This window comes from Bradyrhizobium sp. SMVTL-02 (genome assembly GCF_051853005.1).
GTDB lineage: Bacteria > Pseudomonadota > Alphaproteobacteria > Rhizobiales > Xanthobacteraceae > Bradyrhizobium.
On the sequence record NZ_CP182469.1, the window covers coordinates 6,447,749 to 6,505,419 of the forward strand.

At 61.0% G+C, this 57,671-nt stretch carries 45 protein-coding genes and 4 pseudogenes (1 of these 49 cut by a window edge); 21 read left to right on the forward strand and 28 right to left on the reverse strand.

What is annotated here, in order from left to right; translation table 11 throughout:
• Positions 1-164 precede the first annotated feature (164 nt).
• The 6 genes from ACNJYB_RS30795 (at position 165) to ACNJYB_RS30820 (ending at position 4,879) form a co-directional block, all read left to right on the forward strand.
• Positions 165-347, forward strand: a complete 183-nt coding sequence (locus tag ACNJYB_RS30795) for a curlin repeat-containing protein (protein WP_439370305.1) — start codon at positions 165-167, stop codon at positions 345-347.
• Positions 348-428: 81 nt separating this feature from the next.
• Entirely contained in the window at positions 429-869 is a 441-nt protein-coding gene (locus tag ACNJYB_RS30800) for a hypothetical protein (protein ID WP_439370306.1), read from the forward strand.
• A gap of 344 nt (positions 870-1,213) precedes the next feature.
• Entirely contained in the window at positions 1,214-2,602 is a 1,389-nt protein-coding gene (locus ACNJYB_RS30805) for an autotransporter domain-containing protein (RefSeq protein ID WP_439370307.1), read from the forward strand.
• Positions 2,603-2,823: 221 nt separating this feature from the next.
• On the forward strand, positions 2,824-3,840 hold the full coding sequence (locus ACNJYB_RS30810; RefSeq protein ID WP_439375683.1) for a patatin-like phospholipase family protein: 1,017 nt from the start codon (positions 2,824-2,826) through the stop codon (positions 3,838-3,840).
• A gap of 336 nt (positions 3,841-4,176) precedes the next feature.
• Positions 4,177-4,335 carry a curlin repeat-containing protein gene (locus ACNJYB_RS30815; RefSeq protein WP_439370308.1) on the forward strand — a complete coding sequence of 53 codons (159 nt, stop codon included), beginning with the start codon at positions 4,177-4,179 and terminating at the stop codon, positions 4,333-4,335.
• Between the two features lie 193 nt (positions 4,336-4,528).
• The gene (locus ACNJYB_RS30820) at positions 4,529-4,879 is read left to right on the forward strand and encodes a hypothetical protein (protein ID WP_439370309.1); all 351 of its coding nucleotides are present in this window, start codon (positions 4,529-4,531) and stop codon (positions 4,877-4,879) included.
• A gap of 521 nt (positions 4,880-5,400) precedes the next feature.
• Here the strand turns inward: ACNJYB_RS30820 and ACNJYB_RS30825 are convergent.
• On the reverse strand, positions 5,401-5,634 hold the full coding sequence (locus ACNJYB_RS30825) for a DUF6894 family protein (RefSeq protein WP_439370310.1): 234 nt from the start codon (positions 5,632-5,634) through the stop codon (positions 5,401-5,403).
• 660 nt (positions 5,635-6,294) lie between these two features.
• Between ACNJYB_RS30825 and ACNJYB_RS30830 the strand changes: the two genes are divergently transcribed.
• Entirely contained in the window at positions 6,295-6,591 is a 297-nt protein-coding gene (locus ACNJYB_RS30830; RefSeq protein ID WP_439370311.1) for a hypothetical protein, read from the forward strand.
• 1,177 nt (positions 6,592-7,768) lie between these two features.
• On the opposite strand, the gene ACNJYB_RS30835 is transcribed toward ACNJYB_RS30830, so the two are convergent.
• Positions 7,769-8,245, reverse strand: coding sequence for a DUF3833 family protein (locus ACNJYB_RS30835; protein WP_439370312.1), 477 nt, complete (start codon positions 8,243-8,245; stop codon positions 7,769-7,771).
• A 551-nt stretch (positions 8,246-8,796) separates the two neighbouring features.
• Here ACNJYB_RS30835 and ACNJYB_RS30840 point away from each other — a divergent pair.
• On the forward strand, positions 8,797-9,018 hold the full coding sequence (locus tag ACNJYB_RS30840) for a hypothetical protein (RefSeq protein ID WP_439370313.1): 222 nt from the start codon (positions 8,797-8,799) through the stop codon (positions 9,016-9,018).
• 659 nt (positions 9,019-9,677) lie between these two features.
• Here ACNJYB_RS30840 and ACNJYB_RS30845 read toward each other — a convergent pair.
• The 12 genes and pseudogenes from ACNJYB_RS30845 to ACNJYB_RS30900 form a co-directional block, all read right to left on the reverse strand.
• A pseudogene (locus ACNJYB_RS30845) lies at positions 9,678-9,923 on the reverse strand (acetyl-coenzyme A synthetase N-terminal domain-containing protein); the annotation flags it as partial.
• Positions 9,924-9,956: 33 nt separating this feature from the next.
• Positions 9,957-10,793 carry an alpha/beta fold hydrolase gene (locus ACNJYB_RS30850; protein WP_439370314.1) on the reverse strand — a complete coding sequence of 279 codons (837 nt, stop codon included), beginning with the start codon at positions 10,791-10,793 and terminating at the stop codon, positions 9,957-9,959.
• A gap of 387 nt (positions 10,794-11,180) precedes the next feature.
• Entirely contained in the window at positions 11,181-13,133 is a 1,953-nt protein-coding gene (locus tag ACNJYB_RS30855; protein WP_439370315.1) for an acyl CoA:acetate/3-ketoacid CoA transferase, read from the reverse strand.
• A gap of 4 nt (positions 13,134-13,137) precedes the next feature.
• Positions 13,138-14,226: a class III poly(R)-hydroxyalkanoic acid synthase subunit PhaC gene (gene phaC, locus ACNJYB_RS30860; protein ID WP_439370316.1), complete on the reverse strand. Its 1,089-nt coding sequence runs from the start codon at positions 14,224-14,226 to the stop codon at positions 13,138-13,140.
• Entirely contained in the window at positions 14,223-14,873 is a 651-nt protein-coding gene (locus ACNJYB_RS30865) for a poly(R)-hydroxyalkanoic acid synthase subunit PhaE (protein ID WP_439370317.1), read from the reverse strand. Before ACNJYB_RS30865 ends, phaC begins: the two co-directional genes overlap by 4 nt.
• The gene (locus ACNJYB_RS30870; RefSeq protein WP_439375684.1) at positions 14,866-16,056 is read right to left on the reverse strand and encodes an iron-containing alcohol dehydrogenase; all 1,191 of its coding nucleotides are present in this window, start codon (positions 16,054-16,056) and stop codon (positions 14,866-14,868) included. The genes ACNJYB_RS30865 and ACNJYB_RS30870 overlap by 8 nt, the downstream gene beginning before the upstream one ends.
• A 42-nt stretch (positions 16,057-16,098) precedes the next feature.
• On the reverse strand, positions 16,099-17,484 hold the full coding sequence (locus ACNJYB_RS30875; RefSeq protein ID WP_439370318.1) for an aldehyde dehydrogenase family protein: 1,386 nt from the start codon (positions 17,482-17,484) through the stop codon (positions 16,099-16,101).
• A gap of 10 nt (positions 17,485-17,494) precedes the next feature.
• Entirely contained in the window at positions 17,495-19,147 is a 1,653-nt protein-coding gene (locus tag ACNJYB_RS30880; RefSeq protein ID WP_439370319.1) for an acetolactate synthase large subunit, read from the reverse strand.
• Positions 19,148-19,173: 26 nt separating this feature from the next.
• Entirely contained in the window at positions 19,174-20,196 is a 1,023-nt protein-coding gene (locus ACNJYB_RS30885) for an isocitrate/isopropylmalate dehydrogenase family protein (protein ID WP_439370320.1), read from the reverse strand.
• A 31-nt stretch (positions 20,197-20,227) separates the two neighbouring features.
• Positions 20,228-22,925 (reverse strand): annotated as a pseudogene (gene acnA / locus ACNJYB_RS30890) (aconitate hydratase AcnA).
• Positions 22,926-23,188: 263 nt separating this feature from the next.
• Positions 23,189-24,583 carry a sensor histidine kinase gene (locus ACNJYB_RS30895; protein ID WP_439370321.1) on the reverse strand — a complete coding sequence of 465 codons (1,395 nt, stop codon included), beginning with the start codon at positions 24,581-24,583 and terminating at the stop codon, positions 23,189-23,191.
• The gene (locus ACNJYB_RS30900; protein ID WP_439370322.1) at positions 24,583-25,248 is read right to left on the reverse strand and encodes a response regulator; all 666 of its coding nucleotides are present in this window, start codon (positions 25,246-25,248) and stop codon (positions 24,583-24,585) included. The genes ACNJYB_RS30895 and ACNJYB_RS30900 overlap by 1 nt, the downstream gene beginning before the upstream one ends.
• 354 nt (positions 25,249-25,602) lie before the next feature.
• Here ACNJYB_RS30900 and ACNJYB_RS30905 point away from each other — a divergent pair, with 354 nt between their 5' ends.
• From ACNJYB_RS30905 to ACNJYB_RS30915, 3 genes are all read left to right on the forward strand, one after another.
• Positions 25,603-26,907, forward strand: coding sequence for an MFS transporter (locus ACNJYB_RS30905; RefSeq protein ID WP_439370323.1), 1,305 nt, complete (start codon positions 25,603-25,605; stop codon positions 26,905-26,907).
• A 13-nt stretch (positions 26,908-26,920) separates the two neighbouring features.
• Positions 26,921-27,736, forward strand: a complete 816-nt coding sequence (locus ACNJYB_RS30910; protein ID WP_439370324.1) for a substrate-binding domain-containing protein — start codon at positions 26,921-26,923, stop codon at positions 27,734-27,736.
• A gap of 140 nt (positions 27,737-27,876) precedes the next feature.
• Positions 27,877-28,965 carry an ABC transporter substrate-binding protein gene (locus ACNJYB_RS30915; protein ID WP_439370325.1) on the forward strand — a complete coding sequence of 363 codons (1,089 nt, stop codon included), beginning with the start codon at positions 27,877-27,879 and terminating at the stop codon, positions 28,963-28,965.
• A gap of 13 nt (positions 28,966-28,978) precedes the next feature.
• Here the strand turns inward: ACNJYB_RS30915 and ACNJYB_RS30920 are convergent.
• A pseudogene (locus ACNJYB_RS30920) lies at positions 28,979-29,135 on the reverse strand (IS110 family transposase); the annotation flags it as partial.
• 92 nt (positions 29,136-29,227) lie between these two features.
• Complete coding sequence (locus ACNJYB_RS30925; protein WP_439370326.1) at positions 29,228-32,788, reverse strand: PAS domain S-box protein; 3,561 nt, start codon at positions 32,786-32,788, stop codon at positions 29,228-29,230.
• Positions 32,789-33,537: 749 nt separating this feature from the next.
• Here ACNJYB_RS30925 and ACNJYB_RS30930 point away from each other — a divergent pair.
• From ACNJYB_RS30930 to ACNJYB_RS30945, 4 genes are all read left to right on the forward strand, one after another.
• Complete coding sequence (locus tag ACNJYB_RS30930; RefSeq protein ID WP_439370327.1) at positions 33,538-33,975, forward strand: hypothetical protein; 438 nt, start codon at positions 33,538-33,540, stop codon at positions 33,973-33,975.
• A 184-nt stretch (positions 33,976-34,159) separates the two neighbouring features.
• Complete coding sequence (locus ACNJYB_RS30935; RefSeq protein WP_439370328.1) at positions 34,160-35,047, forward strand: DUF2092 domain-containing protein; 888 nt, start codon at positions 34,160-34,162, stop codon at positions 35,045-35,047.
• A 293-nt stretch (positions 35,048-35,340) separates the two neighbouring features.
• Entirely contained in the window at positions 35,341-35,688 is a 348-nt protein-coding gene (locus ACNJYB_RS30940; RefSeq protein ID WP_439370329.1) for a hypothetical protein, read from the forward strand.
• Between the two features lie 515 nt (positions 35,689-36,203).
• Positions 36,204-36,833 (forward strand): response regulator transcription factor, encoded by a 630-nt coding sequence (locus ACNJYB_RS30945; protein ID WP_439370330.1) that lies wholly within the window; start codon positions 36,204-36,206, stop codon positions 36,831-36,833.
• A gap of 665 nt (positions 36,834-37,498) precedes the next feature.
• Here ACNJYB_RS30945 and ACNJYB_RS30950 read toward each other — a convergent pair.
• Positions 37,499-39,466 carry an acyl-CoA synthetase gene (locus ACNJYB_RS30950; protein ID WP_439370331.1) on the reverse strand — a complete coding sequence of 656 codons (1,968 nt, stop codon included), beginning with the start codon at positions 39,464-39,466 and terminating at the stop codon, positions 37,499-37,501.
• Between the two features lie 221 nt (positions 39,467-39,687).
• Here ACNJYB_RS30950 and ACNJYB_RS30955 point away from each other — a divergent pair, with 221 nt between their 5' ends.
• Positions 39,688-40,344 (forward strand): response regulator transcription factor, encoded by a 657-nt coding sequence (locus tag ACNJYB_RS30955; RefSeq protein ID WP_439370332.1) that lies wholly within the window; start codon positions 39,688-39,690, stop codon positions 40,342-40,344.
• Between the two features lie 427 nt (positions 40,345-40,771).
• Entirely contained in the window at positions 40,772-41,404 is a 633-nt protein-coding gene (locus tag ACNJYB_RS30960; RefSeq protein ID WP_439370333.1) for a TetR/AcrR family transcriptional regulator, read from the forward strand.
• Between the two features lie 4 nt (positions 41,405-41,408).
• On the opposite strand, the gene ACNJYB_RS30965 is transcribed toward ACNJYB_RS30960, so the two are convergent.
• The 6 genes from ACNJYB_RS30965 to ACNJYB_RS30990 all read right to left on the reverse strand — a co-directional run bounded on the left by ACNJYB_RS30965 (position 41,409) and on the right by ACNJYB_RS30990 (position 45,012).
• On the reverse strand, positions 41,409-41,672 hold the full coding sequence (locus tag ACNJYB_RS30965; RefSeq protein ID WP_439370334.1) for a hypothetical protein: 264 nt from the start codon (positions 41,670-41,672) through the stop codon (positions 41,409-41,411).
• Positions 41,591-42,010 carry a TetR/AcrR family transcriptional regulator gene (locus ACNJYB_RS30970; protein ID WP_439370335.1) on the reverse strand — a complete coding sequence of 140 codons (420 nt, stop codon included), beginning with the start codon at positions 42,008-42,010 and terminating at the stop codon, positions 41,591-41,593. The genes ACNJYB_RS30965 and ACNJYB_RS30970 overlap by 82 nt, the downstream gene beginning before the upstream one ends.
• Before the next feature lie 92 nt (positions 42,011-42,102).
• Positions 42,103-42,672, reverse strand: a complete 570-nt coding sequence (locus tag ACNJYB_RS30975; RefSeq protein WP_439370336.1) for a cytochrome d ubiquinol oxidase subunit II — start codon at positions 42,670-42,672, stop codon at positions 42,103-42,105.
• A complete protein-coding gene (locus tag ACNJYB_RS30980; protein ID WP_439370337.1) occupies positions 42,669-43,004 on the reverse strand; it encodes a cytochrome d ubiquinol oxidase subunit II in 336 nt (111 codons plus the stop codon). The genes ACNJYB_RS30975 and ACNJYB_RS30980 overlap by 4 nt, the downstream gene beginning before the upstream one ends.
• Positions 43,005-43,953: 949 nt before the next feature.
• The gene (locus ACNJYB_RS30985) at positions 43,954-44,277 is read right to left on the reverse strand and encodes a helix-turn-helix domain-containing protein (protein WP_439370338.1); all 324 of its coding nucleotides are present in this window, start codon (positions 44,275-44,277) and stop codon (positions 43,954-43,956) included.
• A gap of 345 nt (positions 44,278-44,622) precedes the next feature.
• A complete protein-coding gene (locus ACNJYB_RS30990; protein WP_439370339.1) occupies positions 44,623-45,012 on the reverse strand; it encodes a response regulator transcription factor in 390 nt (129 codons plus the stop codon).
• A gap of 216 nt (positions 45,013-45,228) precedes the next feature.
• On the opposite strand from ACNJYB_RS30990, the gene ACNJYB_RS30995 reads away from it, so the two are divergent.
• The 3 genes from ACNJYB_RS30995 to ACNJYB_RS31005 all read left to right on the forward strand — a co-directional run bounded on the left by ACNJYB_RS30995 (position 45,229) and on the right by ACNJYB_RS31005 (position 48,077).
• Complete coding sequence (locus tag ACNJYB_RS30995) at positions 45,229-45,867, forward strand: response regulator transcription factor (RefSeq protein ID WP_439375685.1); 639 nt, start codon at positions 45,229-45,231, stop codon at positions 45,865-45,867.
• Positions 45,868-46,092: 225 nt separating this feature from the next.
• The gene (locus ACNJYB_RS31000) at positions 46,093-46,290 is read left to right on the forward strand and encodes a hypothetical protein (RefSeq protein ID WP_439370340.1); all 198 of its coding nucleotides are present in this window, start codon (positions 46,093-46,095) and stop codon (positions 46,288-46,290) included.
• A gap of 1,421 nt (positions 46,291-47,711) precedes the next feature.
• Positions 47,712-48,077 (forward strand): hypothetical protein, encoded by a 366-nt coding sequence (locus ACNJYB_RS31005; protein WP_439370341.1) that lies wholly within the window; start codon positions 47,712-47,714, stop codon positions 48,075-48,077.
• Positions 48,078-48,223: 146 nt separating this feature from the next.
• Here the strand turns inward: ACNJYB_RS31005 and ACNJYB_RS31010 are convergent, their stop codons facing one another.
• Positions 48,224-49,243, reverse strand: a complete 1,020-nt coding sequence (locus ACNJYB_RS31010) for an ABC transporter permease (protein ID WP_439370342.1) — start codon at positions 49,241-49,243, stop codon at positions 48,224-48,226.
• Between ACNJYB_RS31010 and ACNJYB_RS31015 the strand changes: the two genes are divergently transcribed.
• Entirely contained in the window at positions 49,228-49,338 is a 111-nt protein-coding gene (locus ACNJYB_RS31015; RefSeq protein WP_439370343.1) for a hypothetical protein, read from the forward strand. The two genes, ACNJYB_RS31010 and ACNJYB_RS31015, sit on opposite strands and share 16 nt — an antisense overlap.
• On the opposite strand, the pseudogene ACNJYB_RS31020 reads toward ACNJYB_RS31015, so the two are convergent.
• The 4 genes and pseudogenes from ACNJYB_RS31020 to ACNJYB_RS31035 form a co-directional block, all read right to left on the reverse strand.
• Positions 49,291-50,034: pseudogene (locus ACNJYB_RS31020) on the reverse strand (ATP-binding cassette domain-containing protein); the annotation flags it as partial. The gene ACNJYB_RS31015 and the pseudogene ACNJYB_RS31020 sit on opposite strands and share 48 nt — an antisense overlap.
• A gap of 53 nt (positions 50,035-50,087) precedes the next feature.
• Positions 50,088-51,101: a substrate-binding domain-containing protein gene (locus tag ACNJYB_RS31025; protein WP_439370344.1), complete on the reverse strand. Its 1,014-nt coding sequence runs from the start codon at positions 51,099-51,101 to the stop codon at positions 50,088-50,090.
• Positions 51,102-51,120: 19 nt separating this feature from the next.
• Positions 51,121-53,433, reverse strand: coding sequence for a PAS domain S-box protein (locus ACNJYB_RS31030; protein WP_439370345.1), 2,313 nt, complete (start codon positions 53,431-53,433; stop codon positions 51,121-51,123).
• 124 nt (positions 53,434-53,557) lie between these two features.
• Positions 53,558-57,671 carry the 3' portion of an AAA family ATPase gene (locus tag ACNJYB_RS31035; RefSeq protein ID WP_439370346.1) on the reverse strand. The gene runs 2,189 nt beyond the window's last position, so 4,114 of the gene's 6,303 nt are visible here — the last part of the coding sequence; its start codon lies off the right edge, out of view — the gene reads right to left on this strand; it ends in the stop codon at positions 53,558-53,560.

Sequence of the window (57,671 nt, forward strand, 5' to 3'; positions counted from 1 at the left end):
GACGCATTGAGTGCCGCTCGCTGAATGTAGCGGGCGATGCGAATGCAAAGCGCTCGCCGCCGCCATGCGTGATTTGCGGCACAGGGTCATGAGGCGGCGAGGCCTATCGTCAAATCATCGAACGGCAGTCACGCGGTTCGGCTTCATCCAAAAGGGAAAATATTATGCTTCGTGCAGGCCGGCAGCGGTATGTCGGCGACTGCACGACAGTCCGGAACGAGCAACAGCTCGAGCCAGCTCCAGCTCGGGACGGCAACTTTGCCGGGACCAGCCAGCATGGCCGTAGCAACAGCGCCGGCGCCATGCAGGTTGGCGATGGCAACCGTGTCCGAGTCCATCAATGGTAACGCCGCTGGCCTATCGGGCCGGCGGTACGGCGATTGGGCGGGTTCCAACCTCGCCCAACGCCATGCATCGAGGAGCTACACATGAAGCCTATTCAGCGACAATCGGTTGTGCTTGCTGCCGTGTTGATGGTTGCGTGGGCGAGCGTGTCCGCGCGGGCCGAGACGACGTCCGTGAACAATGGCAGCAATTCTGCCACGATCACCCAGAGCGGCGATCCATCCAAGACCGAAAAACAAGTCAAGACCGGTCGGGGTTACACCAGCATTGAGCAATACAGCGGCGGCAACTCGGCGATGATCATCCAGCGATCAAAGCCTGGCGCCAGCGATCCAGCCGATGCCGAAGCCGGCAAACGCCCGGATGCGCCGCCGGCACCTGGCGCAGCAGACGGTGATGCCGATCGTGATCCGCCATCGACCGACGCAGACGTCTACCGGCAGATCCGCAAAGGCGCCTCGCCGCAATCGCAGCAGACGCTCGACAGGTTGATGAAAGCCCTGGGCCTGCAAAACAAGATGTGACCGGCCTAGGCGGCGTTGCGGGCACGGCGTCGTGGTCGCGTGGGCGCAAGCCGTACTAAAATCTCGTCGCATGCGGTACGCTGCGTGACGGTTCCAGCCGTCCTCACCGGAAAAGCAGGACGCGGACCTTGAGGCGATCGCCTCGGCTTTGCGTGCGGCGCGCATTTCGCAACCGGTCACCGGCATCCCGTTCGCGCATCATAAGATTTCACTGCTGTCACTTGGCAGCAACAGCCAGTCCCTTCGGATCAGGTAATATGCGAACAGCTGGATGCTGGGCGCAATCCTCGTCAGGGGTCGGCAATGAATGGCAACTTAGCCAAGCGAGCAAGGCTAGGGCTAGGATGTGCGATCTGGGCGGCCGTCGTCTTGTTCGACGGGTCGGCCAGCGCACAAACAGGCTTCATCGATACGCCGGCTTCGGCTTTGTGCCCCTGAACGGACCGATCGTGCTGAACCAGGCGTTCGGGAACGGGCAGAACATTGCCGGGATCGTCCAGCTGGCGCCGAATCCGACGGCGACCGTCAACCAGACTGGCTTTTATAGCCGCAGCGCGATCATCCAGGTCGACGGCACCAACACTGCAAACATCACCCAGGTCGGCGATTTCAGCCACGCCTACGTCATTCAGGTTGGGCCGACTAACGCCTCCGCCGTCGCGCAGGCCGGTAACAAAACGTCGGCGATCGTCATTCAGGTCGCGGCGTCCCCCATCACTGCGGCCGGAACTGGATACCTCGAGCGCATTGCGTCGAATCTGCTGTTCGCTCCGGAGACCGCCGCGGCGCTGCCGAGCATGGCTCAAATCAGCGCTCAGGGATTTTCGCGCGACTTGTTGTCGCAGCTCGATACCGGCCGTGGGGAGGCCTGTGTCGATCAGCCTCTGTACGTGAAGGCACCGCCGCTCCCCTGTCGAGCTTCGGTGTTCGTGCAAGCCAATTATCGGCACGGCGACCACGCCGACGCCTTCGGGTCGACCATCTACAGCTATGATTCGGCCGGCGTCCTCGCGGGTGGCAAGGTTTATGTGACCCCGAATCTGACGTTGGGACCGACATTCGGCTACACGCACATCGCTTCAGATCTCAAGCAAGGGCTGGGCTCGACGGATCTCGACTCCTTCCATCTGGGGGGTTTCCTGGCCTACGACACGAGTTCGTTGTTCGTTCATGCGATCGCGTCATATGGCTGGAACCAGTTCGACATCTCTCGCACCGGGTTCTTCGGACCGATCACCCCCAACACCGACGCGAATACAACGGTTGCTGCAATCAAGGCCGGTTACTTGTTCGATCTCGGCGCCGTGCGGATCGGCCCGATCGGCGGGTTCACCTACACTGACACTCACGTCAAGGGCTATTCCGAAGCCGGCGATCCATTCCTGACCCAGACGGTCGCAGATCAGTTTCTTCAGTCGGCGGTGGTCAGTGGCGGCTTGCGCTTAAAGCCGCAATTCGCCGCGTTCGGTCCGGCCGATACCTTCTTTGACGTGACCGTGGAGAAGGACCTGCGCAATTCCATGCCGATCTTACAAACGGGGTTCAGGCTGGCGCCCGATGTGCCGACCTTCACACCGGTGCGTCCCATAAGGGACGTTTATGTTCGAATGTCAGGCGGCCTCGGGTATAACTTCACACCCAATGCAGGCGTCAACGTCGCGGCCGAGGGAATTGTCGCCAACAACGGCTCAAACAGTTTCGGGTTGAACGCGGGATTTAGATACGGCTTCTGAACCGCCGCATCCGAAAATTCCTGTACGGAAGGCCACCAAGCTATTTGCTAGCTAAACGATCTTCGCCGCCGCATTGCGATTGGCGCGTTGTGATGCATTTACCTCCCAGCCTTGTGGGCGGGCAGCTTCAACCAGATTGCACTTTGGGATTTCGTGCAGCCGGATTAGGTTGGCGTGATTGCCCGATCGTTTGGGCTACGGGAGTTTTTGTCGCGGCGCTGATGAGTACGACAAGCAAGACGGTCAACCTCGCTCTACAAGGCGGCGGCGCGCATGGCGCGTTTACCTGGGGCGTTTTAGATCGCCTCCTCGAGGAAGAACGGATGTCCTTCGAGGGAATCTGCGCGACCAGCGCCGGCGCCATGAACGCTACGGTCATGGCACATGGCCTGACAATCGGCGGTCGAGAGGGGGCCAAACATAGTCTTGCGGACTTTTGGCGGCGCATCAGTGAAGCGGCAGCCTGGGGACCGCTGCAGCCGTCCCCGTTCGATCGCCTAATGGGATATGGTTCGATCGAAAGATCTCCGGCCTTTATATTCTTCGACATGATGACGCGGCTTCTGTCGCCTTATGAGTTCAACCCATTGAATTACAACCCGCTGCGCGACGTGCTCGAGGAGACAGTCGATTTCGAACGGCTTCGCAGGGAGAATGTCGTCAAGCTGTTCCTTTGTGCGACGAATGTGCGAACCGGAAAAGTGAAGATCTTCGAGAACGACGAAGTGACACTCTCGGCCGTTCTTGCCTCCGGGTGCCTTCCGTTGCTGTTCCAGGCTATCGAAATCGATGGTGAAGCCTATTGGGACGGCGGCTACATGGGCAATCCGGCAATTTTCCCGCTCATTTATAAGTGCCAGTCCACCGACGTCATCGTCATCCATATCAATCCGATCGTGCGCGAGGCGATTCCTCGCGCGGCCAGCGACATACTGAATCGACTAAACGAGATCAGTTTCAATTCGTCGCTGATGCGAGAGATGCGGGCGATTGCCTTCGCCAACAAGCTCGTCAAGAGAGGTGCGCTGGGCGACGAGGTAAAGACAATGCTGATTCATGGGATCGAGGCAGAATTGTTCATGAAAGACCTCGGAGTTGCCTCCAAGTACAACGCCGACTGGAATTTCCTTACCCACCTGCGTGATGTAGGTCGCTCCTGCGCCGATAAGTGGCTCACGGCGAATTTTTGTCATGTCGGTACGCGCTCGACTATCGATATTCACGCGAGATATTTGTGAGCGCAGCCAGGTTGCTACAGCCGACCTCTCGGCACTTCGATTTCAGCAGTTGCATTCATGTCCACTCTTTCGACGGCGGCGGAGAAGTACGCGCGGTACAGCTCTGAACGATTGCGTGCACGTCACGGTTTTTGAAGCGCGAGTTCCGACGCATTGAGTGCCGCTCGCTGAATGTAGCGGGCGATGCGAATGCAAAGCGCTCGCCGCCGCCATGCGTGATTTGCGGCACAGGGTCATGAGGCGGCGAGGCCTATCGTCAAATCATCGAACGGCAGTCAAGCGGTTCGGCTTCATCCAAAAGGGAAAATATTATGCTTCGTGCAGGCCGGCAGCGGTATGTCGGCGACTGCACGACAGTCCGGAACGAGCAACAGCTCGAGCCAGCTCCAGCTCGGGGACGGCAACTTTGCCGGGACCAGCCAGCATGGCCGTAGCAACAGCGCCGGCGCCATGCAGGTCGGCGATGGCAACCGTGTCCGCGTCCATCAATGGTAACGCCGCTGGCCTATCGGGCCGGCGGTACGGCGATTGGGCGGGTTCCAACCTCGCCCAACGCCATGCATCGAGGAGCTACACATGAAGCCTATTCAGCGACAATCGGTTGTGCTTGCTGCCGTAATCGGTTGTGCTTGCTGCCGTGTTGATGGTTGCGTGGGCGAGCGTGTCCGCGCGGGCCGAGACGACGTCCGTGAACAATGGCAGCAATTCTGCCACGATCACCCAGAGCGGCGATCCATCCAAGACCGAAAAACAAGTCAAGACCGGTCCGGGTTACACCAGCATTGAGCAATACAGCGGCGGCAACTCGGCGATGATCATCCAGCGATCAAAGCCTGGCGCCAGCGATCCAGCCGATGCCGAAGCCGGCAAACGCCCGGATGCGCCGCCGGCACCTGGCGCAGCAGACGGTGATGCCGATCGTGATCCGCCATCGACCGACGCAGACGTCTACCGGCAGATCCGCAAAGGCGCCTCGCCGCAATCGCAGCAGACGCTCGACAGGTTGATGAAAGCCCTGGGCCTGCAAAACAAGATGTGACCGGCCTCACCAGGCCTCTCGCCTGCCGCGACCGTAAAGGACACTTGGGAGGGGTTCTGCGTGACGTACTTTACGTGAGCTTGAGCCCACCTCTCCTAGTCTGACGTGCCAGTCAAACGGGAGACACCACATGCATTTGGCGACCGTTCATGCAACGATCCCGATCGGACCGACGCTCGCCTCGGCCGACGATACGATCGCTTTGCCACTGTCCACGACCGCTACAACGACCACGCCAACAACAATGCCGGCGCCTGCCGACGCGCCGGTTCCTCCGTCTAATCCGCAAAGTCCGCTAGAGAGGAATTGCACGACCCTGGGAGGGAAGACCCTTAAGTGGTCTTTCCCGAATTTGCCATTTGGAGCCGCGCGATGCTCTTGAGATGGTGTGCGGGTTGCGCCGGAAATCCGACTGCGCGAGCATCGCTCCGACGAAGGCGCGGCGAATGACCCCCGATGCGATCGCGTTCAAGCCCTGACGAAGAACCAAGAATGAACGCTGCGCTGACCGCATGGCATCCTCAGTGTGGCTTGCCCAGCACGAATGCGAACGGCAGAACGAAAATCTCGTCGCCGGCCTCATCGCTGACATGCAAGACCCATTGACGCCAATCTTCCAGGTTGGTCCCTGTCACGAGCGATCGCACCCTGCGGGTGGCCTCCTCGCACGCCTCGATCGGATCGGATACGAATGTGCCGCGACGATCCATCAATACGCCGCGAGCGTTAGTGCAATGGAAATAGATCTGAGCCATGTACGCCTCCTCGTGACATCCGGGTGAGCAAGCTCGACCCTGCATGTCGGAGTCATACTAGGCGTTCAAGGGATCCTCCGTGATCATGCGCACACGGTGCCGCTTGGCAACTTCGCAGGACGATGGTCGCAGCGGAAAACTCCGTGGCCGCCGTCTGTCATACGCGTTGGGTTTGGCCTGCTTGCCGCCGCTTGAAGCAGGCGGCGCCTGATCTGAAATCATTCTAGCTCGCTACGACTTTTTTTCGGCGGCCTCTCACACGCTCTACTGTGCGTCACCTTTGCGATCTTCAGTTTCTTCCGTCCGCCCTCCACTGAGGAAGCCCTGCGAAGGCCGATATCGCCGGGCCGGCCTTTCACACTGAAGCCCGCCGACCGCTAGTCATTTCGAGACTTGGTCCCCTTCTCGAAGAAGGTGCGGTCAGCCGACCAGCTCCGAAAGCGCTCCCTCCGACGGCCTTTAGCGGCCCTAAAGACGCGGCTTAGGTCCTGTCGAAAGGTCACCAAGCCTGCATCAGGGGCACGACGGAAGTCGGCCTGAGGAGCCCCTCAGATCGACCGGGAGCGACTTCACTGACCGCGGCAGCGAGGAACGCACGCCGCAACAGTACGTTCCAGTCATCGCAATCTGCGATTCCGAAACCCACAGTGGAGCATTCAAATGAGGTCCATCGCGTGCGCCCTCGTCTTCGCACTGGCGATATCGGCTCCGGCCGGATTTGCCCAGACGACCAAGCCTGATGTGTCGTCCGCGCCGAGCGCGCAGAACTCCGGCGCGGGCATCGCCGGCCAGCCTGGCAACAAGAATGGTCCGGCGGCAAAACCGGGAGAGACGGTCGGCGCCAGCTCGACGGCCAACCAGCAAAATCCGACGGTGCAGCAGCAGGACACGTCCAACATCAAGGGGCTGCCTGGGAACAAGAGCGGTCCGCCGGCCAAGAAGCCGGATCAGCAGTGACAGTGAAGCTAAGGCGCCCCGCACGTTGAATACCGCGACAGCTCCGCCCTTGCTCTGGGAATGAACGGAACAGGGGCCGAGCCCGCTGTCTCTGTGGGCGCCCAAAAGACAGCCTCAACTCGGGGCTGGCTGGAGTTGAGGCCAAGGTGTCCTGGGCCAGCCAAGGCTTTACGCCAGCTCAGCTCCAACAACTTGCATCAACGACGGGCTACTAGCTCTTGGGCAACCGGCGTACCTCGGATTTGCAGTGTGCTTGCAAATGATAGGCCCCCTGTCCTCTTTCCGAGTTCGGCGGAGCTGTTCCAGCCCATCTTCGATCGATCGGAGATCATCCTGAACGTACTTGGCTGCGCGGCCGGCTAGTTCCTTCATGTTGGCACCGCGGCAATCCGAGGAGGAATTCGCAGGTTCCGATTCGCCTGCGGCGTTGATGCCGAAGGTCACGAGACCCCGGATGCCTTGAAGGATTTCATCCAGAGCAAGCTTGGCCGCTGGATTGGGCTTCCGCTCCGGTCCTAAAGCACCAGGCTCACCAACCAGACCGTGAGCGAGCAGCAGACCGCAATTCCAAGGTATGGCAATACAATTGTCATCGGTGCCTCACTGACGAATCCCGACGCTCAAATCGAGCGCAAGATTCGCATATTCGCGGCCGCGTGACTATCTCGTTCTCATGCGCAGCACATTCAAGTTCGGCCTGGCCCACCTCCGCCAAGGCCGTCCCCGACGGCCCCCGGCCGGTTCCACGAGATCAGGTACGACAGCTATCGCCTGCGCGTCGAGCGCAACGGCCTCACCGTGCGCCTGATCACCAGGAACCGGGCACAACTGGTGGACCGACCGCTCTCCCCTGGATCGTCCAGGCCGCGCTGCGCAACGCAAGCGGCAATGCGTCATCGACGGCGAGGCCGTGGTGCTCGGCGTCGGCGGCGTCTCCGACTTCGATGCGCTGCACTCGCGCTGGCGCGACGACGAGGTGCAGCTCTATGCCTTCAATCTCCTAGCGCTCGGCGGCGAGGACCTGCGCAAGCTGCCGCTCGAGATGCGCAAGACCACCCTCGCCCGGCTGCTCCGCGGCCGCCCTGACGGCATGTTCATCGCGCCGTTCGAACGCGGCGCGATCCGGCCTGATCTGTTTCGCGCGGCCTCCGCCCGCGGTCGATTTTCCCTGTGGAGGCTAAAGCTTACGGTAAGTAACGTGCGCCGTCGCAAACGGGATACCAGCACGGCCAGCACGGCCGCGGACTATGCAAGCTCGTTCATCGATTCCATAAAACCAATTGTCGAAATTCAGCTTGAACGATCTACCGCCCCCTTGCGGCGTATCGCGCGTGTATTTCCAATGGAATGCGCAACCGCCTTGCTCCCCAATGGCCTCACCTTCCAGTCTGTTTTCCAAGCCGGTGTACTTGCCTTCCTCACCCTTTCGGAGCGTCCAATGAAGAGTATCGCTATGACCATCGTCGAATGTATATGCCTCGATGAACAGCACTGTATCGGTATCGGCATCTAGTTCGCCGTGACCAGCAATTGTTGCGCGCCTCAATAATCCGCCAACTAGACTTTCTAGTACTGCCCAACCTTCGAGCCGCCCTACGAAAAAACGTTCAGGAAGAAATAGCGGCGTTGTTCCTCTAAAAGCATCGATCGCCATTGGTATACCCTTCGAAATGCGTCTAACGAATAAATCTCCTTTTCTCGTCTGGTTCCTAGCTGGCGGGAACGTGCTCGGCTCGGAGCGCTGAACCAGCCTCCGCACGCCCTGGGATTTACACGGTCGGATTAACACCGCTCAGCCTTCACTGTTTCAGATGCGTTCGGGGCTCATCGCAAGGCACACAGCGCGTCACTCCAAAACATTGATTGCGGCTTCATTGCATACCGCGGTCACGAAAAGGAGACGGCCGCACCAATATATTGGATGGCCACCAAAGGCTAAATCGAGCGGCTGATCTCGGAGCCTTGGCGCCTCGTAGGCGGCAGTTAAAGGCCCGACGAGCTAGCGGGCTGGAACGCCGACTCAGAAGCTCTTTGCGGCTCGACGGTATACGGTTCGGTGTGGCCGCGCCGGCATCCTTGCCATCCTTGCCAGCCAAGCCGAGAAAAGGTCTGGGCTGGGGAGGCAATCTCTTGACTTGAAACTCCGCGATTTCGGCGGGATACTTGGACCAAGTCTTGCCCATCATCATTCCGAGGAAGATGATCATGGCGATCCAGATCGTGATGGACAGTACCGGCGATAGCCGTCACTTTTTCAATCCAGACGACGCGCGAGAGCTCGCAAAGGCCGAACGGCGATTCCACAAATTGACCGACGCTGGCTTCACCGCAGCGGTCCGGACGGGTGCGGGTCAAGTAGCGCAAATGCGATCGTTCGACCCGAACGCGGAAGAAACCGTCTTCTTCCCTAGGCTGGTCGGCGGGTGATCGGCCCGCGCTATGTTGGGCTTCAGATCATCTCGCCCGCGTGAAGGCCGGCGCGCGAGAGCCATTCGGGCTCTCTTCATCAGACACGGCGCCGAACGAACTCCGGAGGGCCGCTCGCTGCAGCTCTTGCGGGCGTGGCTATCGCCGGCCCAGCGTGCACAGTTCACGGAAAAGGGATACTTCGAGGTCACCGGCGGCGACACTGGAAGGAAGTATAGGATCTACGCGGGCGCGTCGACGAACGTCTGCGAGGTCGACGAAAAGGGGCGCCCGATGCGCGGCCTGTGTTTCATGCCGCGTGGCAATCTGCCGGTCGGAGATGTTATGCTTTCCCAAAAGATCGCGCTGGAATGCAGCGAGAACCACGCGCTCGAGGTGGCCAGAAGGTTCGCACCGACTGGCTTCACGTTCGGGCGAAGTCGGCTCCTTGGTTGAGCCGCAACGGTTCTCGCTTGGACATCGGTGAAAGATTGACATAGCGGAGATCGAAGACGAGCTGACATCGGTGGGGACACCTTTCTGCAAGACCCGCATAACGACGAAGCCTCCGCCACTGAACTCGCACAGGATCTCGTCCGACTGCCGAAAGTGACCGACCACGCGAGACAGGAGATGCAGCCCGGGTGCCCTTTCGGCGGAGCATAGACCCCCAGTAGGCGATTGAGGATGCCGTCCTCGAACCCTTTGATCGAGATATTGCCGGGCGCGAAGGAAACGTTCTCGATTTTCGTCGGCGCCTTCATCCAGTCGAGGCGCTTGGCGTGTTCCGCCCAGAAGCCGTTCGGGTCCGAGATCGAGCGGGCGTACATCTCCTTGTACTTGGCCTTGTCGACCCAGGCGCGCTTCGCCCACTCGGCAGGTACGTCGTAGATCTTCTCGGAGGTATCTCCGACCAGGTTGTCCATCGTATCCTCCCCTACGCAGTCGGCTGCGTTCCATCACGCCTGCAAAAACTGAGTGACCACATCAATTTGCTCGCGGACCATCAGCGGAGGCACGTGGCCACAATCATCGAACTGAAAAACATTGGCCAATCGGTTGCGCTTTCGCATCTCGGCCGCGAGGTCGAATGAGAGCAAGTCAGAGCGAGCGCCGCGCAGCACAAGCATCGGCACCTTGATCGCCTCCCAATAGGCCCAGAGATTGAGCGGTTGAAACCATGGCAACCGAAAGCCCTTCGCAATCTTGGGATCGCATAACAGCAGGTATCCCTGTCGGACGTCGTCCCAACGGACGCTGTGCGTGGTGAGATGGCGCCAATGCTCGTCGAGCAGCTCACCATAAGGTGCCAGCACGGTTCGAAAGTAGGTCTCAGCATCTTCAATCGTCGCAAACAGCGCCGGCATCTTGTCGATGTACTGGCCGATCCGCTGAAGCCCAGTCGACGAAACGAAGGGGCCGATATCGTTGATGACGAGCTTGCGAACGATACTGCCGGAAAAGCCGGCCATGATCATGCCGATCAACCCGCCCAGCGAAGTTCCGACCCAGTCCACCTCAGAAACGCCAAGGCGTGCGATCAGGGCGTTCATGTCTGCGCAATATTGGGGAAGCGCGTAATGATCGGGATCGCCTATCCAGCCGCTGCGTCCACGGCCCGGCAGATCCGGGCAAATCACCCGTCGTCCGGCAGCCATCAACTGCTCCGCCAGATGATCGAAATCCCGACCCTGCCGCGTCAGCCCATGCACGCAAACGACCGGTCTCTCGTCCTCGAGAGGCCCCCAATCGGTATAGGCCAATTGGTGAAAGCCGGAGGGCGAGAGCCCGAGCACCACCCCCTCCCGGTCCGGTCGCCCGGATTTCGGCGATCCACCCGCCATGTCCCTCATTAGCCTGCTAGCCGCTTCAAACATGTGCCCCTGCAACCTGATCAGCAGGTCCGCGCCCTCCAAACGGGCACGGACCGTGCCGACATCGCCTACTTCTTGCCTTCGCCCGGGAGAAACGCCGTTCTCATCTTTTCGAAATCCTCGGTCATCCGTGCCTTGCGGGCGAATTCACCCTGCTGCTGGCTCGACGGCTTCATGTCACGAAACGCCGTGCGCACCTGCTCGCTGGTGACGCGCAGGATTTCCAGCTGGCGATGAGAGATTGCGGCCGCTCCCTCCGCCGTTCAGCTGAGCGGCCTTCGACATCGCCTCGATGATCAGCTTCCTCGGTTAGATGCTGGCTTCTTCCTTGCGCAACCCGCGCGCGAAGGCTTGCGCCTCGGCCCGGGTTTCAAAGATGTGCGGGGCGACGTGACGCTCGGCGAGACCCTCGCCCAGCTTGAGACGCATGAATGCGCTGGTGGTGTAGCGCGATGCCGAGCTGTAATAGCGCTGCTCAAGATAGGCGATCATCGAGAAATAGGTGTCGCTGACCGCTGGATCCAAATGGAAGCCGTCATAGTTGGCGACGAGCGCCACCGGTTTGCCGACGGCACGACAGGCGCGTTCGACCTCGCGGCGAACCAGGTCCACGTCCTCGACCGTCCTGACGTCGAAGCCCTCGAAATTGACGAACAGAGTGTTGCGCTCGGCATCGTAGCCAATCCGGTCAGCGAGGCTTCGGCCGAGCAGCATGTGATCCAGGCCCATCGGTCCGTCGCGGAAGATGCGGGGATCCATCGGCTTGACGTTGCGGACCAGCGGCTCGAATTCCATGTGCGCCAGGACGTCGCGATCGACATCAATGCCGCGCGCCACCTCGATCAGCTCCACACCGGCAGGGGTCCGCTGCAACACGCACCGCTCGGTGACATAGAACACCGGCTGGCCGGTCGCCACCGCATGATCGCCGCTAAATGTGATCTGCTCGACCGCGGAGACGAACTTCTTGGTCGTGCCTTCGCGCAGGATATGGAGTGCGCCGTCCTCAACCGCGACCTTCAAACCGCCGCTGGTGAACGTACCTGCAAAAACCAGCTTCTTGGAGCTCTGCGAGATATTGATGAATCCGCCGGCACCCGCCAGCCGCGAACCGAAACGGCTGACATTGACGTTTCCGGCAGCATCCGCCTGCGCCATGCCGAGACAGGCCAGATCGAGCCCACCGCCGTCGTAGAAATCGAACTGCTGGTTCTGGTGAATCACCGCATCGGGGTTGAGCGCTGTCCCAAAATTCAATCCACCCTGCGGCATGCCCCCAATGATGCCGGGCTCGGCCGTGAGCGTCAGGAACTCGAGCATGTGCTCTTCGGCAGCAACCGCCGCGACGCCCTCGGGCATACCGATACCGAGATTGACGACGCCGCCCGGCGGCAGTTCGAAGGCACAGCGCCGCGCGATGATCTTGCGCTCGTCGAGTTCCAGCGGCTTGACCCGGTCCATCGGCACCCGCTGCCGGCCAGAGAAGGCGTGGCTGTAGGTCGCGCCATAGGTCTGGACGTGATTGGCGGAATCGGCGACCACGACGCAATCGACGAGGATACCCGGGATCTGCACCTCGCGGGGGTTGAGCGAGTTGCTCGCCGCGATGCGCTCGACCTGCACGATGACGAAGCCGCGGGAATTCTTCGCCGCCATCGCCATCGCCAGATTGTCCAATGTCAGCGCCTCGCGCTCCATGGTGATGTTGCCGGCGGGATCGGCCGTCGTGCCGCGCAACAGCGCCACATTGATTGGAAACGATTTGTAGCGCAGCCACTCCTCATCGTTGATCCGCATCAGCTCGACGAGATCCTCGGTGGTGCTCTCGTTGAGCTTGCCGCCTTGCAGGCGGGGATCGACGAAGGTCTTGAGGCCAACCTTGGAGATCACGCCGGGGCCGCGTGCAGCGATGTTGCGATAGAGATGCGAGATGCAGCCGAGCGGCAAATTGTAGGCCTCGATCCGGTTGGCGAGTGCGAGCTCGCCGAGCTTGGGCACCAGCGCCCAATGGCCGCCGACCACGCGCTTCAACAGGCCGTCATGGGCGAGCCGGTTGAGGCCGCGGTCTCCGGCATCGCCGGGCGCAGCCGCAAACATGAGAGTGAGGTCCGCGGGGTGCCGGGTTTCGCGATAGCGCTTCTCCAGCGCGATCAGGAGCTCATCGGGCGTGCCAATGCCGACGAAGCCGGACGTGCAGACCGTATCGCGATCCCTGATGATTGCGACCGCCTCGTCGGCGGAGACGATTTTGTCCTTGTTCATCGCGCTAGTCCCTGGCGGAGAGCCACTCAGAGATACCCTTGCTCAGCGAGCCCTGCGACTTGCTCGATACGAACAGGCCGACATGGCCGCCGGGCAGTTCGATTTCCGAATAGTCCTTGGTGCCGACATGCGCGCCGAGTGCCCGGGAGCAGGTCGGCGGAATGATGTGGTCGTTCAGCGCGAAGACGTTGAGGACCGGGGCGGTGAGCTTCGACAGGTCGACGCGCCGTCCCGACAGCTCGAACTCGCCCTTCACGAGCTTGTTGTCCTGGTAGAGATCCTTCAGCCACTGCTTGGCGGCTTCGCCCGGATGGGCGGGCCGGTCGGCAAGCCATTTCTCCATGCGCAGGAAATTCATCAGCTTGGCTTCGTCGTCGATAACGTCGATCAGATCGATATTGTACTTGGTCAGCGAGCGCATCGGCGTCATCAGGGAGAAGACCGAGCTCATGAACTCGCCGGGTAACCCGCCATAAACGTCGACCAAGCGATCGATGTCGGCGCGATCAAGACTGCGCGTCCAGACGTTCAGGAGGCCGTGATGGGCGTCAGGATCGTCACGATCGGCATGGAAGTCGATCGGCGTGATCGTCAGCACCAGGCCCTTGACCTTGTCCGGATGCAGCGCGGCATAGCAGGTGGTGAAGACGCCGCCCTCGCAGATGCCGAGCAGCATGATCTTGTCATGTCCGGTCTCGCGGCAGACGCGCTCGACGGCGGCATGGATGTAGTCGTCGACATAATCGTCGATGGTCAGCCAACGCTCGCTACGGTTCGGCTGGCCCCAATCGACCAGCCAGAGGTCCAGCCCCTGCCGCAACAAACTGCGCACCAGCGAGCGATCCTCCTGAAGGTCGGCCATGGTGTAGCGGCCGATCAGGCCGTAGGCCAGCAGGACCGGCGTCTTCACCTTCTGCTCGGTCAGGGGTGTGTAGCGAAACAGCTCGACCTTATCGCGCCGCATGACGAGCGTCTTCGGAGTAGCGCCGACATCGACGTCTGCGTCCTTTATGGCGGACAACAGCTTGCCGGCCTTGAGCAGCTTGTCGCTCATCTCAGCGAAGCCATCGCCCTTCGGTGCCTGCGGGCTCATGCCTCACCTCCAGCGATCCGTCGCTCCAGGGCGCGGACCTCGCGCCTCAGCTCGGTGATCTGGCGGGTCAGATCGTCGAAATCGCGCTGTGTCGCCATTCCCAGTACGGCGGCGATTGCGTCCGATACCTCTGATTGCCGGGCCCTGAATTCGGTCGCAGCCTGCAATAATTGCTTTTGGGCGACCAAAAACTCCTCTGAGCGCTGATTGGCGATCAGCTCTTCATTGGCAAGATCGTTCCATGCACCGAGCTGCTCGCGCCAGCTGGGGCTGTCGCCCGATTGCGGCATCTTCATCTTGTATTGCTGCGCTGTGCGCATCCAGGGCTTTGAGGCGACAAGCTGGTAGGCGGCAAGCTTGTTTTGCAGCTCGCCCCAGGCCGCCGTCATGTTCGCCAGCTTGCGATCGAAATCGAGGACGTCGGCGAGGCGCGGTCCCTTGGCCATGCGTTCGATCGCCTCGGCGAGGTCGTTGCCGGGGCCGACGCCGAACCCGCTCTCGGCCGCGCGCTTCATGATGAAGGGCAGCATCGAGCTCGACCAGTTTTCGCTGACGCCGGCGGCAGCGCCCGCCATCGCGCGCCAGGAGTCTATCCATTGCGTGGCGAGCGGCCCGAAGGGATTTGCGCCAGAGCTTTCTTCAGCCATGGGCAGCCTGAACATAACGGTTGCTACCGTCACCGAAGGCGGCGCTGTAGATTGCATAGGCATCGTCCAGCGTCAGCTCGCGCGGGTTGTTGACCAGGAGGCGCGTCTGCTTCATCGCATCTTCCGCGAGCTTCTTCAGATCGTCGCGGCCGATCCCCACCGCCGCCAGCGATCCTGGCACGTGGCAATCGCGGCCGATCGCCGTCATTTCGTCGATGAAGGCCCGCGCCTTCTCGGGCACGCTGCCGCGCAGGCCCGGCTTCACGATCTCGGCGAGCTCCGCATAGAGCGGCTCGGCCGCGGTCAAGTTGAACTCCAGCACATGTCGCAGCACGAGCGCATTCGACAGGCCGTGCGGCACGTGGAAGATTGCCCCGATCGGATAAGCGAGCGCGTGAACGGCAGCGACTGGCGCATTGGCGAAGGCCATGCCGGCGAGCATCGAGCCGAGCAGCATCTCCGAACGGGCTTCGAGATCCTTCCCATTCTCGCAGACACGCCGCACATTGGCCGACAACAATGCCAGCGCCTCGCGCGCGAGCTGGTCGGACATCGGGTTCTTCTTGACCTTGCTGGTATAGGCCTCGATCGCATGTACCATGGCATCGATGCCGGTCGCGGCGGTCACTGACGCCGGCAGACCAAGGGTCAGCTCGGGATCGAGGATTGCCCAGTCCGGGATCAGGACCGGCGAGACAACCCCCTTCTTCTCCGCGGTCGGCGTCGTGACGATCGCGATCGGGGTCACCTCGGAGCCTGTGCCGGCCGTCGTCGGCACCAGTAGCAGCGGCAGGCGTTTTCCTTTCGCCAGACCAACGCCATAGATGTCGTCGAGACGATCCGGCGTCCGGGCGAGATAGGCAACGAGCTTTGCGGTATCGAGTGCACTGCCCCCGCCGATCGAGAGCACGAGCTCGATCTCGCCAGCCCGGCACGCATCCGCGGCCGCTTCCACGATATGGGATGGCGGGTCGGCGACTACATCATCGAATATGCTGAGCTCGAGGCCGGCAGCTGCCAGCGCGGCCTCGGCGTCCCTGGTCAGCCCCGCGCCCCGCACGCCCTTGTCCGTCACCAGCATCACGCTACGCGCGCCGTAGCTCGCTACCAGCTCATTGATCTTCCGCGAAGCGCCGGGCTCGAACATGATGTTCGACGGCGCTTGAAAGGTGAATTTCCGGATCATGTTTTCCGCTCCTCCGGGTTTCATCGAATGGCCTGGGACTCAGGCGCGGCGATGCAGCACCACCAATTTTTCCTGGGTCATGTCGCGCATGGTGTAGGGAATGCCGCCGACGCCGTAGCCGGCCTCGCGGCGGCCTGCGAACGGCATCCAGTCCGTCCTGAACGTCGTGGGATCGTTGATCATGACCGCGGATGCGTCCAGTCGTTCACTGGCGCGCAGAGCGACCTCGATGTCCTCGCTGAACACACAGGCCTGGAACGGCACCCGCAGCGAGTTCGCCTGCGCAATGGACTCATCCAGTTGTGAATAGCGGTAGACGCAGACCACCGGCCCGAACACTTCTTCGCGCGACACGCGGGCTCCGAGCGCCGGTTCGATCAAAACCGTCGGCTGCATCAGCGTCGTTGACAGGGGTTCGCCGCCGCTGACGCACTTGGCACCGCCCGCAATGGCCTCCTTCACCCAATCCGCGACCCGATTGACCTCGTTGGGATGAATCAACGGTCCAACCTCGGTTTCGACCGATACGGGGTCGCCGGTCCGCAAGGACGCCACGCGGGCAACGAGACGCTCGTTGAACTCGCTGAAGATGGCTTCGTGCACATAGATGCGCTGGGTCGAGACGCAGACCTGACCGGCATGGTAGAAGCCGCCCTTCACCAGGGGAGTGATGATACGGTCGAGGTCGGCGCTGCGGTCGACGATCGCAGGCGCGATCCCACCGTGCTCGAGCGCTGAGCGGGTCCCGCGCGCGAGCTTGCTGTGCAGCCGCCAGCCGACGCTGGCCGAGCCGATGAAGCTCAGGAAACTGATCCTGGGGTCAGTGGCCAGTTGCTCGGCAAGCGCCGATCCGCGCGGAATGAAGGTCTGACACCAGCCCTCCGGCAGACCGGCCTCGTGCAGCAGCGCAACCAAGTCGCGGCAGCTCAACGGGGTCGCGCTTGCCGGCTTGACGATGACGGGGCAGCCGACCGCAATCGCGGGCGCAACCTGGTGCACGATCAGATTGAGCGGATGATTGAAAGCGGAGATCGCGAACACGACACCGATCGGCTCGCGCGTCGTGAACGCCCAGCGTTTGGTGGACGCAGCCGTAAGGCCCATCGGGACCTCGCGCCCGGCAAAGTTCCGGAGTTCGTCGGCGGCGCAATGCAGGCCGTCGACCGCGCGCACGACCTCGACGTTGGCATCAATGAGCGGCTTGCCGCCCTCGCGCGCAATCTGACGTGCGAAATGCTCGTGTCGCGCCGCCAACAGAGCCGCGGCGCGCCGCAGCACCGCCGCGCGCGCATGGGGAGCGAGCCAGCCGTCGCGGTCGGCGAGCACGCGGAGCGCCGCTTGCAATTTTGCTTCCATCGCATCGGCATCATCGACCGGAACCTCGGCAAACGGAGCCCGGTCGAACGCCTGAACAACCTGCAGCATGGCGTGCCCGTCAGGTCTGTTCGCCGCCGAGCTTGCGATTGCGCAACTCGTCGACCAGAACCTTCGTGTTCTCTGAATAGTCGATCGCAACATCGACGAGATGCACGCCGCCGCCCTTGAATGCCGCTTCCAGCGTCGGCAACAGCCCATCGACGGACGTGACGCGAGAGCCTTTTGCGCCGTAGGACTCCGCATAGCGGACGAAGTCCGGGTTACCGAAAGTGAGACCGAAATCCGGGAAGTCATCCACCGCCTGCTTCCAGCGGATCATGCCATAGGCGCCGTCATTGAGAATCAGAACCACCAAATTGAGCTTGAGGCGGACTGCCGTCTCCAGTTCCTGGCTGTTCATCATGAAGCCGCCGTCGCCGCAGATCGCCATGACGCGGCGGTCCGGATAGAGCATAGCCGCCATCATAGCCGACGGCAGACCAGCGCCCATCGTGGCGAGCGCGTTGTCAAGCAGCAACGTGTTGGCGACATAGGTCCGGTAGTTGCGAGCGAACCAGATCTTGTACATGCCGTTGTCGAGCGCAACGATACCGTTCTCCGGAATCACCTTTCGGACATCGTGTACCAGTCGCTGCGGCGTCACCGGCCAGCGACTCTCGGTAGCCCGATCGGTGATGCGGCCGAGAATACCGTCGCGCAGCGGCAGCAGTGCCTTGGCGTTGTGGAGCTTGCCTTCGAGCCGGTCAGCCAGCAGCTCGAGGCTCGGACCGACATCGCCGACCACCTCGGCATGCGGGAAGTAGACCTGCTCGACGGTCGCCGGCGTGTAGCTGACATGGATGACTTGCGGCCCCTTGGGACCCATAATGAAGGGCGGCTTCTCCACCGTATCGTGGCCGATGGCGATGATCAGATCGGCCTGGTCGATCGCCTCATGCACGTAGTCGCGCTCCGACAACGCTGCGGTCCCCATGTAGAGGTTGGTGCCGCCAGGGACGGTGCCCTTGCCCATTTGCGTGGTGAAGAACGGAATGCCCGTGCGCCGCACGAAGCCGGCGATGCCGAACGTCGAGCGCGGACGGCTGGCGGCGGCCGCGAGCATGATCAGGGGGCGCTTTGCTGCGAGGATCATCTCGGCCGCACGGTCGAGCGCGGCACGGTGTGCGACTGGAATTTCGATCGGATGGATCGGCACCATCGGCACCGGCTCGACCTCGTCGCCAGCGATGTCTTCGGGCAGTTCCAGCAGAACCGGGCCAGGCCGCTCCTCCATAGCGACGCGGAAGGCATCACGCACCAATGTTGGGATGCTGGACGCGCTGACGATCTGCCGCGACAGTTTCGTCAGCGGCTTCATCGAGGCGATGACGTCCACGATCTGGAAGCGCGCCTGGCGGCTGCTCATAATCGCCTTCTGCCCAGTCAGCAGCACCATCGGCATCGCGCCGAGATGGGCGTAGGCCGCGCCCGTCGAGAAGTTCAACGCGCCCGGCCCGAGCGTCGAGATGCAGACGCCGGGCCGACCCGTGAGCCGGCCGTGCGTCGCGGCCATGAACGCCGCCGCTTGCTCGTGACGCGTCAGAACCAGCTCGATCTTCGAGTTGCGGAGGGATTCGACGACATCGAGATTCTCCTCCCCGGGAACGCCGAAGACCCGGTGGACACCCTCGTGTTCCAACGCCGCGACCAGCAGGTCAGAGCCCTTCACCATGTTTCTTCTCCCTGTATTCTTGCCGATCAGGCGAGGCGCTTGATCACGGCGCCGGCGAAATCCGCCGTCGAGACCTTGCCGCCGAGATCGGCTGTCCTCACATTGTCGACCTGCAAAGTCTGCTCGATTGCGATTCGCAGCTTGGTCGCGAGATCGTCCCGCCCGACGTGCTTGAGCATGAGCCCGGCCGCGAGCAGCAGCGCGAGCGGATTGGCGATGCCCTTGCCGGCGATATCAGGTGCCGACCCGTGCACCGCCTCGAAGATCGCAGCCTTCTCACCGATATTGGCGCCAGGCGCCATGCCGAGACCACCAACAAGGCCGGACATCTGGTCGGACAGAATGTCGCCGAACAGATTGGTGGTGACGATGACGTCGAACTGCCACGGGTTCATCACGAGTTGCATGGCACAGGCATCGACGATGCGATCGTCCATCGCGATCCGCCCTTCGTACTCCTTGGCGATTTCGCGGCCGGCCTGAAGGAACAAACCGGTCAGGGCCTTCAGCACGTTGGCCTTGTGGACCACGGTGACTTTCTTGCGGCCATGGGCGAGCGCATATTCGAATGCGAAGCGAACGATGCGGCGTGCTTCCGCATGGGTATTGACACCCGAGGAGATCGCGACCGCATGCGGATCGTCGCCCACCTGGATGAAATGCTCGAATGCGACGTACAACCCCTCGATGTTTTCGCGGACGAGGACGAGGTCAATGTCCTCGTAACGACCGCCGGGCACCATCGTCTTCACCGGACGCAGATTGGCGTAGAGACCGAATTCTTCCCGCAGGCGCACGTTCACCGACCGGAAACCGCCGCCAACCGGCGTCGTCAGCGGCCCTTTCAGGGCAAGCTTGGTGCGGCGGATGCTGTCGATTAGTGCGCCGGGCAAGGGATCGCCTGCGCTCTGGATTCCGGCCATGCCGCCCTGCTGAAGGTCCCACTCGAACGGCGCGCCGAGCGCATCTAGGATGCGGGTCACCGCAGCCGTGATCTCGGGACCGATCCCGTCACCCGGTATCAAGGTTGCCGGAACTTTTCCTGACATGTTCGTTCCCCCTTGTTGATTTGATCCAGGATCACGCCGCAAGCTGGCGCAGCACGTAAGGCAGGATGCCGCCATGCTTGTAGTAGTTGAGCTCGTCGAGCGTATCGATGCGGCAAGTCACCGGGACGTGCCTCACCGTGCCTTCTGCCATCGCGATGTCGATGGTGGCGCGCTGGCCGGGCGTGATGTCGGCTATCCCTTTGATCGAGACCTGCTCGGCGCCGGTCAGGCCAAGGCTTTTCCAGGAGGTGCCCTCGTCGAAGACGAAGGGCAGGATGCCCATGCCAACCAGATTGGAACGGTGAATGCGCTCGAAGCTCTGCGCGATAACGGCGCGCACGCCGAGCAGCTTGGGTGCCCTTTTTGGCCCAGTCGCGCGATGAGCCGTTGCCGTATTCAACGCCGGCGAATACGACCAGAGGCACGTTCTCGCGCTCGTAGCGCATTGCCGCATCGAAGATTGACATCCGGTCGCCGGAAGGCTGACGCACCGCCCAGCCACCTTCTGGCGTAACGCCGCCCTCGTCCTTCACCGCGAAATTCTTGATGCGGATGTTGGCGAAGGTGCCGCGGACCATCACCTCGTGATTGCCGCGCCGCGTGCCGTACTGGTTGAAATCCTCCTGGCGGACCTGCATGCCGCGCAGGAATTCCCCGGCTGGCGAAGATGCCTTGATCGAACCAGCCGGAGAGATGTGATCGGTCGTGATCTTGTCGCCGAGCAAGCCGAGAACGCGCGCCCCCACGATGTCTCCGGTCGGGGCCGGCTTCATCGTGATGCCCTCGAAATAGGGCGGGTTTTGCACGTAGGTCGAAGACATGTTCCAGCGATAGGTCAGGGCCGTCGTGACCTCGACCGCCTTCCAGTTCGCATCGCCCTCAAAGACCTCGGCATATTTGGTCTCGAACAAGCGGCGCGTGACGTTGTCTCGGATGAACTGCTGGATCTCGGCATTCGAGAGCCAGATGTCCTTCAGGTAAACCGGCGCGCCGTCCGACCCGATGCCCAGCGGCTCATTGACCAGATCGACCTGAAGCGAACCGGCCAGCGCATAGGCGACGACGAGCGGTGGCGAGGCCAGATAGTTGGCCTGCACGTCGGGCGAGACGCGGCCTTCGAAATTGCGGTTGCCGGACAAGACAGCCGCAGCGATCACGCCATTATCGTTGATCGATTTCGATATCTCCTTCGGCAGCGGACCGGAATTGCCGATGCAGGTCGTGCAGCCGAAGCCGACGAGATAGAAACCGAGCGCGTCGAGGTCCTTCTGCAGACCCGATTTTTCGAGATACTCCGCCACGACCTGCGAGCCAGGGGCGAGCGAGGTCTTCACCCAGGGCTTTGCAGCGAGCCCTTTGCTCACGGCGTTCCGCGCCAGGAGGCCGGCGCCGATCAGCACCGACGGATTCGAGGTGTTGGTGCAGGAGGTGATCGCGGCAATCACGACATGGCCGTGACCAAGCTTGAATTCCCTACCCTCGACCGCAAATTGCTTGGCGGCCTGGGCTTGCTTGCCATATTCGCTTTCGAGTGCGGTGAGGAAGTTGGTCTTGGCAACGGAAAGGCCGAGACGCCCCTCGGGTCGTTTCGGCCCTGCGAGCGACGGCACGACCTCATCGAGATTGAGTTCCAGCGTATCGGTGAAGACGGGATCGGGCATGCCCGGTGCCCGGAAAAGGCCCTGCGACTTGGTATAGGCTTCAACCAGCGCGATGCGATCGCTGGCGCGCCCAGAGAGATTGAGATAATTCAGCGTCTCTTGATCGACCGGGAAGAAGCCGCAGGTCGCACCGTATTCGGGCGCCATGTTGGAAATGGTCGCACGGTCAGCAAGCGTCATGTGGTCAAGGCCGGGGCCGTAGAACTCGACGAACTTGCTGACTACGCCCTTCTTGCGCAGCATCTGGGTGACGGTAAGCACGAGGTCGGTCGCCAGCACGCCCTCGCGGAGCTTGCCGGAGAGTTTGAAGCCGATCACTTCCGGTACCAGCATCGACAGCGGTTGGCCGAGCATCGCAGCCTCGGCTTCAATGCCACCGACGCCCCAGCCCAGCACGGCTAAACCATTGGCCATGGTGGTGTGGCTGTCGGTGCCGACCAGCGTGTCGGGATAGGCGATCGTCTTGCCGTCGCGCTCGGTTGTCCACACCGTCTGCGCCAGATATTCAAGATTGACCTGGTGGCAAATGCCTGTGCCCGGTGGCACCACGCGGAAATTGGCAAAGGCGCCCTGCCCCCATTTCAGGAAGTTGTAGCGCTCGCCATTCTGCTCATATTCTCTGGCAACGTTGTCGTGCAGAGCTTCCGGGTTGCCGAAATGGTCGACCACGACGGAATGGTCGATGACGAGATCGACCGGAACCAGCGGATTGATTTTCGCCGGATCGCCGCCGAGTTTTTGCATGCCGTCTCGCATGGCCGCGAGATCAACCAGGGCAGGCACACCGGTGAAATCCTGCATGAGCACGCGGGCCGGACGAAAGCCGATCTCCGCGGCCGCCGATCCGCGGTCCTCGGTCCATTTCGCCAGCGCCTCGATATTGGCGCGCGTCACCGATTGGCCGTCCTCGAAGCGCAGCAGGTTCTCGAGCAGAACCTTCAGAGAGAAAGGCAACCGTGAGATACCTGCCAGTCCGTTCTTCTCGGCTTCGGGCAGCGAAAAATAGCTATAGCGCCGTCCATCGACGTCGAGGGTACGCTGGCATCTAAAGCTGTCCAAGACCGTCATGATCACCTCCCGTCGCCCGCACGCCGCCGCGCCAAAGAGGCCGGCGGCACTGCCTACGGAGGGAGGGATGTCTTTGAATGCGCTGACCGTTCCGAGCCGGTTCAGCCACGACGTCCTCCCGCGTTTTTTGAATGCCTGATGGCTATGCTGTCCGCATGCGGCCAGCAACAACCCAGCGCTGTTGGGAGCAGGATAGAGGCGGTTACCTGTCAACAACCTGTCGCGGTGGCCAAGGCAACGAGATGGGCCGGGCTATCGCAACGTCATGCGAGGCGGAGTCTCATCGTGACCCTGAGACCACGAAGGCGCTTGGCCTCGCCGAGTTCGATGGAGCCGCCCATCCGGTCGAGCAACACGCGCACGATCGAGAGCCCCAAACCGCTTCCGTCCGGCGCATCCGGACGGGCGATCCTGTAGAACCGCTCGAACACCTTCTGCCGTTCGGCGGGTGGAATTCCGGGGCCATCGTCTTCGATGTCGACCACGCTTGCGTCGCCATCCCTGGACAATCTCGCGATCACCACCCCGCCGGCTCGCCCGTAGCGGATCGCATTGTCGATCACATTGCCGAAAACCTCGTCGAGCAGAAGCTCGTTGGCATGGACGTACATCTCGTCCTGCTCCACCTCCAGCTGGAGCTCGATGTTGCGCGCCGCCGCAGCTTGCGCCCGCAGAGCGAGGGCTTGTTTCGCCTTCGTGACGAGCGAAATTCTCTCTGCAGGCGATCTGACCAATGCGTCCTCGTCGGCTCGCGCAAGCGTCAGCAATTGCGAAATCATCCGATCGAGGCGGACGACCTGCGCGTCCACCTCCATGACCATCCCGGTCATTTCGCTCGCGCCGGTCAGGCGACGCTTGAGGAGATCCAGATGCGTCCTTAGCGCGGCAAGCGGGGTTCGCATCTGGTGCGACGCATCGGCGGTAAACTGGCGCAAGATCTGGGTCGCGAAGCTGACGCGATCGAGCAGTTCATTAATCGCCTGCGCGGGCGCGAGCGCCTCCTTCGGCACCATGTGCAGATCGAGCGGTTGGAAGTCTTTTGAACCGCTGATTCCACGGCGATCGATCTGCCGCTTCAATTGGGCAAGCGGCCCGAGCCCGCGTTCGACCGCGATCCAGGTGAGCAGGGCGATGACAGCGAGGAGCACAGCTTCGGCCAGGGCAAGCTCGCGGATCATTTCGCGCCAGAGCTGCTCCCGCGCGTGTTCGGTCTCCGCCACAGCAACCAAAACAGGCTTAGCGATTCCATAGACGTGTCGTGATACGGCAGCTATGCGAACGGCGTTGCCGCGGTAGCTATCATCCCAGAAAATCGGCTGTTCCGGTTCGAGTGCCGCACTCTTGGGCGTGGGCAGGTCGTTGTATCCGGTGACCATCTGGCCATCCACGCTCACCTTGTAAAAAATGCTATCGTCGGACTGCGTCTCGAGCATACCCAGCGCCACGCGCGGCAGATCGACGGTAACCTCTCCGTCCTCCACGGCAAGGCGCTCGGCGATCGCCAGCAGCGAGCCCTTCAGCAACCGATCGTGCGTGACCTCAACCACGTGAGAGATGACGAGACTGCCGCCTACCGCCACCGCGATCGCGAGGCAGGAAACGGGAACCAGAAGGCCGAGGAGAAACCGGGTTTTGAGGGACGGCTGACGTCTCGCCATCAGCGTCCTTCCAGGAGATATCCGAGCCCTCGCATAGTGCGGATCCTCGGTCCATCCGAACCGAGCTTCTGGCGAAGACGAGCGATATAGAGCTCCAGCACATTTGGCCCAACCGGCTCGTCGAAGCCGAACACCTCGGCAATCATGCGATCCTTCGGTACCAGCTTGCCGTGGTGAAGCATCAAAATCTTCAGAACCGCCATCTCCCGGCGACGCAGGTCGAGCGGCTTGTCACCGAGGGTCGCACGCCCCATCGCCGGATCGATCACGAGGGATCCACACGTCAAGAGTGGATCGGTACGACCTTGACCGCGTCTGACCAGCGCCCGAACGCGCGCTTCGAACTCCGACAGATCAAACGGCTTGCGAACGTAGTCGTCCGCTCCCAGATCCAGTCCCTTGACCTTGTCTGCGGTGGTATCGCGCGCCGTCAAGATCATGATCGGCACCTTCGACCCACTGGCGCGGACTTGACGCAGAACCTCAAAACCCGAGCTATTGGGCAAGCCGAGATCGAGGACCACAAGGCTGTACGGTTCGGAGATGGCGATCGAAGCCGCCTCGGCGCCATCCGGTTCGTGATCCACCGCAAAGCCCATCGACTTGAGCGAGGTCGAAAGGCCCCGGACAAGAGCCATATCGTCTTCAACGATCAGGATTCTCACGGCGCCTCCCCCGCCAATACTTTCTAGGCTCCGGCGCTTTTGTTTACTTGCACCTTGGCAGATCTCTATCACAGAGCAGGCGCAATGGCATCTCCATCTTTGCAGACACTGCCCGTCTTTCGGTAAATCCGCATAGACCCTCCCTGCGATGCCGATACGCCGGGGCGGCTCGCCGTGACAGGTTGACGACAGCTCAGCTGTCTAGGCTGTCTCATCGCTTTCGCCGAAGCAGCTCTGGACCAACCGCGCTTTCGACTGCCGCCAGATCAGACGGTCCCAACGCAAAGCGCGATCGATGCGCGACACAAGAACCCGCAACCGGGCCAAACAACACGAGATCCACGGGAGGATAACATGACGGCATCCGGACAATCGAAGATCGGGATGGTGCTGCGCGTCACCAGCGGCAACTTCCTGGAGATGTTCGACTTCTTTCTTTCCGGGGTGTTTGCGTCCTACATCGCCAAGGCGTTCTTTCCGCTCGAGAGTCAGTATGCGTCGCTGCTGTTGACGTTCGTCGCCTTCGGCGCCGGCTTCCTGATGCGGCCGCTCGGAGCCATCTTCCTGGGAGCGTACGTCGACCGGATCGGACGTCGTCAAGGCCTGATCGTGACGCTCTCGATCATGGCGTGCGGAACCGTGCTGATCGCATTCGTTCCGAGCTATGCGACGATCGGCATCGCGGCTCCCCTTCTCGTGCTGATCGGAAGATTGTTGCAGGGTTTTTCGGCGGGAGTCGAGCTGGGCGGCGTTTCCGTCTATCTCTCCGAAATGGCGACCCCTGGCCACAAAGGGTTCTATGCCAGCTGGCAATCGGCGAGCCAGCAAGTGGCGATCATCGTGTCGGCGGCATTCGGCTTCGCGCTCAACGCCTGGCTTTCTCCGCAGCAGGTCGACGACTGGGGATGGCGGATCCCGTTCTTCGTCGGCTGCATGATCGTGCCGTTCGTGTTCTTCATCCGGCGTTCGCTCCAGGAGACGGACGAGTTTCTGGCGCGCAAGCATCATCCGACCGTCGGTCAGATCTATCGATCGATCCTCGCAAACTGGGCGATCGTGCTGTGCGGCATGATGATGGTGATCATGACGACGGTTTCCTTTTACCTCATCACGGTCTACACGCCCACGTTCGGGAAGTCCGTTTTGAAGCTCTCCGCCACCGACAGTCTGTTGGTGACGATCTGCGTCGGCATTTCGAACTTCTTCTGGCTTCCGGTGATGGGAGCCTGGTCGGACAAGATCGGCCGCAAGCCGATCCTCGTGGGCTTCTCGTTACTTGGCCTCGTCTCGGCCTATCCCGCTCTCTCCTGGCTCGCCGCCGAGCCGACTTTCGGCAAGATGCTGGCCGTCGAACTGTGGTTGTCCTTCATCTATGCGAGCTACAATGGGGCGATGATCGTCGCGCTGACGGAGGTCATGCCGGTCGGCGTGCGCACGTCCGGCTTCTCCCTCGCCTACAGCCTGGCGACGACATTTGGAGGCTTTACGGCAGCCATCTGCACCTGGCTGATTGCAGTGACCGGCGATAACGCTGCCCCCGGCTGGTGGATGAGCGCCGCGGCAGCATGCGGCCTGGTTGGGACCCTGTTGGTCTATCGAACGCAGGCCGTTACGACGGCATCCGAAGTCTCGGCCAGTTTGAATACGGTCGGGACCTGAAAGGCGACCCGTCATGTATGAACAGCCCCAACGTGACTTGTTGCGTTCCATTCGTCCGGGTTGGCTTGTTGCGGTAGCGGTCCTTGTTGCCACCCTCTGCGCACCGAGGGCTCAAGCGGCGGAAATCCGGGTCATGATCTCTGGCGGCCTCAGCGCCGCCTACAAGGAGCTGGTTCCGCAATTCGAAAAGACGACTGGCAACACCGTCATCACGTCTTACGGGCCTTCGATGGGAACCACGGAGAATGCAATCCCCATTCGCCTGGCCCGGGGCGAGCCTGCCGACGTTCTGATCATGGTGGGTGACGCGCTTGGTGTCATGATCTCCAAGGGATATGCCGATGCCGGCAGCCGAGTGGACCTGGTGCGCTCCCCGATTGGCATGGTCGTTCGAGCAGGCGCTGCGAAGCCCGACATCTCGACCCCGGAGGCGCTCAAGGCAGCCCTTCTCGCGGCCAAGTCGGTCGCCTATTCCGACAGTGCCAGCGGCGTCTATGTGGGGACAGAACTCTTCAAGAAGCTTGGCATCGCCTCGGAGATGGAAGGCAAGGCCAGGATGATCCCTGCAGATCCCGTCGCCGGCATCGTCGCGCGCGGTGACGCCGAGCTCGGCTTTCAGCAAATCAGCGAATTGCTGCCAATCCCGGGCGCCGAGTTGGTTGGGCCGCTGCCACCAGAACTCCAAAAGATCACGATCTTCTCGGCTGCGCTCACCAAGGACGGCAAGGCGCGCGAGCAGGGCAAGGCCCTCATCGACTTCCTTGCTTCACCGGCAGCGGCCCCTGCACTCGTGAAATCCGGCATGGAGCCGATCGCTCCCAGCCGATAGAATGTCCGGGGTACCGAAAGCGCCCGGCCTTTTCTTCGGACGATGGCCGCCTCTATACTGCCTGCTTTAGACGTCGGCTGGCGGACCTGTTGCGATGAGCGCCTCGGCCGGTCGGCGTCCGGCGGATCGAGGCAGTTCGGATGCTGAGGAGTAGGTTACATTTCGTAGCCTTAACCGTCCTGTTCGCCCTCGCGGCCAAACCGGCGAGCAGCCAAGAGGACCAGGTTCGCAGCGACCCGCTTGACCGGGACCGGCTGTCGGTCGGCTCGGGTACGGAGGGCGCGGTTCGCATCGTCTCGACGTCGGACACCATCGAGGTGAAAGGCCTGCTCGGCGAGTGGCATCGCTTACACCCCGATATTCGCGTCGATTACATCCATCAGAGCTCCCTCGAGGTCTACGAGGACGTCGTCAGATGTCGGGAGCGCGGTCAATGCGCCGACATTGTGTGGAGTTCGGCCATGGACTTGCAAGTCAAGCTCGTGAACGACGGCTATGCCCAACCGTTCTCGCCGCCCGACTCCGATCGGATCCCCGATTGGGCCATCTGGAGGAAGCAGGCCTTCGGAATTACCGCCGAACCGATCGCTCTCGTCTACAATAAAAGGCTGGTCCCGCCGGAGGATGTTCCGCGCACGCGAGCCGATCTGCTGAAGTTGTTGACCACGAAGCGCAGCCACTATCAGGGCAAAGTGGCCTCATACGATGCCGAACTGAGTGGTACCGGATTTCTCTTCTTCAGCAACGATGTGCAGATCACTCCGAACACTTGGAGCCTGATCCGCGGCCTCGGACAGGCCGGCGTTCGGCTTTACACCTTCAGCCATACGATCCTCGATCGGGTGGCGAGCGGAGAACACCTGCTCGCCTACAACATGATCGCTTCATACGCTCTCGAACGCGCAAAGGACGATCCGTCGATCGGTGTGACCCTGTTCACGGATTACACCGCGCTGATTACGCGTATCGCAATCATCCCGAAGAGCGCGCCGCATCCGGCGGAGGCCGCTCTTTTCATGGACTTCCTGCTTTCGCGGAACGGTCAGGAGCAATTGGCGGCACGCTCGTTCGGAACGGTGCGCTCCGACCTCCCGAGCGGCCTTAGGGCAACCGTGCAGGAGAACACGCTCCGTCCTATCCGCGTCGGGCCGGACCTCCTGGCGAACCTCGATCAATCGAAGCGAAAAGCATTCTTCCGCGAATGGCGCCGCGCGTTGGATGGCCGGTGACGCCGAGCCGCTAGTGCAGCGCCTGCAAATCCAGCTGATCCGCGGTCTTGGTCGCGACGAAGTTCATCATCGGGCGCTGCACGGCTTCGGCAATCTCTTCCGGCATCCCTGAAGTCGTTCTTCTGTCCCTTGCTATAGGGGCGGACATATTTGGCCGGCATCAACCTGGCATGCCTCCTCTCTTTGTCTCGACGTGCCATAGACTTTAATCGGGTCGTCGCGCTTTCACTCGGCTTTTCAATCCGGAAGGCCCTATGAAGTCTCATGAGTCTTCCACGGCACGCGGCAGAGTGAACTGAAACACTGCGCCTCGAGGTTGATTGGCCTCTGCCCACAACCGTCCGCCATGGGCATCGATGATTGATCTGCAAATTGAAAGACCCATTCCGAGTCCGCTGGACTTAGTCGTGTGAAATGGTTTGAAGATTTGATCGAGATGTTCAGGATCAATTCCTGGTCCTGAATCACGCACCGCAATGAGGATGCCCCCCGTCGGGCTTGGCTCGGAGCTGATCGTCAGCTCACGCGCTTCTTCCTCGGCCGAGCTCATTGCGTCCAAGGCGTTCAAGATCAAATTGAGGAACACCTGTTGCAGTTGAACGCGATCGCCGTGAACGCAAGGCATTTGATCCGCAAGGGAGGTGCGAACGGACACTCTATTCTTGTCTATTGCGCCTCGTACCATTACGAGCACCTCATCAATCGCCTCATTGACGTCGAAAGGCTCGATTCGTGGAGGCGCTTTCTTGATGTGATCACGAATGCGGCCGATAATGTCCTTGGCTCGATCGGCATCCCTGACGATGCACCCAAGCGCTTCCATGACTTCAGCCAGATTTGGCGGACTCATTTCCAAAAATCGCATTCCCGCACGAGCATTGTTGCGGGCGGTGGCGATCGGATGCAGAATCTCGTGGGCCAGCGAAGCGGTCAGCTGTCCCATTATGCTCACACGGCTCATGTGCGCGAGATCCAATTCTAACTGACGCAATCGCTCGCGCTCCTCTTGCGCCTGTCTCTGGTCGGTGACATCGACGGCCGCGCCCATGACTTCAACGACCTCGCCGGACTGATTGAGAATGGGACGGCCTATTGCGTGGACTTGCTTGGTCGTGCCGTCGGGAAGCACGATGCGGAAATCGAAATCTGTCTCCCCGCCACAAGCGACGACCGACCTACTTTCTAACCAAACGGCTCGATCTCCCGGATGAATTCGCTCGATCACCGCCTCAAGGGACGGGATGCCCCCCGCCGGATCGAAGCCGAACAGGTGGTATCGCCCTTTCGACCAGTGGGTGATCTCGTTTGCCGCCGGCCTCCAGGCCCAGCTGCCCATCTTACTCAGTGTTTCGGCTGCCGCTAGGTAGGTCTCGCTGAGGCGTCTAGCCTCGTCCGCTCTCTTGCGGTCGGTAATGTCGCGCGCGACGCCGCGATAACCGATAAAAGTCCCCGATTTATCGAACATCGGCAGCCCGGAGACGGAGATGTATCTCTTGCCCCCGTCGGCCGAAGGACGCGCTACCTCGAAATCGCGGAAGGGTTGGTGGGCCTCCCGAGCCTCGCGATGCTTGCGCCAAGCCTCGGCATCCGGCTCCAGGAAAGGCAATTCCCACGGCCTTTTGCCGATCGGACTGGCGTAGGCATCGACCCATTCGGGGCTTTGCGGTTGCAGGAAAGCTACGTCCGGACCAAACTCCTGACGGGTGAAGCGATGTTGTGCGTCGGTCTCCCAATACAGGTCGAAGGAGAATTGGACGAGAGCACGAAAGCTCTCCTCGCTCTCCCGCAGCTCAACCTCTGCCTTCTTTCGCTCGGTTATGTCCCGTCCGACGCCGCGGTAGCCCAAAAAGCGCCCGCTCTCGTCGAACATTGGCAGACCGTAGACGGACACGTACCGCTTACCGCCATCAGGCGTGGGGCGCGCGAGCTCGAAATCTCGGAACGGCAGGTGGGCGTCGAGTGTCTGTCGGTGTCGCTGCCAGGCCTCCTCGTCGGGTTCCAGGTAGGGTACCTCCCAGCGAGTCTTGCCGAGTTCGGAGCCCGGCGCCGGCGCGTCAGAAAGGCCTTCGGCGAACACTTGCCGAGTGAAGCGATGCTGCTCGTCAGTCTCCCAATACACGTCGAAGGAGAATTGGATGAGAGTACGAAAGCGCTCCTCGCTGTCACGTAGTTCTCGCTCGGCTTTTTTGCGCTGAGTGTTGTCAAGGATCGTGCCCAGTATGGCGAGCTTGCCATTATGCTCGATTGCGCCGCCATGAACTTCAGCTGGAAAGACCGAGCCGTCTTTGCGGAGGGCCCGGAACTCGTAGTGGACCTCTTCCACTTCACCTTCGGACCGGCGGCGAATGTTCTCCGTCACAAGCGGTCGGTCGTCAGGATGTACAAGGTCTAGGGGCCCAAGATTGTGCACCACCTCCTCGGTCGTGTACCCAAACATGTTCGCGAACGCAGGGTTTACGTGTCCAAAGCGACCGCCTTCAATAAGGTAGATGCCGGTAAGCGACGATTCCGATAACACGCGGAATTTTTCCCGGCTCTCGAGTAGTTCAGCCTCGACACGCTTGCGATCTGTGATGTGTCGCCCCACGCCGCGGTAGCCGGTAAAGTGCCCTGCATGATCGAAGACCGGCAATCCCGAGACCGCCGCCCAACGCACGCCACCATTGGGCGTCGGCCTCGCGTATTCCAAATCGCGGAACGGCAGGTGCGCGTCGAGCATCTCGCGGTGTTTGCGCCAGCCCTCTTCGTCAATCCCCAGATAAGGCACCTCCCAGCGCGTCTTGCCGAGCTCGGAACCCGGCAATGGGCCGTCGGTGACCCGCTCGGAGAACTCCTGCCGAATAAAGCGATGCTCAGCGTCGGTCTCCCAGTACACGTCAAAAGAGAATTGCAGGAGGGTGCGGAAGCGCTCTTCACTCGCCCGCAGCTCATCCTCAGCCCGCTTGCGCTCGGTGATGTCGCGGTCGAGGGAAACGGCGCGCAACTGGCCCTCGTGCCAGAGCGGCCGGATGCGAACCTCGACGGGAAACACGGTTCCATCTTTCCGGCGGTGACGACCATCGAAGGCAACGATTTTCCCCGCCCGAAGACGTTCCCGGATGCGCTTCAGAAGCGCCGGTGTCAGATCCGGACCGAAGTCGAACGCGGTCATCCCGATCAGTTCGTCGCGGCGATAGCCAAGGTTTTCGCACGCCTGGCGATTCGCATCGAGAACGGTTGCATCCTCATCGTAGAGAAAGAACGCATCGGATGCGTGGTCCACCAAGGTGCGGTATCGATTAAGCGCTTCTTCCAAATCCCGTGATTTGTCCTGCACCTCTTTGAACAGCCGCGCATTCTCGATGGCAATGACCGCTTGGTCTGCGAAAGTCTGTAGCAACTCGATGTGATGCGCAGCAAACGAGCCAACGGTCTGCCGGCTCACCGCGATCACACCAATCGACATGCCGGAGCTCTTCAGAGGCACGTACAATACGCTCCTAAAGCCGCGCAACCGCCCCAATTCCTTCAATCGTTCGTTGGGGTTGTCTTCGATATCAGCGATCTGAAGCACGTGTCCGGCCAGCGCGACCGCAAAATGATCGGCAATCGGACGGGGGAAGCTGGCACGCAGCAAAGCGTCCCCGGCCGGAGTTACCGACTTGGCCGCCTCGAGATGAACCATGCCGTCAACAAATCGATACACGCCAGCGGAAAAGCCGCCGATCAGCCGGGCGGCATTGGCAACGATGGCCTCGAACACCGGCTGCACGTCGGACGGCGAACTCGCAATGACTTTCAATATTTCGGCCGTCGCCGCCTGCTGCTCGCGGGCGTCTTTCAATTCTGTGTCAGGAGCTGTGGTGCACTTCAGTCGGGCGGCGGGCCGAACGGGCCGCTTTGCCTTGGCGCGGCTGCGGCCCTTCACGGGGCCAGCCTTGCGCGCTTTCGCCGCGCCCCTTTCGCCGCTCGCTTTTGCTGACCGTCCCATATCAGTCCCCAGCGGGTTTGAAGGGCCATCTTATCGGACGGAACGCGTTCGGAAAGGGGTCGAACGAGCCAGGATCTTGCTCTCCAGCTCGATGTCCGCTTGGGGTCTTGGCCGTGTAAAAACAAACAAGGCCGTCAGTCTTGAAGCCAGGGACCGCCACCGGACGCGTACACATCGGCCGACACCAAAGCTCATGAACCTCAGCCGCTGAGACAATTGAGCGGAGGTTCCACAACAAGGACGCACTCGGGAGAAAGATGCTGCCAATTGTGCGGGATGAAAGCGGGCAAGATGCACGCCGGCCGGGGTTGACCGCATCCTGTCAAAGAAGCGCTCGACCGTGCAACCTATCCGCGGAGAAGGGCAACAGAACTAAGCCAAAGCTCATTCAGCCACCCAAACCTGGTACGTCGTGGCACAAATATTTAGTAGATCGCTTTCGGCTTCTCGCCAAATATCCGGCCAATGAGTTTGGATGGCGAGAAACGCACCATAGCAGCTCTGGTACAACGGTTGTGCTGCCAGTCTTGCCTGCTCTTGACCATGACGGGCACACTCGCAATGCGGCGAGGAAGCAGCGAGACGCCTTAAGGACCGATGCAGTGTACAAAACGTATGTGCCGGCTTTGGCGGCATTCGGAGGATCAACCGTCGGGGTGGTCTCGACGCTGCTTACTGGATGGGTCACCAAGCGCCGCAAGAGCCAATGGCGTCGCCACGCCCACGCGTTTTCCGCGCGTGAAAAGCTCTATCGGAGCTTCATCGAGGAGGCATCGCGGCTGTATGCGGATGCGCTCACCACCGATAAGTCCGAAATCTCGCAGTTCGTCCATCTTTATGCGCTGGTTGGACGCATGAGGATGGTCTCGAACGACGAGGTGGTTCTCGCCGCGGAGAAGGCGGGCCGCCTGATCCTCGAGACCTACACGTCGCCTAACCGATCGCTTGTCGATCTGCCGAAGCTTATCGATGATGTAGATCCGTTGCGCGAGTTCAGCCAAGCCTGTCGGCGCGAATTGCAGGCCGTACCCTCTCGCTGAGGATCGAAAACGATGCCAGAGCATGTCAACGAGCCGGCCGGTGCATCATCTCCCCGTGAGCACCGGCTGCCAAAGCCGGGCGCACAAGTGTCTTCCAGCAGGGCGCCTTACTCGTTCCAGGCGCCTGAACTGCTCGACGGAGCTTGAGCAGCTCAAAACCCGTTCAATCAACAGGAGAAACTTCGTGAACAAGGTTACACGCCGCAATCGACCTGATGGCCAACTCGCTTTGCCCGAGCGGCGCCACCGACCACGCGACGAGCTTACCTGCGCCAGTCAGGGAGTCTCCTTTAGTGTACGAGCGAGACATGCCGTTCTGCTAGGTTCGATCGGCGCTTTTGCGGGCTTCGCCGCAATGTCTACTGCACTGGCTCAGGATGCGCCGCCGGTCAGCGACCAAGCCGGTGCTGCGATTTCGCAGTTGGACAAGACCCTTTCTGCTCCGGACTTGTCGTTTTCGGCAAGAACGATCAGGGTTTACCTTGATCAATTCGGGCAACCGCTTCACATCTTTCACACGATGAAAGTCACGATGCGCCGTCCTGATCGAATCAAGATTCAGGTCAGCGGGGATGACGGTGCGCAAGATCTATTCTATGACGGCAAGTCGGTCACCATCTCTACGCCCGAGACCAATACTTACGCGTTGCTCTCCGCACCGGGAGGTATCTCAGCGGCCGCGAACGAGGTCCTCGACAAGCTCAAAGTCGATTTTCCGCTGGTCAACTTCTTTGCCGTCACAACCGAGCAGTCACTCTTGAACGGGGTTGTGGGCGGCTGGCAGGTCGGTACGGACAAGGTTGACGGCGTCGAATGCCGACACTTGTTCTTTTACAAGAGAGGCGGCACCGATCTGGAATTGTGGATCGAGAACAATGCCGCAGCCGTGCCGCATCGTCTCATAGTCACATACCGCCTGCTTCCGGGTCAGCCGAGCTTCACGGCGGAGTTCACGAACTGGGACAGCCGGGTTCGTGCAGCCGATTCGGTATTTGCGTTCCAGGCTCCCCCCGGAGCGAAACAGGTTGAGCTCACTCCGGTCAATGCGTCGGCACAACAAGGGAGGCGGTGATGAAGCGACTGGCACTGACACTCGCCGGTCTTCTCATTTTTGCTGCAGCAGATTCGGATGCGGCCTTTGCGCAATTTGGTCCGCCGCCCGGTGGGCCGCCGATGGGGGGTCCCCCGCGCCCCCCGATGGGCGGGCCGCCGCGCCCGCCAATGGGCGGGCCGCCGCGCGCGCCAATGGGAATAGCCGGCGGTCACCCGCCCGGCTTGCCCGGTGGTGGATTTCGGGGTCCGGGACCAGCGAACATCAGAGCAGGCGGTCCCATTGGGAACGGCAACATCGCCGTCCGTGGTCCCATGGGCAATGGGAACGTCGTCGGCTCCGGCAACATTGCGATCAACCGCGGCGGTAACACATATGTCGGCGCGTATTATGGCGGCGGTCGTGGTTACGGCGGCGGCTATGGCGGTTACGGAGGTTACGGGTCTGGCTACTACAATCGCGCCTGGGGCGCCTATGTGGCGGGTGCAGCGACCGGCGCCGCGGCGGCGTCGGGCTACTCGAGTTCGAATTCGAGCTCTGACTATGACAATGGCTACGGCTATGGCTACGATCAGCGCGCGTACAGCTCGAACCGCAATCAGCGGGCATATTATTCGCGCGGTGGCCAGCGCTCGTATTATTCGAGCAGTGATTGTCAGTGACACCACGACATACGACCCCCGGTTCGCGCAGAACCGGGGCGGGCTTCCGACTGCCGGCACATGAGGAAAGGCATCCCTGCGTTTCCGTCCGGCCTTACCGCCGCGAACGGCGAACGGATCAGCACTGGGGCGCGGGTGATCGAGCCCGACGCTCGCGGCAGCTTCGGAGTTTGTCCGCTCGATTGAGACTAATGAGTGAACTCAAGATCGCTGCTGTCCTGGCTTTCACGGTGCGAGCGAGAGCCCGACGTTGGCGTATTCGCGACGGTCCCCTGTACGAAGCCGCCCTGTACGCCGGCCGCGCAACACTAACACCATGCTTACATAGATCTGCACCAGGTCGGGCCGAGCGATGCTCGGCCGACCTGAATCATATCCGAGATGAGAATAATCAGAGCGGGTCGTAAGCCATCGCTCAGGCGCAATGACCCGGCCGAGCCCGATCGCCCATTTCTTACACTCCGATCTTGTAGTAGGATCCGGGTGTTCGCCGATCAACGTCGATCATTCCACCCTTGGGTGTTGATATTGGTACGGCAAGCTCAGGCGTTCTGATCGTGGACGATGCTGAATTTCGAGCCTCCGTTGGCCGCTTATTGCGAACGGTAGGTATGCATAGCGAGCAATTTGCCTCTATCACGGAATTTCTCGCCGCTGCCCCAAATCCAAACGGACCAACGTGCCTGCTGGTCGACATGAGAATGCCGAGACCAAGCGGACTCGATCTGCAGCGCGAGCTTGCCAATGTAGGGAAGCATCTCCCGATCGTCTTCATTACTGCGCATGCGGACATTCCGATGACCGTGCTCGCCACGAAAAGAGATGCCATTGAATTCCTGACCCAGCCGTTCCGCGACCAAGATCTGATCGACGCCGTTGAAGCCGGCCTGGCTCGCGATCGAGATCGTCGAAACAGCGCAGCGGCACTGGCTGCCGTCAAGGAGCGATACGAAACGCTCAGCTCCCGCGAGCGCGAGATCATGGTCCGGCAGGGTACGGGAATGTCGCCGATCCTACTCGCGGCCTATGGTGCGTTCGGGTCGCACTCTCGGCTTGAGGTTGGCACCTCTAAGCGAACGTTTACCCCGCCGACGGAATTACCAACCGTCGACGGTTGCAAGCTGCTCGAAGCGAATCTCGGCTAGGACCAGGGTCCAAAGGTCCGCCTCTGCTATGAACGAGTTGCTCGGTTCGCATTCCAAGCGGCAATTACGAACATCGCTCGTTCCAAGCGTGGGGCACCTCAGAGCACGGCATAGACCTTCGTATCGTTCCGTACCCCATTCAGATGCCGAACAACGACCAGCGTCCAATTGAGCAGCTGGCGGTGACGGCTCTAGGCTGCGTACGCTGATAGAGCGCGCCGGACGTCTGCGGGCACCGGTCAAAAGAACGATCGAAGAATAGCTACGTCAGAACCAGGAGGAGATTGCAATGCCCAACTGCTCCGAAAGTCATGAATGCAGCAGAACCGCGCGATGCGCAGTTTGTCAGGGCAGGTTTGGCCTCATACGGCATTATTCATGGCGAACCCCGCTGTGTTCAAGAAAATGTCTGGACCGCTTCAAAGCGCGCATGGTGAGTGATCGCAACTGGGTGGGCTTTCTTCAGATCGCCTTCGCCCCGGCTCCAGATCATCCCGCAAGAATTCCGTAACTGTGGGCACATCTAAATACTCGCGATCAGCAGAAGCGTATCTGCATCTCGCCATCCTAGCCGCTGCTGGCGTTGCGGTTGATCGCAAGCATATTGAAGTGCGTACGGTGGCCAAAGCAATCAAAATCATCCGAGGGCAGAGTCCCGGAGTTGGCTAATCCACCACCTCGAACTTGAAGGTGTAGCGCTCCAAGGCGGCGTGCAGCGCTTCTCTGCCTTCTTCGGCGCGGATGCGCACCACCTGTCCCAGGCGCGGATACGGCGCGAACGCAACGCTGGTGACAATTGCGCCGACGCTGCGCGCTTCCTGCCGTACGGTGGCCTCGATCTCGCGTTGCTGGAGGGCCGGCTTGAATATCTTGCCGACACCGGTCACGGGCAGCGAGGACATGACCTTCACGTGCTTCGGGATCGCCGCCCGCTCCGGAATGTGTCCTGCCGCGAACTCCAGCAATTGCTGCTCATTGGTCGCTGCACCGGGCTTGAGCTGTACATAAGCGACCGGAATCTCGCCCGCATAGGCGTCAGGACCGCCGATCGCCGCCGCCATGGCGACCGCCGGATGCTTGCACAATGCGTCCTCAATCATCTTCGGATCGATGTTATGCCCTCCCCGGATGATCAATTCCTTGCGCCGGCCGGCCAGCCAGAAGTAGCCCGCGCTGTCCTCTCGGCCGAGATCGCCGGTGTTCAGCCAGCGCGTGCCCTCGATCTCGATCCACAAACCCACGTTCTGTTGTGGATCAAGGTAGCCTTCGAACACGTTCGGTCCTTTGATGACGATTGTTCCGATCTCGTCGATCTTCGCCATGCGGTCAAAGCGCCCGTCCTCGTTGAGGATGACCGCATGCATCTGCTGGTATGGCAAGGGTAGCCCGATCGAGCCGGCCTTCCGGATGCCTTGGGGCGGATTGAGGCAGGAGACGCATGTACCTTCCGTCAGGCCGTAGCCTTCGATGATCTTGAGCCCGGTGTTGGCCTCAAATGCCTCGATCAGCTTGGCGGGCATCGGCGCGGCGCCGCAGATCGCATATTCAAGGCTCGATACGTCGTTGCCACCGATCGGCACCTCAAGCAGCGCGGCATAGACCGTGGGCACGCCGGAGAACGTCGCTATCCGGTAATGCGCGGCGATCTCCCAGAAGCGCTTGATCATGTTTCTGCCGCGATATCCCTCGGGCGTCGCAAGCAGGACATGGTGGCCGGTCATCCAAGGCAACAAGCCGGTGACGAGCTGCGCGTTGACGTGGAAGAGCGGCAAGCCGCACAAATACGTGCGGGGCTCGTGTTGCTCACCGAACATCTGCCCGGCGGACCAGGCATCGAAAACCTCGTTGCCGTGCCGACGGACCGCTATTTTCGGCGCGCCAGTGGTCCCACCGGTGCAGAAGTAAGACGACACCGTGCGTTCCGTGGCCGTCCTGGGTGCGACCAGGTGATCGGCGGGTTGGGCCTGCATTGCGGCCGTAAAGTCCACGATCTCGAACTCTGCCCCTGGGACGGTCGGAAGCGCTGCGGCGAGCCAAGTCGCGGTAGCGGCTCCGGCGTAGGTCTGGGAATTCACCAAGGCGACCACGCGAAGCTCGGAAAGTCCCAAAAGGTGCGGCGCAAGCCTGCTCCAATGCTCGGCACCGGGCGACGGTGCGACGGTCACCAGCACCCGCACTTTGGCCGCGCGAAGAATGTCTGCAATCAGATCCGGCTCGAGCAGCGGGTTGACCGCAAGCACCACACCGACGGCCTCGCCTCCCCAGATCGTGAAATGTGCTTCTGGCAGGTTCGGAAGCACATAGGCAACGGGATGATCGGCATCGACACCGAAGCCGTGGAACGCGTTTGCCGCGCGGGTGATGTCGGCGAGAAGGTCCTTATAGGTCCATGTCGCTGCACGCTGATAAGCATCTGCGGAATGAAAGAAGGTCAGCGCGCTCCGATCGGGCCACCGCTGCGCGCTGGTTGCGAAGACCTCGTAAGTCGTTTCGGGTAGCTGCCGCATCGCAAGCGGCGTGGCCTCAATCCTGAGGATGTCGGCCATGTCGCGTACACCGGGCGAGGTCCCGCCCGTTGCGGTCGTGAGCGCCAGATTCAGTGCTTCCAATTCCCCGATCGTCGGCTTGTCCAAGGCTCTTCGCTCCCGTTTGTCATGACGGCTTCAGCAACTACGAGGATCGCTCCGAAAGGGGCGACGAGTGCGACCGCCATTTGGGCCGATGGTACGTCCGTGTTGACATTCACAGCGGCAGAATATTAAACTATACCGTATATTTCGTTACGTCAACGGGCCTGCCGATCCCTGTGTCGGGCGAATGCGAGCTATCCAAGGTTCAAGCAACCAGACTGCCGATGCGACCAGTCAAGCCGAGCCCCGGGATTGAGCAAACCGTCTATGCGCTCGATGTCGATCTCAAGTTCCGCACCGCATTGTCCGCCGCCCTGGCGGCGGCTGGTCGCCGATTAGTCGCCTTCGGCGACGGGCCGACGCTCATTGCGACCGCGCGGCGGCGGATGCCACTCTGCATTCTCATTAACGTCGAGCAGACAGATCAAACAGCGCTCGGCGTGCTCGCAGCGTTTCAGCGCGAGGCCTATCCGGCTCCCATCTTTGCGATTTCCGGTCGAGCGGACATACCAACCGCCGTTACCGCGCTCAGGCTTGGGGCACTGGAATTCTTCGACAAGTTGCGTCAGTTCCCCGAATTACTCGCACGCATCGACGACGTCGCACGCACGATCGAAACGAGAGATAGCCGACTGCTGACGCAAGCTGCGGAAGGGGTTCAATTTCGCGGTCGCGAGCAGCTGTCCAGCCGCGAAATAGAAGTTCTTGGACTGTTGGCGGCCGGGCGATCGAGCAAGCAGGTCGCAAAACGGCTCGGCATCAGTCACCGCACCGTCCACGATCATCGATACCGCATCATGCGCAAGCTCGAGGTGAGAAATATCACCGACCTGGTACGACTCGTTCACGGATCACCGACTGTATCTAGCCCGGACCCATGACCCCGGAAAGGCGTCATCCCGCCGTCACCAGGAACCGATCGACCTCAGACTTCAGCCGATTGCTGTCAGAAGCGAGCGCTCGCGCTGCCGAGAGAACTTGCGACGAAGCCGCGCCGACACTGCTCGCCCCCTGCTCTACTTCAGCAATTCTGGAGGATCGTCCATCGAACCAGTGGCTTGGGTTGCCGTTGTCAACGTCACCGTCTTCATCAGGGTCGCAGGGCTTCTACATCGGCGAAGAGCAGCTTTGCCGCATTGCGCGGATGAGCGCCATTAACGTCACTCAGGCGAGGCGGTGGTCGAGTACGCCGTTGTCGCGATTGACACAATTATACTACACCGTATAGTTTGACTTAGCATGCTTCTTGACGGCGTAGGTCGATGCTCGAGGACGTACGCGCACGGACACGTGATTGGGAGATCAAGCATGAGCAGGAAGAGGCCTAAGCGGGGTAGGCCCCGCGGCGATCACGCTCCTGGCGTTCCATCCCGCATCCTCGATGCGGCCCACCAGCTATTTCTTCAGAGCGGCTACAGAAGTTCGAGCATCGACGACATCTCGGAGCTCGCACCCGCGAGTAAGCCGACAATCTATGCCCACTTTCCCGGTAAGGAGGCTCTCTTCGCTGCGGTGGTTTCCCGCGCCGTTGATCGTCTGACCGATTTCGAGAATTTCACGCCTCAGGGCGATACCATCGAGGAGAAGCTCGTGAGCCTCGGCAGCGCAATCGTCGACCAAGTCATCGCTGAGTCTCTAGGCGTGATGCGCGCCACCATTGGCGAGGCCCAGCGCCTCCCCGAGTCGAGCCGCAGCTTCCATCACGCGGCGCGGGATCGATCAGTCAAAGCCGTGTCCCGGCTTCTGAACAAGGACGCGCTGGAGCGGCCGCACCGCCCGAAGCGGCATCAAGGCACGGCCAAGATATTTCTGGACCTCATCCTGCTGCCGCTGCTGTTTCGAGCTCTGCTCGGGGAGAAACCCGGCGACCTGAAAAACGAGTTGCCCGCCTTCATGCGCGAACGCGGCGGCTTCATCCTCGCGGTGGGCGAGACGGCCTAGTTACTCAAGCATGACCTGGACTGGCCAGCGCGGACGCACAGAAGCTCATCATCTCCTCATAGCTCGGCCGAACGGCTGCCGCCTTGATGCGCGATGGGCTTAGGTATGTGTTCATCGCCTCCAGCAGGCAGCAGGTCAGCGTCAGGGGGCTGCCGGGTCGAAGCTCACCGGCGGCCTGGCCAGCAGCTATGAGCGGGCGCACGATCCCGCGAATCCGATCCATGTAGGACAGCGTGACCGGCCATTTCTCAGTTGCAGCAACGGCCACAAGCTCATGCAGCCTACCGTCGTTTGCCGCACGATCCGCATGCATTTGGCGATGAGGCTCAGCACGAGCGGCAGACGCTGCAAGGCCTCGTCGGGTTCGCCCGCTGCGGCAGCTGCTGCAATGACAACCTGATCGAGAAGCTTCTCGACGATTGCATCCTCGATGGCCTGCCTCGAGGGAAAGAAGCGATAGACATTCGCCGAAGACATCGACGTCTCGCGAGCTATATCCGCGACAGTGGCCTTCTCGTGACCGATCTCGCGGTAAAGCTCAATCGCAGCGTCAACAATACGATTTCGGCCGGTCTCCCGCGCAGGTCGCCTGATTTCGTTCGCCACCAGCTACTCCTATTCCTCGATCACGCGTCATGACGAAAGCCTCGGCGCCTCCATCGCCGCTTCGGATCCACATTGTTGCTCGAAGCCTACCCTCACGTCAGAGCCGACGAAATTCCTGAGCGCGTAGATGAAGAGTAGTGCGGCACTAGCAAAGCGGTCCATGAATGAAACGGCGGAGTTGCGAGTGGCGCAGCAGCTTGCTCGATCGTGACTGAAAACGGAATAAGGTAAGGCCAGAACGAAACCGAGATCGTGTCAAAGCCCGCCGCGAAGATCAGGAAAGTCATGTAGAGAGGAAGCTGGCTTGGTTCATGACGTGCTGTCACAGCCAACAGAAAGACTGTCACGATCCCGACCCCCGGAAGCGCGAGGAGAAAGGGCTGCTCCAGCCAACGGACCAACACCGCCAGATCGGCACTTGTATAGAAGAACAGGAATGCGAAGAAGCCGAGCAACCCGCCTGCAAGACGAGGAACGAAGCTGCGGCCCTGCTCGCGCGCGGCACCTTCATAGGTCTTGAGCAGCCAGCAGGCGCCGAGGAGCACATATGCGAAGCAAAGGCCAAGGCCACAAAGCACGGGGAACACGCTCAGCCATTCGACTCCCCGGCCCGTGTATCGGCCGGCCGTCTCCGGAAGCCCATCCACCAAAGTACCGATCATTGCGCCTTTCGTGAACGCCGCAAGTACGGACCCGCAACAGATCCCAACATCCACCACACCCTATGACGAAGCGCAATCGCGACACCGCGCACGAGGAGCCCAACAACCATCAGAAGCACGGGTACAGAGAACGCGTGGATCAGGATGGAGTAAGCGACCGGAAATGCTCCCCAAAGTACGACACCTCCGCTGATAAGCCACGCTTCGTGTCCTCGCGAGGCTTCGCCAGCCGCGCTCAACATGATGCGTTGCGATCTTTCGTCGGGACTGAGCCCGAATAGAAGTCCAACGCCAAGGTCGATGCCGCCAAGCAGACCATACAGCAACGACACTCATCGCAAGGGCTGAAATCCATAGTGTGGTCACGATGGCCTCCTTCACCGGGAGCCGGCGGCGGCATCGAAAGGATGGCCAACCGCGCTCCGACAGGGGGCGGAGCCTGCTGATATTCCCTGCCTTGGTCGGACGGGTCCATTCGACCCCGAGTACAGATGGCTAAGCAGTGGCTCACCCCGGGGTGCCCCGGAACTCTCGATGTCCTGGATACTCGCTTCTCGCGTTGTTCTCCAGTGCTGTGAATATGCTCGAAAAAAGGAGCCGGCAGCAACGCGCTGCCGGCTCGAGCGACCCGCCGGTATTTGCAGAACTGCGCAAACCGGAGCGTCTCGGGAGAGAAGGCGCTTTGCGGGTCATGCGTCGATTGCCGCGCCGATCGGCGGAATGGCGCCTGCTGGTTCGACAGGACGACACTAGCAGCGCCGCAGCCGCGCCTCTTGTACGGAGTTGCCCCAACCTCAGCTCCGCATTCTTCAAGCCGCGTCGCGTCCGATCGCCCAACCAAAGGGCTGCGCCGGAGAACGAAATAGCGCAAGCCTGTACGCGAAGCTCTTTCGGTCTCTCGATACACGACGCCTCAGACACACGAGGCGGAGATACTATGATCAGGCTAACGACCTTCGTTGCTTCAGTTGCGGTTTACCTCGCGGCCACCCCCGGCCACGCCTCGCAGTGCCCATCTTCCGGCTCGAGTGCATTCTCCCGCTCCGGCTGGGCAGCGACGCACAAGCGGCTCCCCGGACCGACGGATCATGAGTCCGCGTGCCGCGCTCTTGCTGCTGCCCTGGCGGAATCTGTGCTGGCCCGTCACTCGGCCGCGGCCTGCACTGCGGAATCCGGCCCGCATCCTGATCTCGAGGCGCTCGATAAGGAAATCAACGCCTTCAACGACCTGTTCGCGGCTGAATGTCGGGGGTGACCTCAGCGGTTGGTCGGGAGCCCTACTTATGAGGCCATGCGGCGATAATCGCGCGGCGACATTCCGACGCTTCGGCGGAACCGCCTCGAACAGTGGCTTTGATCGACGAAACCTGCGGCTGCCGCGATCTCCGCCAATGGCATTTCGGTCGCAGACAACAAGCTCATCGCGAGGTCTACCCGCCGTTGCATGAGATATTCATGCGGAGTGATGCCAACTGACTTTTTGAAGGCTCTGACAAAATAGCAGACGGAAAGGCTGGCGATCTCCGCCAGTCCCTTGACACTGATGCTTTGATCGATGTGCGCATCGACATATTCGCGAATCCTTCGAACGGTTCGCGGCGGCAATCCGCCTCGCGCAGGGGTTCTATGCGCACTCGGTCTGTTCCCTTTGCCGGGGCTATCATTGGGAAGAGGCGCCAAGATCGACGCAAGCCGTACAGCGAGATCACCCTGGCGACGAGGCGACCCTTCGCTGCTCCGTTCATCGAACATCGGCGTCTCGGTCCCGTTGATCGCTTTCCGGCGGAAAGCCAGCTCAGCAACGAGACCTATCAATCTTCTGGCTCGTTACGCTCACGCCTGAATCGTATCGCCAGGGCCGGCTCAAACAACTAAGCCAAGGCAGCAGCTCCTCGCTCGTTGGATTACCAAGCCGCACCGATGTTCGAGGAGACACGAGTGTTATTCGTGTTATTCGGAAGGTCGACCGGATTGCACAGCCGAGCTGATGCATTTTTCCAGGTGGTCGTCATCCACCGGCTTGCTCAGATAGCAGTGAATGCCATCCTTCAACGCTCGGTCCCGAACGAATTCATCCGGATATGCAGTGACCAGAATCGTAGGAATCTTGAACCCGACATTCTTGAGGTGCCTGTGGAGCTCTGGACCCGTCATCCCCGGCATATTGACGTCAGCCACGAGGCACGCGGTTCTGCCGACCGCGGGCGACGCCAGATAAGTCGCGGCCGAAGGGAACGCTTCAACCGTATAGCCGAGCAGTGTGATCAGCTTCTGCATGGAATCGCGAAAAGGCTGATTATCCTCGACGATCGCTATGAGCTTCTGGTTCCTGTTCGGCATGGTGCTTCCAGGCAGTTGGCCCGCCGGCACACTCCGCGCCTGCATGCAGTTCAGTCTCTAACTGCCGGAAGAACAAAGCAATCCCGCTGCTTCTAAACTATGGCTTATGCCGATCAGCCGCTGAGGCCAGGCGTACCCTTGTTTAGACCGTCGGATCTCGGGTAAGATCAGGTTCAGGATGCCAAGCTCGTGCCGCTCCCAACGCAGGGTGCAGAGATGCTGGATGAGAAGCCCAGTGTCTTGATCATTGATGACGATGCCGAGTTTCGTGACTCGGTTGGCCGGCTGCTGCGGACGGTCGGTCTGAACATTCGGCAGTTCTCAGGCGTCTCCGACTTCATGAGTTGCGGCGACATCCCGGATGGCCCGACCTGTCTCCTCGTCGATGTCAGAATGCCTGGACGAAGCGGGCTCGATCTCCAGCGCGAGCTGACCGCGGCGCATCGAGAACTTCCCATCATTTTCATCACCGCGCACGGCGACATCCCGATGACCGTGCGCGCCATGAAAGGCGGCGCGATCGAATTCCTGACAAAGCCGTTCCGCGATCAGGATCTCCTAGACGCGATCGAGACAGGGCTCGCGCGGGACCGGTCTCGCCGCGAAAGCGACAAGGCGCTGGACGTACTCAGGCAGCGTTTCGCGACATTGAGCCCTCGCGAGCGTGAGATCATGATCCAGGCGACGGCCGGCCGTCTCAACAAACAGATCGCCAACGATGTCGGCATTGCGGAGTCGACCGTAAAGGTGCATCGGACCAATCTGATGCGGAAGATGAAGGCGCGCTCGCTTCCCGAGCTCAGCCGGATGGCCGACGCACTCGGCCTTGCACCCGAACGACCCTCGGGCTCCTAGACATCATTACCTCGAAATATCCAGGTCGAGATTCTGGCTGCTCCGTCGCTGTCTCGCACACGAACGCGCTCCTCGCCAAATCGATGGTGGAATTCCTCTCCTCTTTTCTAAGCTTAGGCTTAGCTCGCCAGTCCACTAGCCAACATCAAAAGACCTAGGCGCAATGGATCGTCTCCGGCGCAGCATGGATATTGCACAAGACGAACCTCAGAGGCGAGCAGTCACATGGCGGCAGCGACCTGGTTTGAACTTGGTGCCTCTCTGATCCTGGCCGGCGTGAACGCGATTGTTGCAATAGCGTTGATCGGCTTCAGTTTGTCGCTGCTCACCGCTGTTATCCTGGTGACACAGTATACATCATTCAAAGCGGCACTGACGCACCTTGGTGGGAAGCAAGAAGGACTGAACAGGCATGGCTTCTAAACTGAAATACATTTCCCTGGCCCTGCTTGGCGTCGTTTGTTGTAGCGCCAACGCACTTGCACAGGACAACCGCGGCACCCCAGAGCAGCAGGCCGCATGCGCACCGGACGCTTTTCGGCTCTGCAGCAGCTACATCCCTGATCCGGCGGATGTCGCAAGCTGCCTGAGGCAGCGGCGTTCAGAGCTGAGCAGCTCGTGCAGATCCGTGTTCGACCAAGCCGAGCAACCGGCGCGCACGGGGCCATCGAGGCGATCCAGCAGAGAGAGCTTCTAGCACGTTGCGGGAGGAGCCTGCGGCATGTTCAGCCATCGTTCGTCCGTATCGCCTGCAAGATAGTTGAGTTGAGTGGAGTGCCAAGCGAAGCCCTATCAAATTTCACGCCGAGAACTCGCCAGGAGCCGCATATGAGAGTCGCAGTCTGCACACGCTGTCCCTATTCGCCTCAAGACCTCGCGGACCATTACGACGCAAAGTCGGAACTTCTTCTTTGCTTACGGTGCAACGGCAATCGGGCGTCGTCGCCGCTCTCGACCCTTCTGAATGTCAAGGAAGGGTCGCAAGGCGCCCTGCCCAGGAACTCCTCGAACGCCCAGATTCAACAACCCCCTGCGCTCTCGGTCGCTGACGCCTTCGCCTGATCGGCCATTGTTCGGGCCGGACCCAGGTTCACTCGAAGCGACGTCTCGAAGGGTTCAGGAGGAGCGGCAGGTACGACTGCCGCCATTTGTTCGTCCTGCGGCACCTAAAGTGAGTCGTGCCGAATGACAACTGGTCGATGGTTCAACAGCAGATGGCTATGTCATGATCGGTCCGCGCAGTCTCCTTTGGATGTTCCCGCTCGCATGGGCTACGGCCGTCAGCGCTCAAGAAGCAGGACAGGATCCGGCTCATCGCCATCATCCACCCGAAGACCGCGCGCTTCACGAGAAGTTCTGGCGCATGCCGGATAATCCGACGCTCAGCTGCTGCAACGATGCGGACTGCTCTCCGACGGAAGTGCAGTATTCGGATGGCAAGCTCTATGCGCGGCGGAGGGAAGACGGAAAGTACCTTCCGGTACCGCCTGAGAAGGTTGAGCGAAACCGGGACAATCCGGAGGGGCGAAACCACCTCTGCGCACCGCCCCCAGCCATCTCCCCTTCTGGGATCGTCTATTGCTTCGGGCTGGGAGGCGCAACATGAGGTTCGTCCTGGTGAATGGTAGAACCCCGATCAATGCCACGTTTTGCCTTCAATGCTGCGACAAGATTGGCGGCAACTACCTGCGAGACACGGCAACCCGACTGCCCTATTGCGGGTACGCATGCTACCTGCGGCATCGCGACGAGGAGTCGCGAGACAGTTTGACCGGCGGACTGAGCTTCGTTTGGCGCGCAGGGCGCAACGAGAATTTTTGTGGTCATGAGTTGGAGACCCGACCGTGAAGTTCATGTTGGTCAACGATGAACCATTATCGCGCGATTCCTCCTGCACGGGCTGCGCTCGACGACTTCGGTCGGGCCACGTGCGGCACGTACATTCGCACGCGCGCTTTTGTGACGAGGAATGCCTTCGAAGGCACCAGGTCGCCACTGCGTTCGCACGGTGGCCGGTGTTCGACTTCAAGGTTGAGTCTGCGCCGAATGGCATTGCCGCATCCCAACGACGCGCGGTTGAATCGGTTGCCGTATTGAACGCCGTCGAGTACTGGCGCCATGCGACGCAGATGTGGACGCTATCGCTGTCCATGATCGGGACGTTTCTGTCGGCCAACGAGTTGATGACCTCCAAAGGAGGTGACAGCTAGGAAGCCGACTGAAACCGTGCGGCGGCCGCGGTCATGGCGGCCGAATAGCGCCTTCCAGCCCCAAGGAGCTAAAAGGACGCGGAAGCCGCGGCCGCCACACTTGATTAACTACACATCACGCTCCCTGACGCGGGGTCGGAGAACACCTATCGATAGCGCGCCTGATTCCAGCGATGTCCGATCAGGGCGAGGATGATGATAACGCCATCGAAGAACTGAACGTAGAACCCGGAAAGTCCCGCCCCCACCACCCCGCTTTGGATGAACGAAACGATCAAGGCGCCGATCGCTCCTCCTGCCACGGTACCGACTCCCCCCCAGGTGGGAGTGCCACCAACGAATACCGAAGCCAGTGCCGGCAGGAAGTAGCCTTCGCCCGCAGTCGGCCACCACGTGAAGTTGATGAGCGTCGAAAATATTCCCGCAAGCGCCGCCCCCAGTCCGACGAGAGCGAAGGTCTTGACCCTGACCCAATCGACGTCGATCCCCATTTGGCGCGCGCTCTCGGGATTGTCGCCGACGATCTTCACATGGGCACCGAAGCGATGCCTGTTGAAAAGCAGTGCGGCGAAGACCACGAAGCAGAGCGCCCAGAGGGCCTGGCTTGGCACGCCGAACACCACACTCGAAAATATTCTTCGCAGCGAAGTTTCGCTCAGAGACGTCAAGGCGATCGGCATGCCCTCGTTGGCGATCTGGATGACCCCGCGAAGCACGAAGTTCATGCCGAGCGTGGCGACCAGTGACGACAGGTTGAAATAGACGACAATCGATCCGACTACGAGGCCCGCAAGCATGCCAGTCGCGACGCCTGCCACGACAGCCAGGTAAGGTGAGAAGCCGGCGTGGACCACAAGTGCGAAGATCCAGGCCGCGAATCCCATCGTTGCAGGAAAGGAAAGGTCGATTTCCCCCACCGTCACGACGAACACCAGTGGAACGACGAGGAAGAGCGCCACTGGCAGGGTCGTCAATACGGATCGGTATATCGTCCATTCGGTGAACACGCGCGGGTTCGCGACGATGAAGACGGCCATCATGGCCAGAAAGACCGCAAGCGTTCCGAGTGACGCCCGGTTAGCGTCGACGAAGCGCCATAGCGGAGCACCGGTAGCAGCATCGCCCTGCCTCTCGGGCTCTTTTCGCAAATGTGCAAGCTCGCTCACCGTGGTCTCTCCACGTCCTCGACCGAGGCAGCCGCCAACACCGTAGGCGGTCGCGCCACCTCCTCCATCAGCGCAATCAGCGCTTCCGCCGATGACAGTGTAGTACGCAGGCTCTGGAGCGCTATCCGCCCGCGGTCGAGCACGACGAATCTATCGGCAATCTCATAAACCTGGTGGATGTTGTGACCTATGAAGATGACCGACCGCCCGTTCGCTTTCAGCTGGCGCACGAAGCGAAATACCTTCGCGGTCTCGGCGAGTGACAGCGCCGCGGTCGGCTCGTCTAGGATGATCAACTCGGCCTTGTTGTAGATGGCACGGGCGATCGCAACGCCTTGCCGCTCTCCCCCGGAGAGTTGTCCGACGATCGACCGCGGTGAAAGCAGGCGCGAGGTGAAGCCGATCTCCCGCATCAAGCGCTCGGCCTCCCGCAGTTCCTCTCCGAGCTTCAACCAGCCGAAGCGGCCCGCGATTTCACGGCCCATGAAGATATTGCGGACAACCGATTGCTGTAAGGCCAGTGCGCGATCCTGGAACACGGTCTCGATACCGGCATCACGTGAATGTGCCGCGCTCCAGCCTGTCACCGGCTGTCCGCGAAGGAGAACTTCGCCTGACGACGGCTGCAAAACGCCAGAGAGAATCTTGATCAGCGTCGACTTTCCGGCACCATTATCGCCGACGAGACCCACGACTTCGCCCCTGTCGACGTGAAGATTCACGCCGCTCAGAGCGCGAATGCGTCCGAACGACTTACTGATGTCCCGCAACTCGACAAGCCGTTCCGCCATGGCTTTTCCGTCCCAGGAACCATTCCGCACGCGCAACGCGAAGCGGAACTTGACTATCGCACACCTCCGGCGGCGAGCTTCGCGATCTCTCCATAATTGTCGGGTGTCACAAATCCCGCGCCGGTGTCCACGCTGATCGGTGTAAACCGATAGACAGCTTGCTGACAGAGACTGAGGATAGGCAGATAGCCTTGCATGAACGGCTGCTGGTCGGCAGCGAGCTGGATCCAGCCGCCTTTGAATCCTTCGACGACCTGCGGACTCGTGTCCACCCCAAAGTTGAAAATTTCGCCGGGCTTCTTGCCCGCTGCCTGCATGAAGGCCGGCACGTTTCCGAGCATCTGGCCACCACCATAGCCGACCGCCTTGACTTCCGGGTACTTGGCCAGGGCAGCCGTGATTACGGGCAGGGCAAGATTTGGATCCGCCGCCCATCCCGGCTGCGAGTTGATCTTGATGACTTGGACGCCCGCCTCCTCCATCGCCGCGACAGTACCCCGCTCGCGCGCACCGCGATTCTCGTTCTCGAAGGGCCCTTGCATGAAGGCAACGTCGCCAGCCTTCAGACCGGCACGCTTCACCACTTCTGCTCCGAGTGCGCGGCCAAGCTGCGCCACCTGAGCGCCGATGTAGCCTCCGCCAAACCTGGCGATGACCTTGGGCACAGGCACATTCTGGTACATCATCTTGATGCCCGCGCCCGCGGCCTCCTCGGCCAGCGGCATGAGCGCCGCATCACCAGGGTGGCCCATCATGGCAATGCCGTCGGGCTTGACCGCAATCGCTTCACGCAACTGCTGGGTCATCTTCTCCACGTCCCAGCCGGAGAAAATATAATCGACACTTGGCCCCAGGTCTCGCTCGGCCTGCTTGGCGCCGTTGTAAACGATGGTGCCGAAGGAATCGCCTTCCGCCCCGCCGACAAAGAAGCGGAGATGCACGCCCTTGCACCATTTGTCGCGTGTTTCGGCCTGCGCAGAGACCGTCGCCCCTACCAGCACGCTTGTACCGACTACGATCAAGAGGGCGGACAATCCGCCAGCACGATAGCTTGAACGAATTTTCATACTATTCATCTCCCCTCGGTCAAACCTGCGAATCTGCTGTACGTGCGGCCAAAACTTCAACGTGAACTTCGCCCACCCCTCGAGCTGCCGAGCTTTCAGAGGCTGGGGGCAAGGTGAACTTGAACGCGGCGCCCCGAAAGCACGCCTCCGCCCATAGCCGGCCGCCATGAGCATCGACAATCGAGCGGCAGATCGACAGGCCGATACCTATTCCGCTGATCTTGGTCGTATAAAAGGGCTCGAAAACCCGCTCCATCTCGTCTGGTTGGATGCCTGGTCCCCAATCCCGCACGCAGACGAGCGTGCCGCCCGCCTCGCCTGGTTCGGTGCTGACGACGAGCTCACGGACTCCCTCTGTGACCGACGCCATCGCCTCCACGGCGTTCAGAATCAAGTTCAGCGTGACCTGCTGGAGCTGAACGCGATCGCCGCAGACGATCGCCTTTTCCTCCATGAGGGAAGTTCGGGCCAGAACCGAGTTTCGCTCAATAGTGTTCCGGACCATCGCGATCACCTCGCTTACGGCCTCATTGAAATCAAACGTCTCCTTGCGTGGATGTGACTTCCTGATGTGATCGCGGATACGGCCGACGATGTCCCGGGCGTGATCGGCATCTCTTACGACGCAGGCCAGCGCCTCCCTGACCTCGCCGATGTTCCTCGGGTCGGCATCCAGAAGGCGCATGCCGGCCCGGGCGTTGTTGCGAGCCGTCGCGATAGGATGCAGAATTTCGTGAGCCAATGAGGCCGTCAATTCCCCCATGATGCCGAGCCGCTGCATGTGAGCCAGGTCCGATTCCAGTTGTTGCAACTTTTCGACTTGCTCCTGGGCCCGCCTACGTTCGGTCACGTCGACGTGGGTCGCGACGACCTCAATGATGTCACCTTGCGCCGAGAATAACGGATAAGAGTTTGTTTCGATGAACTTGATCGCGCCGTCGCGCCCGACGATTCTGAACTCGAGCGCCCGCTCCCGCTTTTGCCGCAAGTCTTTTCGGATCTGCTCGCGTACCCGATCGCGGTCCTCCGGGTGCACACGTTCCAGAACCCTTCTGCCGTCCGGCAGCCCACACCGCACGTCGAGCTCCCAGATCCGGTAACATTCTTCGGACCAGTAGAGGCTGCCGTGCGCGTTGAACACTGATGTGCCCGTATGGCTCAGCCGCTGTGCTTCGGCAAGGTACGCCGCGCTGCGTTTGAGCGCCTCTTCCGTCCGCTTCCGTTCGGTGATGTCGCGCACAACGCACATGAAGCGGCGTCCACCCTGCTCGAATTGGCCGACGCGAACCTCCACGGGGAAAGTGCTGCCGTCCTTGCGTCGATGAACCGTTTCGAAGGTAACGGGTGCACCCCTTGCGAGGTTTTTCTTGAGCTCGGAGATCGCCGCATCGTCGAGGCCGGCATCGAAGTCTCGTCGATGCTTGCCAATCAGCTCTGCCCTGCCGTAGCCCAGGGCGTCGCAGGCCTGCTGATTGACATCGAGAACAATCGACCGGTCGTCGAGCAGGAAGAACGCATCCGTTGCCTGATCGACGAAGGTACGGAAGCGCGCCTCGCTGACGCGAAGGTCCCGCTCCGTCTGTCTCAGCTCGGTGATGTCGTGCAGCACGCCGAACTGCCGCAGCGGCTTACCCGAACGGTCCCAGGTGACGTCACCCTGGCTACGGACCATACGTACCGTACCGTCAGCGCGCACGACCCGGTACTCCACATCGTATTGCGGCCCGCCAGGGTTTAGCGCCGCGATGGCAGCCTCAGCCGCCTTCGCCCGGTCGTCCGGATGGATCAAATCCAGCCATCGCCGATGCCAATCCGGCAAGTCGACCGGCCGCATCCCAAAAATCCGCGAAACTTCGTCCGATAGCGACACATGCTTGCTGGTAAAGTCGCGCTCCCACCAGCCAAAATGCGCCATCCGCTCTGCCTTCTCCCACCTTGTCCGGTTTTCGCGCAGCGCGCTGGCCGCTCGCTTCAACTTCGCCGTGAGTGCAGTCACCACCAGTGAAGTCGTCAGGAACGCTACGATCCGCTCAACATCGTCCTGCACGTAATTGCCGAATTGAAACAATGGCGGCGCAAAGAAGTAGTCGAGGCAGGCCACGGCGGCAATCGAGAGAAAGCACGAGACGGTGAAGCTGCCCAGCAACGACACCAAAGATATCAAGATGACGAAGGCAAAGCCGGTCCTCACCACGCCGACGCTCAGCTGAAAGCAGACGAAGGTGACGATAGCCAGCCCTGTGAAGCCCAGCACCAACTGGGCGGCGGCCTGCAACAAGCGTCTCTCGTCCGCTTCTGGGCTAACTCGAAGAAGGTTCTGGATGAGGTTCACCACAGCGCCTCCGCAATGCCAACAGTTCGAGTAAGGCGCCCGTTCTCCGCCCCATTCAATGATGTGCAATTGCGCCCCTTAGGTGCCTGGGGGGCTCGATCAAGACTGCTGGCCGCATATTCCTTCATCGATTCTCCAAGCCGGGCGGCAGGGTGAAACGGAATGTTGCGCCTGATGGTTGATCGGCCTCCGCCCATAAACGGCCTCCATGGGCTGCAATGATCGATTGGCAGATCGACAAGCCCATTCCCATTCCACTCGCCTTCGTGGTGTGGAAGGGCCTGAAGATCAGATCGATTTGCTCTGGCTTGATGCCCGGCCCGGAATCTTGCACAGCGACACGCACGTCCTTGGTGTCGGCTGACTCGCTGCTGATTAGCAGCTCGCGCCGTCCCTCCTCGACCGCCCCCATCGCCTCTATGGCGTTCACGATCAGGTTGAGGACGACCTGCTGTAGCTGCACGCGATCGCCGCGAACGAAAGCCAAGTGCTTGTCGAGGCTTGTGCGGACTGAGACCCTGTTTCTGTCGATGGCATGGCGGACCATGACGATGACGTCGTCGATAGCCTGGTTCAGGTCGAACAATTCGTTCGTCGGGGGCGATTTCTTGACCTGTTCTCGTATGCGCCCAACAATGTCCTTTGCGCGATCGGCATCTCTCACCACGCATGCAAGCGCTTCATTCACCTCGATCAGGTCCGGTGGCGACATTTCGAGGAATCGCATGCCGGCGCGCGCATTGTTGCGGGCCGTGGCGATCGGATGAAGTATTTCGTGAGCCAGTGAAGCCGTCAATTCTCCCATTACGCTCAGGCGATTGAGATGGGCGAGATCCGCTTCCAGCTCCCGTAGACGCTCTCGTTCCGCTTCCGCGCGCTTTCGTTCCGTCACGTCAATCACGGTGCCGACGACCTCGAGGAACTCCCCGGCAGCGGAATATGAAGGATGGCCAATCACTCGAAGGTGTCTCGTATTCCCATCTGGAAGGACGATTCTGTACTCGATCGAGTAGTCCCGCCTGAGGCGCAAAGCCTCCTGAAGGCCGTCCTTGACCCTCTTGCGATCATCCGGGTGGACCCGCCGCCACCACACCTTGCGGCTCGGAATACCCTTGGCCGGGTCAAATTCCCATATCTTGAACAGCCCTTCCGACCAGTACAATGACTGTTCGGCATTGAAGGCATACGCGCCAGTCGCGCTCAGCTTCTGCGCTTCGCCGAGATACGCCTCACTGCGCCGAAGCGCCGCTTCTGCTTGCTTTCGTTCGGTGATGTGCCTGCCCACACCGCGGTAGCCGATGAAGCGTCCCGCCTCGTCAAATATCGGCAACCCGGATACCGACACGTAACGCTTGCTACCGTCAGGCGCGGGTCTTGCGAGCTCGAAATCACGGAACGGCAAGTGAGCGTCGAGCATCTCCCGGTGCTGACGCCAGGCGTCCGGGCCCGGTTCGAGATATGGCACCTCCCAACGCGTCTTGCCAATTTCCGAGCCCTGCGCCGGCGCATCTGACAGGCCGTCTGCAAACTCTTGCCTGACAAACCGATGCTGCGCATCGCTTTCCCAGTACACGTCAAAGGAGAATTGAACGAGGGTCCGGAATCGCTCTTCGCTTGCGCGGAGCTCACGCTCCTTCCTCTTGCGCTCGGTCAGATCGAGGACAAAAGCCACGCCTTCTGTTCTTGTCTCATCGAAGCAGGCTCCGCCTATCAAGACTGGGAGTCGGGTCCCGTCCTTGCGCAAATATTCCTTCTCGAATGGCCGCGAGACGCCGGATTGGCGCAGCTCCGCCAACGTTTGCAGATCCCTCTCCTGCCACTCCGGCGGCGTCAACCGCGCTCGCGGCATGCGACCGGCCGCGAAATCGGCGCGGTCATATCCGAGCATATCGAGGAAGGCATCATTGACCTCCACCAGCCAACCCTGATCGTCCCGCGCACCGGCTGATGGAATTCGCCAGGTAAAGATGCCGATAATATTGGCATCGACCAGGCGTCTGATTTTCGCCTCTCGTTGCTCGAGGTTTCGATACAGAAGTGCATTTTCCAGCGTGATCGCGGCCTGCGACGCCAGCAGTCTGAGAACGGCAGTATGCCGCGGCGAAAATGCCCTCGGAGCCAGATTGTTCTCCAGATACAGGACGCCTGTGACGACCGCCCTGTTCAGCAGCGGCACGCACAATACGGATCGCGACCCTTGCTCTCTGATGTAAGAGTCTGATGAAAGCGATATTTCAGTTGCGGCATCATCCAGAACGATGACCTCCGAACTTCGCAGAACACGATGAAGAACCGCCAACGGCAATTTCGACGCACTTGCCGCTTCGTCACACATTTCGACGACTATCGAGTCACCCAAAATGCTGGCTGATGCCTTGATCTTTGGTCCATCCTGCTCCGAAAGGATGAGCAGACCGCGCACCGCGCCGCCCTGTTCCAGAGACGTTCGCAACAGCGTTTCGACCAACCTTTCCAGGTTGATTTCGCCCGAGACGGCCCGCGACACTTTCAAAATCGTCGCGACGTCGAGCTGTTCTACCGGTGCGCCGATCGTGTCGGTCGACCTCATCTTCCGGTCGTCCTCGATGAGCTGAGGATCCAATGCTTCGAGCGCCTGGGCCTTGCCAGCGGCACCCCACCGCAGGTAGCAGGAGTGGGCCTTGCGCAAATACATTTGTGCAATGTCGCCCAAGCCGCGTTCCGCGAAGAAGCGAGCGGCCAATTCGCTCGCCAAAGCTTCATCATGAACGAGGCCATTGGAACGAGCCGCATGTATGGCGCTTTCAAAGTGGCGCTCGGCATCGAGCGCGGAGCCATCGAGACGCGCGATCTCGGCGCTCACCAAGGCAGCACGCGCTGCAAAATTCTCCGGGCAATGATCGGCCCACACCTGAAACTGTCGCTCATGACGCGCCAGGGCCTCTCGACGCTGTGTGCTGCCGACGGCTGCCTCCGTCGAGTACACACGCGCCAACGCCAATGCCGCGTAGAGGTGGTAGTCTGCTCGCTCGAGAATCGCCGGTGTCAACCACAGCAGCCGCTCCGCCCTGCCCGCCGCAGAGATCGCCCCCTCAAAGTCACCGGCGAAGAAGCGCGCTTGCGACTTGCGGATCCAGTACATGCAGGCGGCAATCCCGCGACCAGGCGCTGCTTCCAACTCCTGCTCGAACAGTTGCTCGTCAAACTCTTCCTCATTGAAGTAGCCAAGTGCCAACGTGAGGCCACGGAGCGAGCGGACGAACCGAAGCTGGATGTCAATGAGTGCTTCGACCAGACCGAAGCCGGCCCTACGAGCGAAATCGCGTCCGGCCTCGCCCTCCCGTTGCACGTCCGCGAGATTCGCTCCGCCGGCGATGAGTTGAGTGAGAAGATTGTTGTGGCTGAACGCAGCGTAGGTGAGATCGCCAGTTTGCTGCGCAACCTTGAAGACCTCTCGGGCGATGGGCCCGCCTGTCGGAAAGTGACGCGGTGACGGCTTGGCGAGATTGCTGAACGCCAGGTAGACACGCGCCCGCAATCGCTCATTCCCCGGCCTCGCCGCGAGATCTAGCCCCAGCTGACCGAATCGATATCCTCGCTCATAGTCGCCGAATGAGAGGCTGAGGACGTTGCCGACGGCCGTATAGACATAGCTCGCGCCATCGCTGTTGCCGTGCTTGAGGCTGAGGTTTCCCATTCGGCCGATGACGAGACCGCGCAGCTTCTCGTCGGTGAACAGAGCCGGTGTCACGAGGGAGGTGAGGACGTCAACCGCAGCACGAATAACCGGATCAGCCATTGGCGGCAGCTCCAGCAAGGCTTCGATCGGCCGATGTCCAAGCTCCCGCCAAAGCTGGGCATATTCCTCCGCAAGATCCTCCGTGTTTGGGCGCGCCGGGAGAGCAATGCCGAAGCGTCGCAGGCAGTCCAAACCGATTTCAACGGCACGATCGCTTCGTCCGAGGGTCATGAACAGATCGACCCGCAGCCGCGTCACACGTGCCGAATCTGCAGGAGTGACCGCAAGGTTGGTGAGCTTGAAGAGGCGTGCCTCCGCCTCGGCGAGTGCGCCGGTGAGAAATTCGCACTCGGCGCGATGGAGCTCGATCGCAAAGGCGAGATCATCATGCTCTTCCTGGGCCCCATCCGGAAGCAATGCCGAGCCGGCAGCGAAATAGTTCAGGGCCGAGGAGTAGGCGGCGGAGCCCTGGGCGCGCCTGCCGGCAAGCAGATTAAGCTCGGCGAGACGTTTACGCTCT

Excerpts from the sequence above, each read along its gene's own strand:
- ACNJYB_RS30795 (WP_439370305.1), top strand. The coding sequence starts at position 165 with ATGCTTCGTGCAGGCCGGCAGCGGTATGTCGGCGACTGCACGACAGTC.
- ACNJYB_RS30800 (WP_439370306.1), top strand. The coding sequence starts at position 429 with ATGAAGCCTATTCAGCGACAATCGGTTGTGCTTGCTGCCGTGTTGATG.
- ACNJYB_RS30805 (WP_439370307.1), top strand. The coding sequence starts at position 1,214 with ATGTGCGATCTGGGCGGCCGTCGTCTTGTTCGACGGGTCGGCCAGCGC.
- ACNJYB_RS30810 (WP_439375683.1), top strand. The coding sequence starts at position 2,824 with ATGAGTACGACAAGCAAGACGGTCAACCTCGCTCTACAAGGCGGCGGC.
- ACNJYB_RS30815 (WP_439370308.1), top strand. The coding sequence starts at position 4,177 with ATGTCGGCGACTGCACGACAGTCCGGAACGAGCAACAGCTCGAGCCAG.
- ACNJYB_RS30825 (WP_439370310.1), bottom strand. The coding sequence starts at position 5,634 with ATGGCTCAGATCTATTTCCATTGCACTAACGCTCGCGGCGTATTGATG.
- ACNJYB_RS30830 (WP_439370311.1), top strand. The coding sequence starts at position 6,295 with ATGAGGTCCATCGCGTGCGCCCTCGTCTTCGCACTGGCGATATCGGCT.
- ACNJYB_RS30835 (WP_439370312.1), bottom strand. The coding sequence starts at position 8,245 with ATGGCGATCGATGCTTTTAGAGGAACAACGCCGCTATTTCTTCCTGAA.
- ACNJYB_RS30840 (WP_439370313.1), top strand. The coding sequence starts at position 8,797 with ATGGCGATCCAGATCGTGATGGACAGTACCGGCGATAGCCGTCACTTT.
- ACNJYB_RS30855 (WP_439370315.1), bottom strand. The coding sequence starts at position 13,133 with ATGAACAAGGACAAAATCGTCTCCGCCGACGAGGCGGTCGCAATCATC.
- phaC (WP_439370316.1), bottom strand. The coding sequence starts at position 14,226 with ATGAGCCCGCAGGCACCGAAGGGCGATGGCTTCGCTGAGATGAGCGAC.
- ACNJYB_RS30865 (WP_439370317.1), bottom strand. The coding sequence starts at position 14,873 with ATGGCTGAAGAAAGCTCTGGCGCAAATCCCTTCGGGCCGCTCGCCACG.
- ACNJYB_RS30875 (WP_439370318.1), bottom strand. The coding sequence starts at position 17,484 with ATGCTGCAGGTTGTTCAGGCGTTCGACCGGGCTCCGTTTGCCGAGGTT.
- ACNJYB_RS30880 (WP_439370319.1), bottom strand. The coding sequence starts at position 19,147 with ATGGTGAAGGGCTCTGACCTGCTGGTCGCGGCGTTGGAACACGAGGGT.
- ACNJYB_RS30885 (WP_439370320.1), bottom strand. The coding sequence starts at position 20,196 with ATGTCAGGAAAAGTTCCGGCAACCTTGATACCGGGTGACGGGATCGGT.
- ACNJYB_RS30895 (WP_439370321.1), bottom strand. The coding sequence starts at position 24,583 with ATGGCGAGACGTCAGCCGTCCCTCAAAACCCGGTTTCTCCTCGGCCTT.
- ACNJYB_RS30905 (WP_439370323.1), top strand. The coding sequence starts at position 25,603 with ATGACGGCATCCGGACAATCGAAGATCGGGATGGTGCTGCGCGTCACC.
- ACNJYB_RS30910 (WP_439370324.1), top strand. The coding sequence starts at position 26,921 with ATGTATGAACAGCCCCAACGTGACTTGTTGCGTTCCATTCGTCCGGGT.
- ACNJYB_RS30915 (WP_439370325.1), top strand. The coding sequence starts at position 27,877 with ATGCTGAGGAGTAGGTTACATTTCGTAGCCTTAACCGTCCTGTTCGCC.
- ACNJYB_RS30940 (WP_439370329.1), top strand. The coding sequence starts at position 35,341 with ATGGGCAATGGGAACGTCGTCGGCTCCGGCAACATTGCGATCAACCGC.
- ACNJYB_RS30955 (WP_439370332.1), top strand. The coding sequence starts at position 39,688 with ATGCGACCAGTCAAGCCGAGCCCCGGGATTGAGCAAACCGTCTATGCG.
- ACNJYB_RS30960 (WP_439370333.1), top strand. The coding sequence starts at position 40,772 with ATGAGCAGGAAGAGGCCTAAGCGGGGTAGGCCCCGCGGCGATCACGCT.
- ACNJYB_RS30975 (WP_439370336.1), bottom strand. The coding sequence starts at position 42,672 with ATGATCGGTACTTTGGTGGATGGGCTTCCGGAGACGGCCGGCCGATAC.
- ACNJYB_RS30990 (WP_439370339.1), bottom strand. The coding sequence starts at position 45,012 with ATGCCGAACAGGAACCAGAAGCTCATAGCGATCGTCGAGGATAATCAG.
- ACNJYB_RS30995 (WP_439375685.1), top strand. The coding sequence starts at position 45,229 with ATGCTGGATGAGAAGCCCAGTGTCTTGATCATTGATGACGATGCCGAG.
- ACNJYB_RS31000 (WP_439370340.1), top strand. The coding sequence starts at position 46,093 with ATGGCGGCAGCGACCTGGTTTGAACTTGGTGCCTCTCTGATCCTGGCC.
- ACNJYB_RS31025 (WP_439370344.1), bottom strand. The coding sequence starts at position 51,101 with ATGAAAATTCGTTCAAGCTATCGTGCTGGCGGATTGTCCGCCCTCTTG.